Here is a 40,587-nt window from a genome sequence, read left to right as displayed (position 1 = left end):
GCGATACGCGACACCGAACGCCTGCGTGAAGCATTATATCCCCCCCGGTTTTTGAATCAAGGCAAAGCCAACACCCATTGCCCATTGCGCCAGATGTAATTATATCCCCCCCGGTTTTTGAATCAAGGCAAAGCCCTGGCGATTGTTTCGTATGACGACGAGGTATTATATCCCCCCCGGTTTTTGAATCAAGGCAAAGCATACGTACGATCGAATTCATAAGAGAGCTCATTATATCCCCCCCGGTTTTTGAATCAAGGCAAAGCGCACATTGCAACCGTGAGCGTCTCGAGCGATTATATCCCCCCCGGTTTTTGAATCAAGGCAAAGCCAGGAGTTTCAACGCCGCGTGCTGGGGCCTATTATATCCCCCCCGGTTTTTGAATCAAGGCAAAGCGGCGGTCAATGAGGCCAGCCGCGGTTATCTATTATATCCCCCCCGGTTTTTGAATCAAGGCAAAGCCGGCGTGGATGAGATTCACGTCAGCGATCGATTATATCCCCCCCGGTTTTTGAATCAAGGCAAAGCCAAGCACCCATTGCCCATCACGCCAGATGTATTATATCCCCCCCGGTTTTTGAATCAAGGCAAAGCTTCATCAGGTCGCCCATTGAGAACCAAGCATTATATCCCCCCCGGTTTTTGAATCAAGGCAAAGCTATGCTTCATAGCATTGACCATGCAGGCGAATTATATCCCCCCCGGTTTTTGAATCAAGGCAAAGCGCCCGGCCCCAGGCACGCGCCCAGTATCAAATTATATCCCCCCCGGTTTTTGAATCAAGGCAAGGTATAGAATAAACTCTTCCCGCTTTCTCTTAGATCTACCAACTCATTTCCTTATTTACCCTCGCTTTTACCGCGAGTTGCCTCAGGGGCCTCCTCTGTTGGCATACGAGCCGCCCATGGTTTGCCGCCCTCTCCTTGCGGGAAAGGCTGTTGTTGGAGGAAATATTGTCTGTTTGAACATTTTGGTTTTTGGGCTAATCAAAGAGGAGTGCGGGCGGGTGCCCCCGGGCGCCGGGCCGGCGCAGACACATGACATGAAACGTTTATTTTTTATCACCGGCTGGCTTTGGCTGGTGCTGGCAGGCATGGCCGTGGCGGCGGGCAATCCCGCCCCCAGTCCCATGGATGTGGCCCGGGCACTAAATCAGGCCTTCACGGAGGTGGCGGACAAGGTCAGCGAATCGGTGGTGGTGATCAAGGTGGCCCAGCGCAACACCTTCCACGACTGGAGCGAGGGCAATCCCTTTCTGGACATGCTGCCGCGGGAGTGGCGGCGGCGCTGGGAGGAGCGGCGGGGCCAGCAAGCGCCGGCCGAGCCGCGTTTCAACGGGCAGGGCTCGGGTCTCATCATCCGTGAGGACGGGTATCTGCTGACCAATTTTCATGTGGTGGAAAATGCCGAGAAAATCCGCGCCCGGCTGCATGACGGGCGGGAGTTCGACGCCACGTTGCGGGGTGCCGATGCGCAATCGGATCTGGCGGTGTTGAAAATCGAGGCCACCGGCCTCAAGGCGGCGCGGTGGGGCGATTCCTCGGCCACCAAGGTGGGGGAATTTGCCATCGCGGTCGGCGCGCCGTTCGACCTGGAATACACCGTGACCGTGGGACACATCAGCGCCAAGGGACGCTCGCGCATCCTGCCGGATCCCTCCATGGATCAGGACTTCTTGCAGACCGATGCCAACATCAATCCCGGCAACAGCGGCGGGCCGCTGGTGAATCTGGAGGGTGAGGTCATCGGCATCAACACCATGATTGCCGGTCTGAACACCGGCATCGGCTTTGCCATTCCCTCCAACCTGGCACGCGAGGTGGCGGCGCAGCTTATTGCCCACGGCAAATACACGCGCAGTTGGCTGGGGGTGGCCATCACCTCGCTGCGGGAAGATCCCGAATACCGCAACCTGGTGAAAGGGGTCAAGGAGGGCGTGATCGTGCGGGAAATCGTGCCCGGCGGGCCGGCCGCCAAAGCCGAGCTCAGGCCGGCGGACATCATCACGGCGGTGGACGGGCGGCCGGTGACCACCTCCCAACAGTTGCGCAACGAAATTCGCGCCAAACCGGTGGGCAGAGAGGTGACCCTCGACGTGTACCGCAAAGATCGTTTCCTCAAAATCAAGGTGCGCCCGGAGGCCTGGCCGGAAGCCAACGAAGTGGCGGCGGCGCCGGGCCGGCGGCCGGCCGCCACACCGCGCGAAGCGGAAAAAGTGCTGGGGCTGACCGTGGAACCCCTCACCCCGGAGCTGGCCAGAAAATTTGCCGTGCAGGCCAAAGCGGGCGTGGTGGTAACCGCCGTGGCCGCGGACAGCCCGGCCGCAGAAAAGGAGATCAAACCAGGGGATGTCATCACCGAGGTGGATCACCAGCCGGTGCGGAGTTTGCAAGATTTCCGGGAGGCCCTGAAAAGCGCCGATTCCAGAAAAGGGGTGGTGGTGAACTTCTTGCGCGGCGGCTCCGGGCGGTTTGTGATTCTCAAAAACCGGGGTGATTAGCCTCCTTCCGCCCGGCTCAGCACGGGTGCCAGCTCTTGCGGGGGCGGGCGATGCTTATTAGGGCGCCACAATGCGATAGAAGCGCTGCGCGCCGGCGGCGTTCGTGTGGACCCACTCCTGCCAGGGGGAGGGGGCAATCAGGTCACCGGTCAGATCCGTCCAATGGCTTCCGTTCAAAGCCGTGCTGGCCTGGATGCGGTAGGCGATGCCGGCCTGTCCGCGCCAGCGCAGGCGCACGTGCTCGCCCTCCACGGCGATGAAGCGCAGGAGCGGGGCCGGACGGGTGATTTGGCCAAGCGCCACCCAGTCGCTGCGGAATTTGCGGAAATCACGTATGGGCAGAAACTTGGCCTGCTGGCCGTCGCCGTACCAGTCCATCACGCCGTTATCGCTGACCAGTTGCACCTGCGTTTCCGGCGTCCACGGGCGGGGCGGCAATTGCACAATGCCCTCGGGATTCATGCCGGCCAGGTTGGCGGTCAACTCCTGCGGCGGGTCCTGCGGCTGGCCGCTCCACAGGTAGAGTTTGAAATCGTCCGGGTACGGGCCGCGGAAATTCAAGGGTGTGCCGGCAATGATCAAATACCCCTGCTCATCCCCCTCCAGGCTGCGGATGCCGCGGCCAAACAAATCCATCTCAATCGGCGGGCCAAAGCGGGCGCTGCCGGGCGGCACATTGCTGCCGATCAACTCGGGGAAATTCAGCACCGGCACCACCAGCGCATAACAGCGGTTGGTGGGCGGCACAAGGGGCGCGCGAAAGCCCACATACACCACATTGGTGCTGCCCGGCGCCCACGCCAGCCCCTCCAGATTGAATCCTCCGGGAGATTTGGGCTCCACGCCTTCCTCCGTGCTGGCGGCCAGACCGTAATAATGCGGGCCTTTGCCGTGGCCGTTGCTGGCGTCCCACTGCACCAAGTCCAGTTTCAGGTAGTCGTACCGCCCCACATACACCAGCGAGATGTTGGTGCCGCTGCCCACCAGATCGGTGGCAAAAAGGCGCGAGCGATTGGTGCGCCCCTCGGCGATGTTGGCGTGGGAATGTGCCCCCAGCCAATAAATCCGGTTGCCCGCGCGCACCGAGGCCTCAATGTCCACCTCCCGCGGCTGGCCGCCCTCGAAATCTGTAAGCCCCAAGAAGGGCGTCATGTTGGTTTGCCAGACGGGCGGCCCGGAAAAACGCCGGGAGTAAAGCCGCAACACCTGGTTTTCATCGTCCCCCACCAGCATCCAATCCTCATCCAGGGCCAGGGCGGTCGAGGCGTCTGCCGCGCCGGAATGATAACGCGTGCCCTCCCGCTCAAAGGCTGACGCGGCATAAGGCACGGTGAGCCGCGCCCGTTGCTGGCCATCCCACACCTCAAGGGTCAAGTTGGCGTAACCCACGCCATGCGGCTCGATGCGCAACGAATAACTCCCGGGGGCTTTGAGCTGCAAACTCAGGGCGGCATTGGAAACCACCAGCGGGTTGTCACTGACGGCCGTGGCGATCAGAAGCGGGCTGTTGGTGGGGAGGACGGCAAAATCCAGCGTGGGATTGGTGGGATCACCGATGGTGCCGCACACCGGCCGGACGGGCCGGAATTGCAACGCGCCAGCATTGGCGGCCCCCGGCGTCAGCAGAGCGCCATAAGGGAAGTTGGGGCTGACGCGCGAGACATCGTACTGCAAAGACTCGGGAACCGCGCCATAAAGCTGCCCGTAAAACCAGGCCGATGCCGACGAGGGGGCGGAGTTGCCCGGCCAGCGCGTGGCCGCATCCGGGGTGCCGGCGGGCAGTTGAAGGACGGCAGGCGAATACACCACCGCGTTGGTGTTGCCGCTGAGGACGGCAACCGAGTCTAAAACCTGCGCTCCGGCAGGCTGGCCCTCGAGCAGGCCGTTGTCCCCCCGATCCCAGTCCTCCCCCGCAATGATCGGGGTTGAAGTGGACAGGAGCAGAAAAGTGGCCGTGGTGTTGGGCAACAGGCCGCCGTTGGTGGAAAAGGCCGGCAGTAATAGCTGGGCGGTTTGTGGAGGCAAGGTGTAAGGATGATTCGTAGCCCCCAAAAACAGAAAACCGTTGGCCCCCAAGCGTTGCCCGCTTAAATTGACCGCCCACACGACCCGCCCGGGGTTGTCATTGACCTGTCCCGCGAGGATGACCAACCAGACATTGCTCAGCGCGAGCGCCGGCGCCCCGGCAATTTCCACGTACTCCGCCCCGGCATCCGCGCCGGGGGGATTGATTTTCAATTCGTTCAACCAGACTCGATCATTGTCGCTGACCCGAATGAACGGCGCAGGCAGAAGCTTGTTGGTGGGGTAGGACTGCGTGTCGCCCGTCTGGATGATGGAGAGCTGAAGGTTGCCGGTATGAGCCGCGCCGCTGACCCACTCATTGTCCGGCGCGCGCGCCAGCAATGAGGCCGGCACCGTGTTGGTCATGGTTAGGGTCACCGCCGGCTGAAAAGACTGCCCTCCGTTCGCGCTCAACTCCACCCACGGAGCCGCCGAGAGCCGGAGCACCACCGGGCCGGCCGGCGTGGTGGCCAGCCCCACGGTAAAATTAAACGGCGTGGCATTGCCCTCCTCCAACTCCCATGGTCCCTCCGGTTGCACGAGCACGGCGGGCAGCGGTGCAGCGCCAAAGTTGGGGCCGCCAAGATGATTCAGGGGACGGCCAGCCATGGAAGGAGAGGTCACCTGGCTGGTATCCCCCAACACCAGCGAGAGGGGAGTGCCTTGCAGGTTGTTGGCCGCCATCCAATCCAAGGCACTTGAGCCGGTGTTGTTGCCTGTGCGAGCCACGTAGTCCGGCGTAAAAGGAACTTGCACCACCAGCCCCATCACGGCCATGGCCGCAGGGTTGCGCCGGAAATTGATGGCCCCATAGGCAATGTCGCCACTCCCGGTGTTGTCGAGGATGCCCACGGAATCCCAAATCTGCCAGCCATTGAACCACCCCGCATCCACCAGTCCATCGTTGTTGGCATCCAAATCATCGCCCAAGGCGGGGGCGCGATTGGGGGCGGTAATCAGAAAAAAAGTAACCGAGGGCAGCTCCAAATCCGTGCGGCCGTCCTCGCCCCGATGTCCCACCGTGCTGCTGCTGCCGTGCCCGAAGCCGTCGGCCGGCCCGCTCTGTTGCAACACCGTGGCGCCCGTGACCACCTGAAACTGGTTGGACTGTTGCAAAAGTACCAGGAAACCGTTCTGGCCAAAGGCACGCCCGGACAAATTAAAGAGGTTTTGAATGACGCCCGGATTGCCATTGGCATCCCCTTCCACCGCCAGCAAAAAAGTCCCCGGCGGCATGACTTCATTGGGGTTGCCGCGTAGCTCGATGTACTGGTGGACGCGCGTGTCGCCACCCGGGGGACGCAGCAGAATCTCGCTTATATAGGGAGCGGCCCCGGCCGGGAGGACCATCCACCCTCCAGCCCATAGCGCGAGCCACAACCAAGCCCTGCTCCAACATTTTGTGAGCATCCCTCTTTAATTTCGCTGATTTTGGCGGAAATGTCCACTGCGGGCCGCTTGCCGGGCTGCAGGACCGGGTAAGCCGCAAAGCGCCTGGCCGTGTCGGGTGCCTTCCACGGCCCTCACCCTGCCCCTTGGGGCGTCACACGCGTCAGCCTTTGCTTTGTCCATTGCCAGCAGGCCACGGCCTCTTTAACATGCGCCCATGCAATCCGTGGCCTTGATCACCGGCGCCTCCCGCGGCATCGGGCGAGGCATTGCGCTGGAACTGGCAAAGTTGGGGTGGAGCTTGGTCATCAACTACGCCGGGAATCGTGCCGCAGCAGAAGCCACGGCGGCCGATTGCCTCGCCGCCGCCCGCGATGCCGGGAAGGCCATTCGCGCTGAACCATGCCAGGCCGACATTGCCGAAACCTCCGATCGCACCCGGCTGCTGGATTTCACCCGCCAGGTCTTTGGCCGGCTGGATTTGCTGGTGAACAATGCCGGCGTGGCTCCCCAGGTGCGGGCGGACCTGTTGGAGGCTACCGAGGAAAGTTTTGACCGGCTCATGCGCATCAATCTTAAGGGCCCCTATTTTCTCACGCAACAGGCCGCGCGCTGGATGATTGAGCAGGCCGCCCAAACGCCGCCCGGTCAGCCGCGGCCCAAGATTGTCACCATCACTTCCATCAGCGCCTACACGGCCAGCGTGAACCGCGGAGATTATTGTCTGGCCAAAGCGGCGCTGGCCATGCTCACGCCCCTCTTCGCCGCCCGCCTGGCCGGGCACGGCATCCAGGTGTTTGAAATCCGGCCCGGCATCATCGCCACGGACATGACCGGCCCGGTCAAAGAGAAGTATGACCGACTGATCGCCGAAGGCCTGACCCCCATCGCCCGGTGGGGAACTCCCGAGGATGTGGGCAAGGCGGTGGCCGCCATCGCCCAGGGGCTGTTTCCCTTCAGCACCGGCGAGGTCCTCAATGTGGATGGCGGTTTTCACTTGCGGCGGCTTTAAGTTGGGCCACACTCGGGGCGCCTTATGGCTCTGCGCATCCAAACCCAACTCACCGCCCAACAATTGATGGGACCCGTGCGGCGGTTGTTTGAGCTGTCCGCGCCCAAAATCCTGGGCCTGGAAAAAGAGTGGAATCCCGCCCGGGGCGCGCCCGTGTTCACTGTGCAGGGACGCTATACCACGCGCGGCTGGACGGAGTGGACGCAGGGATTTCAATACGGCTCAGCCCTGTTGCAGTTTGACGCCACGGGGGAGGAGGAATTCCTGCGCCTGGCCCAGAAACAAATTGTGGAGGTGATGGCGCCGCACCTCTCGCATGTCGGCGTGCACGACCACGGCTTCAACAACCTCTCCACTTACGGCAACCTGCGCCGCCTGATGGCCGAGGGACGCATCCCGCACAATGCCTGGCAGGCGGACTTTGCCGAGCTGGCCCTCAAGGTGTCCGGCGCCGTGCAGGCGGCGCGCTGGACGAGCACTGCGGATGGCGGCGGCTTCATCCATTCCTTCAACGGCCCGCACTCGCTCTTCGTGGACACCATCCGCTCGCTGCGCTCGCTGGCCGTGGCGCATCAATTGGGTCACCTGCTCATGGGCGAACAAGAGGCGCGGATCTCCTTGTTGGAGCGGCTCGTACGCCACGCCGAAGCCACGGCCCGCTATTCCGTCTATCATGGCCGCGGCCGCGATGCCTACGATGTGCGCGGGCGCGTGGCGCATGAGTGCATTTTCAATCCGCGCAACGGCGTCTTCCGCTGCCCCAACTCCCAGCAAGGGTATTCGCCCTTCAGCACCTGGACGCGGGGCCTCGCGTGGGCGCTGCTGGGTTTTGCAGAGGAACTGGAATTCCTGGACACCGTGGAGGACCTGCCGTTGAAGCCTCTCGGCGGCCGGGAGAAAATCGTCTCCCTGTGGCTGGAATCGGCGGTGGACACCGCAGATTTCTACCTTGAGAACTCCTGCACGGATGGCATTCCCTTGTGGGACACCGGCGCCCCCCATGCCCACCGGCTCGGCGATTACCTGAACCGTGCCGCCGATCCTTATAATCCGTGGGAGCCGGTGGACAGCAGCGCCGCCGCCATTGCCGCCCAGGGATTGATTCGGTTGGGAAATTACTTGTGCCATCATGGCCAACCCAAAAATGGCGATCGCTACCGGCAGGCGGGTCTGACAGTGGCGCAAACGTTGTTCCAGGAGCCTTATCTGTCCACCCAGCCCAATCATCAAGGCCTGCTTTTGCATTCCGTGTACCATCGGCCCAACGGCTGGGATTACATCGCCCCCGGCCAGAAAGTGCCCAACGGCGAAAGCTCGATGTGGGGGGATTATCACGCCCGCGAACTGGCCCTGCTCATCTGGCGCGAGGCTCGCGGCGGACCCTACCTCACCTTTTTTGCCGGCCTGGGGACTCCCTTGTCGCTCAAACCCAAGAAAACCCGCAAATCATGAAGCCATCTGGCACCCGCTACCTTCTTCTGCAACTGGCCGCCAGCCTGTGCTTGGTGGCCGGTAGTATTTCCGCCGGGACAGCCGAGGCGCCTCCCGGCCGGCCGGCCCCCAGCAATGTGCCCGGCCGGGATTATCCGCGCATCTTGCCGGATTTGCGCATCGTTTTTCGCCTCAAGGCACCGCAGGCCAGGGAAGTCCAGGTCGCCCCCAAAGGCAAAGACAATGGCCTGGGGCCGGAACCGTACACCATGAAAAAGGACTCCAACGGCGTTTGGGAGGTCACCACCCCACCGGTGCGCCCCGGTTTTCATTATTATGAGCTGGTGGTGGACGGCTTGCGCATCAACGATCCCAACAGCGAGACGTACTTTGGCTGGGGCCAGCCCACCAGCGGGTTGGAGGTGCCGGATCCGCAACTGGATTTCTACCAGGCGAGGGACGTGCCCCACGGCGAGGTGCGGGCGTTCTTTTATCACAGCAAAATTACCGGCCTCCTGCGCCGCGCCTTTGTCTATACCCCGCCGGCCTATGAGCGCATGACCAGCCGCCGCTTCCCCGTGCTTTACCTGCAACATGGCGCCGGCGAAAGCGAGCGCGCCTGGAGTGTCCAGGGCCGCGTCAATTTCATCCTGGACAACCTCATTGCCGCCCAAAAGGCCAAACCCATGATCGTGGTGATGGACAATGGTTACGCCCGTCCCGCCGGCGCCACCAATGCCCCCGGCAGCCGGGGCACCGAGGCCTTCGGGGCGGTGTTGCTGCGCGAGCTTATCCCGCTCATTGATGTCAATTACCGCACCCTCGCCGATCGGCGCCATCGGGCCATTGCCGGCTTGTCCATGGGCGCCGGCCAGGCCCTGCAGGTGGGGTTGTCCAATCTGGACACCTTTGCCTGGATTGGCGCCTTCAGCGGGGGCTTCCGCGACTTCAAACCGGCCGAATCCTACGGCGGCATCTTCACCGATGCGCCGCGCCTGAACAACCGCCTGCGGCTGCTCTGGCTGAGCATGGGTCAGGCGGACGCCGGCTATGAGGAAATGAAAACGGCGCATCTGGTCATCGAACGCGCCAACATCCGGCATGTCTGGTTTGAAACCAGCGATGCACACGAATGGCAGGCCTGGCGCAAACATTTTTATGAATTCGCCCAGCGCCTTTTCCAGTAAGGCGAATACCGCAGGGTGGGGGTTGGCCCTTTGGCTTGGCCTGGGGCTGAGTCTGTGGGGGGCAGGCGATTCGCCGGACCTCCCCCCACCCCTCAAGGCCGATGAAGTGGTGCGGCTGCAACCCACAGCCGCCCATTTGGCCACCAATGCCGAAGGCGCCATTTTCTGGGAGGCCCCCCTGACCGTCCACGTCTTTGAGCCGGAGCCGCGCGAATTGATGGTGGGACTGTTTCTGCGCACCCTGGGCATTACCGAGGAGGCCTATTCCCCTGAGCAGCGGCGGCTGGCGGCTGAACGCGCGCGCGGTTTCCTGGTGGATCACCAGCGCGGCAAAAAGGTGCGCCTTCTGCTCGCCGGCCAGAAAGCCGACCTCGGCCCCACCAGCAGCGAAGGACTGGCCACCGCCTGGATTCGATGGCCGGTGGGCAACCAGGAGACGGTGGTTCTGCCGGTCATGGTGGATACCAACTTCACCGCCGGCCGCAGTTTCACCGGTATGGTCCATCTGGTGAACGCCCGAGGGTGGACGGTCATCAGCGACATTGATGATACCATCCGGGACTCGCAGGTGCTGGACCGGCATGCCCTCATGCAAAACACCTTCTGCAAGCCGTTCGTGCCCGTGCCCGGCATGGCGGCGTTGTACCGGCAATGGCAGACTGATCTGGGTTGTGTCTTCTTTTACGTCAGCGGCAGCTCGTGGGCCCTGTATGATCCTCTGCGGGACTTCGTGCGCGCCAACCAATTCCCGGAGGGCGTGTTTGAGCTGCGCCGCGTCTATGGGGACACCTCGGCTTTGCAACTGCTTCGCACCCCGCAAAACTACAAACTCAACACCATCAGCACCATCCTCGAGCGCTGGCCGCACCGCCGGTACATCCTGGTGGGAGATACAGGTGAACGGGATCCGGAAGTCTATGGCCTTCTGGCCCGCCAATATCCGGCCCAGGTGCGCTATATCTTCCTGCGTGATGTCACCAACCAGCCACGCGAGCACGAGCGCTACCGTAAAGCCCTCGAGGGAGTGCCCCCCCAGCGCTGGTTCCTGTTCAAAGACCCGGCTGCCCTCCCGCACCCGAAAACGCTGGCGGAGACAGACCCCTGATCTTTCCTGCCGTCTCAGCACGTTCGCTTATCTGCTCGCCTCCTTTAAGCCGGGCTTTTATAACGGCGCCCGTGCTGAAAGCGTTCCTCTTATTTACCGTGACGGCGGCAGCGGAAATCTTCGGCTGCTATGCCGTGTATCTCTGGCTGCGCCTGCAGCGGCCGGCGTGGTGGCTGGTGCCGGGCGCTTTGTCCCTGGCCTTGTTTGCATGGCTGCTCACCCTGCACCCGCAAACCGGTGCCGGCAGGGTGTATGCCGCCTATGGGGGCGTCTATATTGCGGCTTCCCTGGCGTGGCTGTGGGCGGTGGAAGGCCTTAAACCCGATCAATGGGACGTGCTGGGGGCCGTGATTTGCCTGGTCGGCACCGCCGTAATTCTGTTTGGCCCCCGGGGATGATGTGCTTCAGACCGGCCTGCCACCTTCCAGGCGCTTCATCTGCTCGCGCAAACGGGGCACGGCGGAAGCCGTTTGTGCGGCCATTTGCGACAACGCCAGCAACTCATTCCACGCGGCCGCCTCCGCCTCCCGGCAACTGACTTCAATAGCCGCGCCCACCCGTTCACTCCAATCGGCCGCCAGCCGGGACAGGTTTTTTTCCACCTCGTAACGCGCCTTGCGCAACAGCACGCGCTCCAATGGCCGACGGCAGAGAAAACCGGGCAGGAGATAGATCACGGCGCTGAAGGCAGGATCAAAGGGATAACTCACATCCAGCGGGGGAGCGTCAGGTTCTTTGAGTATAGGTTGATATTCCCAGGGCGGCAGGCTTAATCCCAGGGCGCTTTGCACATGGCCGGCCAGCCGGTCATGAAATGCCCGCACAGTGCGCGTCAGATGCTCCTGGACTCGATGCAGGGGCTGGCAAAACAACGGCCGTTGCGTTTGCGAAATTTGGGCCAGCTCCCGGGCCAGATACTCCTGCACTTTTTCGCGCCACAAGTCCAGAAGCACCGGCAACCGGCAGCGCCTGCGCCCAAACTGCTCCTCCAGCTCACCCGCCAGCCGCTCCTGCAAATCCCGCTGCACCGCCTGCAACTGACCCAGGGACTGCTCCAGCGCCTGAGCCTTCCATTGGCGCGCCAGCACAAACAACTCATCGCGCAACAGCCCGAACCGCTGGCGCTCCTCCAGCAGCCGGGCCGCCAAACACTCGCGCGCCGTCTCGGCCTGCGTGGCTGCCGCCAGTGCCACCCGCAAGTAACCCAGCATCTGCTGGCGCAACGAGGCTAATTTATGCCGGGCTATCTGGCCCCGCGCCCCTTCCGCATCCTGCGCCAGCGGCAGGAGAAATTCACGCAGCAGCGGCTCACGCCACTCTGCGCCGCCCGATTTCACCGAATACATAAACACCGGCAGCCCGGCCCATTCCTGCTGGTGAAGCTGTGTGTGAACGTACCGCAAGACCTGCGCCTGCTGGGGTGCATTGAGCAAATCCGCTTTGGTGATCAAAAGCGCCATGCGGGGCGTATGCTGCCGCAATTCCCGCAACAGGGCCATGTCGCGTTCGGAGAGCGGCGCATCGGCGCTGATGGCCACCAGGCTGGCCCCCACGCGCGGCAGCCAATCCAGCGTGACCGTGGTGTTGTGCTGCAAGGCACTGTCCAAACCGGGGGTGTCCACAAAACTCAAAGGCGCAAAGGGCCGCATTTCCGGCAACACCACCTCAACCGCGGCAACCCGCTTCTGATTGCGCGGATTCTCCTGCTCGTCCACAAAGTGGCGAATTTCCGCCACGGCAATCTCCAGCACCCGGCCATCCTGGAAACGCACCCGGGCCAGCTCGCGCTCTCCATAAACGAGCCGCGTGATGACCGCCGTCAGCGGCACCGCGCTGATGGGCAGCACCGCCCGCCCCAGAAGATGATTCAAAAAGGAGCTTTTGCCCGCCTTGAAGCGCCCCAGTACCGCCACCTCCACCCCCGCCGGGGCGGAGAGCAAATCCTCGCAAGCCGCCAGTGCCGGGTGCAGCGCCTCAAGCTGCCACTCCCGCGCCAGTTGCGCCAGGGCGGCCAGCAGCTCACTGTCCGCCGTGCCCCGCGAAGGAGGCAACGTGGGCACGGCCTCGGCCAATGCCGGCATCGTCCTCATGACTTCACGATCAGCACACTGCAATGAGCGTGGTCACTGATGCGGTCGGCCGTGTCCCCCAACAACCGCCCCCACAGCTCGGAATGGTCGCTGTGCCCCACCACGATCAGGTCATACTGGCCCTCGGCGGCGTATTTGACGATCGTCTTGGCCGGATGCCCCCGGCGCGTGACACATTCAATGTGGATGCCATGCTCCGTCGCCACGGCGGCCACTTCTTTTTGCAGGCTCGCGAAGTAGTCATCCGCAGCTTCGGCTTCGCTCTCCGGTTCCCCGGGCAGGTCGGTGTAGCGGGGCAGCGGTTCCTGCACCCACAACACCGTCAGGTGGGCATTGTATTCCCTGGCCATCACTGCCGCGCGCCGCAAGGCCAACTGGCCGCCCTTTGAGCCATCGTAACCCACGAGTATTTTCTTGAACATAGGCCCTCACTTTCCGCCGTCGGCTGGCGTGGTGCGCTCGTGTGCACCCATGCGCCGCTGATAGAGCCGGCCCCAGGCCGTCATGGTCCTCACCGAAGGTTGAAACCACTTTTGCGCCATCAGCGTGGGCACAAAGGCGCTCAGAATCACCACCGTCACCAGCACGGAATACTGTTCTTGATTGATGATCTTGTTTTGCAGTCCGAAAAGCGCCGAGATGGTGCCGAACGTCAGGCCGGTGGACATCAACAGTGCGGTGTAACTGGCCTCCCGCGGGCGCATGAAGAAATACCGGGAAAGCGGCCAGACCCCCACGATTTTAGTCGCCATTTTCATCAGCAGCAGCACCACGATCAACCCCGCTGCCGCCTTCAAAGCGGGCAGGGACACAAACAAACCGGCCTTGATGAAGTAAAACGGCGTGAAAATGGCAAACGCAATGCTGCGCATGCGATGCACCAGCGTTTTGTCCCGCAAAAACACCCCCGCCACCACCAGCCCCAGCAGGTAGGCCGGCAATACCGCCTCGCTTTTGGCCGAGGACGCCAGCCCGCCCAGAAAAAACAAAACCAGAAAGATGAACTTGACCTCCGGCTCGCTCACCCGGGTGGCCCCCAACCGGCTGATGAGATATTGCGTCCACTTCGGCATGAGCCACAGCATGACGGACGTCACCCCGACAAAAACCACCAGCCAGAGGTTGAAATCAGCAAAGAGAATGCCCAGCGCCAGCACCGTGCCGAAGTCGGTGATAAAACACGCCGCCAGCAGCATTTTGCCCATCGCCGTGCCGCTCAACCCGCCTTCAATCATCACGGCATAAACCACCGCCACCGAAGTGGTGGAGAGAGCAATGCCGGCAATCTGGGCCTGCTGCGTTGGCCAGTGCATGACATACTGGCAGAAAAACCACACCCCCAGAAACGGCAGCAGAAATGACAGCACCCCAATGCTCAGGCTGGCCCGCAGGTTGGCCCGCAGAGAACTGGGATCAATCTCGGCGCCCGCCAGAAAAGTCAGCACGCCGCTGCCCAGCATGGCCAGGAAGTTGGTCCATTCTGTGGTATGCAAAAATGGGGCCTCCCCCGCCGGATGCAGGTTGCCCACCAATACACCCATGAGAATCTCAATCAAGGCCACAGAAATGCCCAGCCGGATGGAAATGAGGCTGGCCAGCAGGGCAAGGCCCATCCAAAAAGCCGCGGTGAACCAGATGTTATCCATGGCGATCTAATGAAGTTTGGGCGCAAAACACATCGCAACAAAAGGCCCGCGGCCCGGCCAAAACAGCCGACTTTTCCGGAAATACCGTGAAGTCAAGAGAAGAGAGGAACCGCCTTGCCGGCGATCGCGCTGAGCCTGGACTGCCCCTGCTTTTCATAAACTGCCTACCGATATCACAGCTTTAACCGGTAGGAGTTATCAGCGCTGAAAACCCGTCAGCACAGTTCTCTGGGCGGCCCAGATGGCAAACCCCATTGCCAAGGCTACAATACCCCAATTCTCCCCAACTGCAATAGTGTAATAGGTTGCCCCGCCAACGGCCTTCCCTGCTTCCTGGAAGGCTCTCGCACCATATCCACGCAAAATCCTGCCCCCATCATTGCAGCCAGTTGGCTTGTTCTGCAGACGTTTTTTCCTCTGCATGATTGTATTGCCCGCCCTGCCCGGCCTGAATTACACTGCCGCCCGGTTACCCGTGTACCCAAGCCGACATGGCAAAGTCCTCCTGGACCCTGACCATACCATGGTTATGAACAACACCTTGTCCCTCAGTCGCCGCCGCTTCCTGCGCAATGCCAGCCTGGCGGCCGCCACCCTGACTTGTCCCGGCATGCTGGCAGCCCCCGGCCGCAGCCAGGCCGTCCGGGTGGGCTGCATTGGCATCGGCACCCGGGGCGGTGATTTGTTGAATGTGCTTGCCGGGATGAACGATGTCCAGGTCACAGCCGTATGCGATGTTTATGGCCCGCACCGGCAAAAGGGCTTGGAACGCTGCAACAACCCCAAGGCCAGGGCCTACGTGGATTATCGCGAGTTGCTGGCCGACAAGGAGGTGGATGCAGTGGTCATTGCCACGCCCGATCACTGGCATTGCCAGATGGTGTTGGACGCCGTAAAAGCCGGCAAAGATATTTACTGCGAAAAAGGTTTCTCGCGCACGCTGGCCGAAGCCAAGCTGATGCGTGCCGCCTTGCAAAAGAGCGGGGTGGTTTTTCAACTTGGCCATCAGGCCCGGCAGGCCACCTGCGCGCTTCAGGCCAAAGAATGGATTGCCCAAGGCCTCCTTGGTCCGGTGTCCCTGGTGCGGACGGGACGCTTCAAGGCCTCCGATCCGGCCCATCCCAACTGGCGATGGTACGGCTATTACGAAAAGTGGGATCGTCCCGATCCCGCCATGGTCCAAAAAGAAGTCCACTGGGATTTATGGCTCGGCCCGGCGCCCAAAATCCCCTGGAATGAGCGTCACTTCTGGCATTGGCGCTGTTACTACGCTTACGGCACCGGTTACGCCGGCGATTTGTTGTCTCATGAACTGGACTTTGTGCAATACCTCCTGGGCCACGGCATCCCGGACACCTGCGCCTGCGCGGGGCTTAACGCCATGTTGCATGATGACCGTGAAGTGCCCGACACCTGGGTGGCCACTTATCAATTCGAGAAACTGCGGCGCACCGTCACCTTTACCGGCAGCATGGTGGCCACCGCCAGCCAGCCGGTGGAAATCTGTGGGCGCGATGCCACCCTGCGCTTTGACGGCATTGCACATGACGTGACCACCTTTGAAATTCAACGGGCGCGCCACAATAAACGCACTGATTTGCCGGCCGGTTATGAGCGGGGCAAAACCCCCGCCCAGCCCCATCATCTGCTGGATTGGATTCAGTGCATTCGTACCCGCGGCACGCCGAAGTGCTCCACCGACGAGGCCTTCATCGAGGCCGCCACCAGTCTTATGTCCCTGGTATCCGCCCAGGAGCGGCGTATGGTGCGCTGGGACCCGGTGAAAGAAGAAATCATTTAACCCATTCTCCCATCAAACCATGTTTCGCAGCACGCTTCCCATTCTGATGCTGGCGGCAGCCGGCCTGGCCGGAGCGGCCCCCGCCCCGGTGCCCACCAATGCCCCCGGCCAAATCAAGGTCCTCTCTGAAGGATTGCACGGGTACATTGGCTTTCATCATGACCCGCCGCCAGCCGAAGGCCGCTACACCGCCGGCATGGGGTTTTATGTGGCCGTGTGGCCGTTGATTGACCAGCCGCTGGCCAATTTCCAGATTGGCCTGCCCAGCTCGTGGGTCATGCCGGACAACTCCGACAACAAGGATCGTCCCCTCGCCCCGGAAGGCACCCTTGCGCGCCAGTGGAAGGCCCGCGGCCCCACATGGAGCAGTGTGTTTCAGACGCTTGAGGGCGGCGTGGGCTACTGGGCACGCAATCATTTTCGCTATGGCCCGCCCAAATTCAGCCTTAATGCCACTCCACAATGTTATGATTACGAAATCGGCTCGCCCGGCTGGTCCTTTTTCTACAGCAATGAGGCCCTGCCCGATGACCGGCTGGGCGTTGCCCAGCTCAGCAACCGCCTGCTGATTCCGCCCGACGGCCTGACTTTTGCCGACAACCCCAACGGCGATTTTTTGGGTTATACCTGGATGGCCCTGCCCTTTACGGACCCCACCGAGGGCGACCCCCCCACCGGGGACCAAAGTTGGACCTGTTTCCTCAGCGCGGCCAATTTCAAAGGCCCCCTGGCTTATTATATCCCCGAAACTTGGAGCAAGATTGGCAAGCTCTTCAACTACCCCTTCCTCTATGGGCGCGGGCTGGACGCCCGCCCCGGCATCATGGGCGGCGGCGCGATGGAAATCAACACCGTCCCCCGCCTGGAAAGCTCGGATGCCCAGGGCCAGCGCTACGTCAAAATCCCCAAGCTCCAATTTCCCGTGGATCAGGAAGGCCGCGCCTGGCTGGTGCAGGAGGTCACTTACTACTCCAAAGGGGCCTTGTACGAGGCCTTCAAACGCTGGCGGGACGGCGGGCCGGTGTGTCCGGGACGTTTTGACCCCGCCCACGCCTGGAAACCCAAATTGAACACCCGCACCACCCGCTTCTCCCAGGCCGGCAAACCCCTCAAAGGGGTGGAAACCGTTTTCGATACCCGCATCTTCGAGGGTAACATTTGGGGCCTGCAGTGGTTTACCAATGCCCCCTATCCGGCCGGTCTTTTTCCCCAATACTCCAAATCGGTGGGCAACGAGCAGGTCGTGATTGCGCCCGCAGAGGTGCCGCCGGAAACCCGCCTGGCGGCCGCCAGTTTCCCGCTCGCCCGGCCCGGCGCGCCTTACACCTCACCCGGCAAGGGGGCATGGGCCAAACCCGGCCCCACCCGTGGCCCCTTCACCACCCAACTGCTGGATGGCTCGGTCGTCACCTACTATTGGTATCGTTTTGTGGATCAGCCCTCGTTCCAGCAATATTCCTGGAGCGAGGAGAAAAAGGCCAAACTCCAGGCTTTTGTGGAAAAAATCCATCAGCACTGGACCCCCGACCGCGATTACATGGCCCCGCCTGCCCGCGGCAAACTGGTCAAACTGGACCCCGGCCTGTGGGTGACCCCGCCGCCAGGTCTTGAGCGCGGTTACGTGCCGATTGTCACCCACCAGGCCGCCCGCAAAGGCTCTTAGTTGCTCTCCAGTTTTTCAATCATGCGCCGGAGTTTGCGCAGGGCAATGTTCTGAATCTGGCGGATGCGCTCGCGGGTCACGTGGAATTTCTCCCCCACCTCCTCCAGGGTGCGCTCCGGGCCGCCATCCAAACCAAAGCGATAGCTCAAGATCTCCGCTTCGCGGGGTTCCAAGCTTTTCATCAATTCCCGCAGCATGTCGCGCACCGTTTCGTCCTCCAGACGGTCATAAGGCGTGCTGGCCTGCTCATCGGCGATCAACTCCGAATACGAGTTGTTGTCGTCGTCCCCAATCGGCGCATCCAGCGAGGCCGGGCGAATGCCGGCCGTGCGCATCAAGGCCACGCGCGAGGGGGAAAGTCCCATCTCCTCGGCCAGCTCCTCATCCGTCGGCTCCCTGCCCAGCTCCTCCTGCAGTTGCATGGCCACGCGGCGCATGCGGGCGATTTTGTCCACCAGATGCACCGGCAGACGAATGGTTTTGGCCTGGTTGGCCAGGGCGCGTTTGATTGCCTGCTTGATCCACCAGGCCGCATAGGTGGAGAGCTTGCCCCCTTTGGCCGGGTCAAACCGCTCCACCGCCTTCATCAGGCCAATGTTGCCCTCACTGATCAAATCCAGCAGGGGCAGGCCGTAATTCTCATAATCATGGGCGATCTTCACCACCAGCCGCAGGTTGGCCTTGATCATTTGTTCCCGCGCTTTCTTGTCGCCTTTCTTGATGCGGGCGGCCAGTTCAATTTCCTGCTCGGGAGTCAACAACGGCACCTCGCCAATCTCTTTGAGATATAGCTTGATGGCACTCTCCCCATCCCACGCCTCATTTTCCCTTTCCTCCCAACTCACCTCGGGTTCCCGTGCCACCTGCGGCGGGGGCGGCGGTGGAGTGGCCGGCGGCGCACTCGAAGGCGCTGGCTCCCCCACGGGCTTCTGTTTTTCCTTGGGTTCACCTTTGGCAGTTTTCATGGGTGCCGGCTTTTTCGCCGCCGACTTATTCCGGCGGACAACTTTTTTCTGGGATATTTTTTGCTTAAGCATATGGCGTATTGTCCTTCCTAGCATTTTTCATGCCTGAAAGCCTGGGCAGACCCACAAGCGACGCAGCCCGGACTGCCCCCGCACCCCAAGCTGGCTTGGTTTACGGCCCACCCATGACCTGTTTGTTTCACATTACTCATTATAGGGGTTTAAGATTTTTTTTATCAAAAAAAGTTGTGCAGTGAAAATTTTCTTACCGAAAATGTTTTGGGAGGTATTAGAACAACCTAGGCCACGCCTGCTTGTGTGTCATCTTGGCGCAGGTTAAGCGAATCATGGCACCCAGCTTCCCGTCTCCCCTTCAGCATGGCCCGCTATGGGCGCCCTGAAGAAATCCTGCCGGCGCCGTTGAAGCGGGCCAGCAATTCTCGGGCTTGTTTTTGGCACCGCGGGTGACTGCCCTGCCGGGCCATATCCTCCAGCGCTTGCAGGGCTTTGGCATCTTTGCCCTGCTCCAAGGCGTATCTGGCCCACATGAGAATGAAGCCGCAATTGTCCGGCTCTAGTTGGGCGGCGGTCTGAAGATGCCGAATGGCGGCCGCCGGGTTCTCCCCTTGGACTGACTCCAAAAAGCCCAGGCGATTGTGGGCGACGGCGCAGTTGGGTTGCAGGGTAATGGCTTGGCGCAAGGGGGTGCGGATCAGGCGGGCCTGCTCCTCTGGCATGCGCAACAGAACGCCATTAGGTTGCAGGGCCTGCTCCAGGCGGAGGCGGCCCAAATGGTAATGGACACTGTAGTTGCGGGAGCCGGCCCGCACCGCGCGCTCCAGGTGAGCCAGGGCTTCCTTGGGTTGGTTACGCTCGGCGGCCAGCAACCCCAAGCCCTCGGCCCCATAGGGGCCCGCAGGTTGCAAACGTCCGGCCAGCTCAAACCAGGCTTGGGCATCCTCGGAGCGGCGCACATGAATCAACAGCCAACCCAACTGAAAGGCCATTTCCGCAGGAGGCACCGGGCGGGTCCACACCGAGGTCATGGCATTGGTCCGGCCGCGAATGGGCAGTCTCATGGGTTCAAACTGGCCGCGCTCATAGTACTGCCTCAATTGCGCCTCCAACTGGGCCAAGGTGACCTTGAAGACGTTGGTCACCGCCGATACTGCCGGCTCGCCGGCACGCAGGGCCTCGGTAAATTGCCGGAAGCGAGCCCGGTGCGCCGGATTATCTCCCAAGGCAAGGTAATGAGCCAGGAGCCAGGATTGTGCGTAAAAGATGCCCTGATGCTCCTGCTCGTTATATTGGGGCGACTCGTGATTCACCTCCAGCAGCTCCCGCAACGGCATGAACGACTGCCGGGCTAGGATGCGCAGCCGACGCGCCGAAGGTTTGCCAATGAGCACTTCTTTATCTGTCACCTCAAATGTGGAATAGACATCGGCCATGCCCTCCTCCAGCCATAGTGGCCAGAACAGCGAATTGCGCCGCAGCAGCAGATGGGTGTACTCGTGAAATATGGTCTGCAGGCTTTCGCCCTGCAAATGGGCGGCATCCAAAGCCATCCAGTTGGCTTCCATGGCCCGGGTAAAGTAGCCACTGACCGCCTTGGGCCTGCCCTCGTAGAGCGGTTTGAAAGGCGTGAATTCGCGATCATTGCGAAAAACGTACAAAAAGATGGGCGAAGCCGCCGTGGCCTCGGCCCCGGCCAAGGCCCCATAATGATGACGAAACAGCTCGATGCGACCCACGACGGCCATCAGCTCCTGCGTGGATAGATTGGAAAAAGCGCGGAGGAAGGGCGTCCGCATTTCAATCCAACCCTGCGGCGGGGCGGGTGCCGCCATCAACCCAGTCGAAAAACAGCCCCACAACATCAGGGCCAACAGCCACTCTGGCCAGCTAGGGCCTGCGGCAACGTTAATGCCCCCCCGGCGGCGGGAGAGGGCTTGCGGCCTGAGATGTGGCTGCGCCAGCATCATGGATTAGCGTATCATTGGTCATGGGCCGGAGCAAGATGAGGAGGGCGCCCTCCCCCGCAATGGCCACCCCCCCTGAGTCGAGCCGACTTGGGGGAGCAGGCAGAACAAAATACAACCAAGTTTTGACAAATCACGTTTAGCCGAAGCGCCCCCGATGAATTAGTTTTTTACGCGACGACACGACTCTTGTTTTAGATTTGCTTATCGTTAAAATGACGCATAAGCAAGTTGGGGTGGGGTGTGCCCTGATGGGTAAGGGTCGGCGAGGTGGTGCCATGGCGCATACGTTGACAACGTGCACGTTCTGCGGGGTGGGCTGCGGGATTTACCTGGAGTCCCAGGGCAACCGCATCACCGGCGTGTATCCCAGCATGTCGCATCCGTCGAACCAGGGGCGCATTTGTGTGCGGGGTTGGAATGTGCATGAAGTGGCCAGCTCACCCGATCGCCTGATGCATCCCCTGCTGCGGAAAAACGGTAAGTTTGAGCCGGTTTCGTGGGAGGAGGCCTATGCCTTCATTGCCCGGCGGTTGCAGGAAATCAAAGCACGCCATGGGCCGGACGCGGTGGGCTTTTACAACAGCCCGCGCTGCTCGAATGAGGAGAGCTACCTGCTGCAAAAACTGGCCCGGGCTGTGATGGGCACCAACAACTTGGAGCATGGCACCGGGGTTTATTGCAACAACAGCGTGGACACGCTGTGTGAAATGTTGGGAGTGCCGGCGAGCACCAATCCCATCAGCGATCTCCTGGAAAGCGGGGTGATCGTGGTGGACGGCGTGGATTTGGGCATGCAACTGCCCACCATCGGAGGCTGGGTGATGCGGGCGAAGCTGCGCGGCGCCACGGTCATCGTCATTGATGCCCGCCGGCAGCGGGTGGCAGAAACGGCGGATCTCCATTTGCAGTTGCGCCCGGGTTACCGCGTGGCTCTCTATGGGGCCATGGCCAAGGTCATCGTGGATCGCGGCCTCATGAATCTGCCGTTCATCAAGGCCCACTGCGCCGATTACGAAAAATTCCTCCAGGAAATCCAGGCCTACGATTTGGTCTCCATCGCCGAAAGCTGCGGTGTGCCGGCGGCCGACATTGAACAGGCGGCCATAGCGTACGCCACGGCCCCCTCCGCCGCCATTCTCTATTCCACGGGGGTGGCCGCACGGGGCAAAGGCAGCATTCGCGCCCTGGTCAATCTGGCGTTGCTCACGGGCAACCTGGGCAGGCCGGGCGGCGGTTTATATCCCCTCAATGAACACAACAACCTGCAGGGGGTGTGTGATCTGGGCATGCTGCCGGACCGCCTGCCGGGCTATGGGCGCGTGGAGGATCCGCAAGCGCGGGAGCCGCTGGAAAAACTTTGGGGCGTACGGCTGCCCGCCCGCCCCGGCGTGGGGGCGCAGGAGGCTTTGGAAAACCACACGCAAGGATTGAAAGGCATCTGGCTGCTGCGTTATGACCCGGTGAACACGGCGGTTTTTTGTGAGGCAGGGCAGGCCCTGCGGCAAATGGAGCTGGTGGTGGTGCAACACCTGTTCATGACCTCCACCGCCGAGTATGCCCACGTGGTACTCCCCACCGTGGCGTTTGGCGAGGAGCAAGTCACCTTTACCAGCACGGACCGGCGCATTCAACTGGCGCGCCAGGTCATTCAACCTCCGGCCGGGCCGCGGCCGGCATGGCTGCAACTGACGCAGATGGCCAACGCCCTGGGCGCCGGCTGGCATTACGCCGATAGTGCGGCGGTCATGGAGGAGATTGCGCAGGCCGTGCCGTTCTACAGCGGCGCCACCCATGAAAACCTGGGGCGCGAATACGGCCGGGCCTGGCCCTGCACCAAGGACCGCCCCCTCGGCACGCCCCGACTGTTTGAAAAATTATCGCCCGAACCGCAATTCCGGTTTGCGCCCGTGCCCCGCCCGGCGGGCACCTTCGGGCCGACGGCGGAGTTTCCCATGGCGGTGATTTTTGGGAGCAGCCTCTACTACTGGCATCAAAACGTGCTGGTCAAGCACAGTGAAACGCTGAAACGGGAGCTGCGCGTGCTGCTGCTGGATTACCCAGAAGGTTTTGTCGAGGTGAACGATGAAGACGCGCGCACCCTGGGCATCCGGGATGGAGCGCCCATCCGGCTGGTGGCGGCCCACGGCACCTCCACCACCACCGCGCGCGTGACCCCCGAAGTCCGCAGCGGCACCATTTACGTGCCCTTTTTCGTGAAGGAAGTCATGCGCCAAATCACCGGGGAAGGCGCGTTTGAGGCGGTCAGCCGCACCAAGCCCCTGTTTGTGCGTTTGGAGAAAGTGTAAGTATGCGCGCCCGACTGGTTGCCCGCGAGGATGTGCTGAAAATCGTGGACGTGCTGCGGCGCGATCACGAGGTGCTGGCCCCGTTCAACGGGCGGGGCCGCGACACCTATTTTGATGTGGTCACCGAGGCCAACCGCAGTCTGATTCAACTGCACGTCCCCAATCCTTATTATCCGCCCAAACGCTACGTGCTGCCGCATATCGAGCAGTTGTTTCGCATCCGCAAGGCCGACGGGAGTTATGAGATCCAATCCACCTACGACGAAAAGAAGCGGGCCATCTTCGGCATCCGCTCGTGTGATGTGGCGGGCATCTATCATCTCGACCGTTTTTACCTGGGGCGCGAATTTCGGGACCCCTATTACGCGCGGCGGCGGGCCCATTTGTTCCTGGTGAACATGGTCTGCACGGATCCGCAGGTGGACATCAATGACGAATGTTATTGCCTGTGCACCGACACCGGGCCGGCGGCCAAAGCGCACTTCGATTTGCAGCTCATGGATTTGGGCGCGGAGGGCTTTCTGGTGGTGGCGGGCAGTCCCGCCGGCGAGGCCCTCTTTGCCGAGCCGTTTTTCCAGAAGGCCACCCCCGGGCACGTGGCGCGGCGCCGCCAGATTCTGAGCGAGGTGCGGCAGCGTTTCAAAACCACCACCGGCTGGTTCAGCGCCACCGTGCGGTATATCAGCCAGGAAAAGGTGCTCGAAAAAACGTGGGCGGAAATCGGCAGCCGCTGCCTGGAATGTGGCGGCTGCACCTACGTCTGCCCCGCCTGCACCTGCTTTACCGTGACCGACCGCCCCACCGGCCCGGATGAATTTGAGCGGGTGCGGCTCTGGGATGCCTGCGCCTTGTACGGTTTCACCCGCATGGCCGGCGGACACAACCCCCGCAAGGCCGTGCATGACCGGCGCAACCGGCGATTCTTCCGCAAACTGGCCCATTATTTCATCCAGCGCGAGCTGTCCATGGCCTGCGTAGGCTGTGGCCGCTGCGCGGCGGTGTGTCACGGCGATGTGGGAATGCCCAGCACCATCGAAATGATCCGGCGCGCCACCACGGAGTATCTGGCCCATGAATCTGCCGCCGCCCACTGATAACATTTACCTGCCCAAACTCGCCCGCCTCGAGCGCGTCGTGGACGAGATTGACGAGGTGCGCACATTCTTCTGGCGGTTTCTGGATGCGGCCGATCAGGAGGCGTTTCGCGGATTCAAGCCGGGACAGTTCGCCCAGGTTTCCGTCTTCGGCGCCGGCGAGTTTCCCGCCTCCCTCCCCCCCAGCCCCACGGAGAAGGAGGTTTTTTTCACGGTGCGCCGGGTGGGGCGCGCCACGGAGGCGCTGCACAAATTGCAACCGGGCGCCATTTTCGGCGTGCGCGGCCCGTACGGCAACGGCTTTCCGATGGAGCAGTATGCCGGGCGTAATCTGGTGTTTGTGGCGGGGGGCATTGGCCTGATTCCGCTGCGGTCATGCATTGTTTATGCGCTGGCCCATCGGGAAAAGTTCGGGCGGATTCAGATCTTCTACGGCGCCAAAACTCCCAAAGAATTGATGTACCGCCCCCTCCTGCACGAATGGGAAAAAGCAGGGGGATTTGAGTGCCATTTGACGGTGGATCGCGCGGACAATGGATGGCAGGGCCATACCGGCGTGGTGGGCAGCTTGTTTCGCAAGCCGGGGGTCAAGGTGCCCACCGAAAACACCACCGCTTTCGTCTGCGGACCGCCGGTGATGTTTCGCTTCGTGATCAAGGATTTGCTGGACATGGGCTTCAAGGATACCGACATCGTCTCCACCCTGGAGCGGTACATGAAATGCGGCGTGGGCAAGTGCGGCCATTGTTGCATCGGGGTGGCCTATGTGTGCATGGATGGGCCGGTGTTCACCTACCAGCAAATTAAGAAGCTCGGAGAAGATATTTGATGCAACCGTTGCGTTCAGCCCTGGAAGCCGTGCTCCGTGGCCACACCGCCGTGGTAGGGGTGGGCAACCCTGACCACGGCGATGACGGCGCGGGGGTGCGGCTGGCCGAGAAGCTGCTGGCGGCCGGGTGCGCCAACGTGTTTGTGGCGGGCACGACGCCGGAGCAGACGGCCCCTTCGCTGGCGCGCCTGGGGTTTGAACGGATGTTGTTTCTGGACGCCGTCGAGTTTGGCGGGGCGCCGGGCGATGTGGTGCTGCTGGGAGCGCGGGAAATCCAAAGCCGTTTCCCGCAGGTGTCCACCCACAAGCTTTCGCTGGGCATGCTGGCCCGGATGCTGGAAGTGGACCGCGGCACCCAGATCTGGCTTTTGGGCATGCAACCGGGCAGCCTCAGGGGGAATACGCTTTCGGAAGTGATGGAGGCCACCGTGGCCGCGCTGACCATCCTCCTGCAGGAAATCATGCAACCCACCCCGCGGGGGTGGGAAAAAAGATGACGGCATGGCAACCCCTGAACATGCGGTTTTGGCGGCGCTGATGGCCTGCGCCATCGGGGCGGCCCTGGCTTTGTTCACCGGCAGGCGGCCGCGCCTGGCCGGAGGCCTGGCCTTGGCCGCGGTGCTGCTGGCCGCCGCCGCCATTTTCTGGGGCGCCGTGCGGGTGCTCGATGAAGGTCCCTACCGCGTGCTCACGCTGCCGTTGTGGAAATACTTTGCGCTCCGGGTTTACGTGGATGGATTGAGCGCCGTTTTCCTGCTGCTCATCGCGGTCATCGCCGTCCCGGCGGCGCTGTTTTCGCTGCCGTACCTGAAGCACTACGCCGAGTACAGCGCCGGCCATTACTACGCCAATTTGCTCATGTTTCTGGCGGGAATGATCGGCCTGGTGACCACCACCGATGCCATGTTCTTCTTTTTCATCTTCTGGCAGGTCATGACGCTGACCAGCTACGCCCTCGTGCGTTTCGAGCATAAAAAGCCGGAGAACCGCCATGCCGCCCGGCGGTATTTGTGGATGATGCAAATCGCCTGTGGGCTGACCATGATCGGGGCCGAGCTGCTGGCCGGAGGCGCCGTGATCACCGGGGCGCATCCGCTGGACCGGTATGATTTCGAAGCGCTGCATGCGCAGTTGCCGCAATTGCTGGCCGAAAAACCGTGGATGGTCTCCACCGCGCTGGCCTTGTTTCTGGTGGGCTTCGGCATCAAGGCGGGCATGTGGCCTTTCGGGCAATTCTGGCTGCCGGACGCCCATCCGGCCGCCCCCTCCCCGGTCAGTGCCCTGCTGTCCGGCGTAATGATTAAAACCGGGGTTTATGGCCTGATGCGATATTTCTTGTGGCTATCGCCGCTGGAGGCGCGCCAACTGTTTCCCCTTGCCGGCTGGGGTCTGGCGCTGGCCTGGCTGGGCGCCATCACGCTCTTCACCGGCACGTTCCAGGCGCTCAAACAAGAGCACACCAAGCGCCTGCTGGCCTTCCACAGCATCGGCCAGGTGGGCTACATCCTGCTGGCGCTGGGAGCCTCTATGGCCTTTTTGAGCGCCAATGAGCCGGCGGCGGATGCGCTGGCGGCGGTGGCCTTTCTGGGCGCTCTCTTTCACACCATCAACCATGGTCTGTTCAAAAGTTTGCTCTTCCTCAATGCCGGTTCCCTGCTGGCCGCCACCGGCACCCAGGACCTCAACCGCCTGGGCGGGTTGATGCGCCTTATGCCGGTCACCGCGGTCACCGCTCTGGTGGCCTCGCTGAGCATCTCGGGGGTGCCGTTGTTCAACGGCTTTGCCAGCAAATGGTGCATTTACACCGCCACCCTCGAAGGCGGCGCCTACCTCAATTATCTGCCCCTGCTGGGCTTGGTGGCCCTCCTGACCAGCGCGCTGACCCTGGCCTCCTTCATCAAATTTTTCGGCAGCGCCTTTCTGGGACGGCGCAGCCAGTGGATACATGAACTGGCCGGGGATCCGGCCCAATTCCGCCATCATCCCCTGATGCGCGGGCCCATGGTGTTCCTCGCCGTCCTTTGTCTGATGGTGGGCCTGTTGCCCGCGCTGGCGGTGCAACTCTTGCAGGCCGCCCTGCTCGCCAGCGCCCAGGGCTTGGGCGACATTTTTGCGCAGGTGGTGCCGCTGCAAGCCCACACCTGGAGCGGGGTGGACATCCTGATGGGCGAGGCCCGCTTCGCTCCGCTGGCACTGTTGGTGGTGCTGGTGTTGATGGCCGGCCTCGCGTGGGGGTTGTCCCGCATGGGCCAGGCCGTCCGCCGTGCAGATGCGCCGTGGCTGTGCGGCTATGTGCGGGAGACGGAAGATGCCCGCTTTGGCGCGCACCATTATTACACGGAAGTGAAGAAACATTTGCACTGGCTGGGAGGCCATCTCCCGGCCGGACCGGATAAACCTGGAAAGAGTCATTAATGCCTACTGCTCCTCATGCGGTAATTTATGCGTTGCTGATCCTGGGCCTATGCGCCGGGGTGTGTTGGGGCCTGCGCCGCCGGCGGATGGCGGCGGGCTGGACGGCCTTTGGCGGCACAGCCGCGGCTGCGCTGCTCATGGTTTATGCGGCTCTGAAGACGCTGTGGGCGGCGGGCCCGCCCGATCATGCCGTGACCTACCTGGCCTTTCACCAGTACGGTTTTGCCCTGCGCCTCTATGTGGACGGCCTGAGCGCCATCTTCGTGCTGCTGATCGCCGTGATCGCGCCGGCCTCGGCTTTCTATTCCATTGCCTACCTGCGACACTATCCCCACCACGACGTGGGACGGTATTATCCCAACTTCCTGCTCTTTTTGGCGGGCATGACAGGGCTGGTCACCACCACCGATGCCATGTTCTTCTTCTTCATCTTCTGGCAGTTGATGACATTGACCTCCTGGGCGTTGATTCGTTTTGAGCGCGAGAACGAGGCCTGCCGGCGCGCCGCGCGCAAATATATGTGGCTGATGCAGTCCGCCTGTTTCATCACCATGCTCGGGGCGGGCTTGGTGGCGTCGGGAGGCGCCCACGTCCACGGTGAAGCCCTGGCCCGCTATGATTTCGATGCGATCAGTCATCGGCTGGAGGAAATCTTGGCGCTGCACCCGGGGCGCGTGGGCTTGGGCCTGGCTCTGTTCCTGATCGGCTTCGGCATCAAAGCCGGCATGTGGCCCTTCGGCAAGATCTGGCTGCCGGACGCCCATGCTTCGGCGCCTTCGCCGGTAAGCGCCATGTTGTCCGGCGTGATGATCAAAACCGGCGTGTACGGCCTCCTGCGGTACTTTCTCTGGCTGCTGCCGCCCGGGGTGTTGAAGGGAGCCAAGCCGTTCCCGCTGACGTCCTGGGGAGGTTTGTTGACGGTCCTGGGCACGGCCACGCTGGCCATCGGCACCGCGCAAGCCCTGCGTCAGACCCAGACCAAACGCCTGCTGGCCTACAGCAGCATTGGCCAGGTGGGATACATGTTGCTGGGACTGGGCGTGTGCCTGATGTTGCTGCCCACCCCGCTGGCCGGCGTGGCGGCGCTGGCGTTGTACGGTTGCCTGTTTCATCTCCTGAATCATGGGGTGTTCAAGAGCCTGCTGTTTCTGAACGCGGGAACTTTGTTGACGGCCACGGGCACCCAGGACTTGAACCGCCTGGGCGGTCTCTGGCGGCCCATGCCCTGGACGGCGCTCTGCGCCCTGGTGGGCGTGGTTTCGATTGTGGGCGCGCCGTTGACCAACGGCTTTGCCAGCAAGTGGGGCCTCTACAGCGCGGCCATTCAAGGAGGGGTTCAGTCGTGGTTGCTTCCGGTTTGCGCGTTGCTGGCGATTCTGACCAGCGGCCTCACCCTGGCCGTGTTTGTGCGTTTCTACGGCGCGGCCTTCCTCTCGCGGACCAGCGCTCTGGTCCGGGAAAAGCTTGCCCAGGCCACTCCCCTGGAGGGCAGCCCGCTGCAACTGGCCCCCAAGATCTGGCTGGCGGCCTGGTGTGTGGTGCTGGGTTTGATGCCTTTCCTGGGAGTGCGCGCCATTGAACTGGGGTTGCAGCAAAGCCGCCAGGGACTGGGCATTATTCTGGCCGAGGCCACCCCCCTGGGCGGCCATCTGGCGGGCGGATTGATGGCAGGCGAGGCGCAGGCGGTGTGGACTCCGCTGGCCCTGGCCGGCACGTTGGCGTTGATGCTCATGCTAGCGCGCGCCATCTCCACCCTCGGCGGCGCCGCCCGCCGCCAGGCCGCACCGTGGCTGTGTGGGTATGCCACCCAGCAGGAAGCCCACCGTTACCGGGCAGAACATTTCTTCAAACCCCTCGTGCGCTGGCTGCGCAGCCCCGCTTCCGCCCATCATCCCGACAAACCCGCAGCGCCCCAAACCGACTGACCGGCATGGCATCACGCGACATCCTCCACCAGTTGAAACAGCGCTTCGGCGCGGCCATCCCGCGGGCCAGCGTGGCGGCCGCGGATCGCTTATATGTCTTTGTCACCCCCGAGGCCCTCAAGGAGGTCTGCCACTTTGTCTTTCGCGACCTCGACGCCCGCTACATCATCAGCATCGGCGCGGATGACCGGCCCTATTCCGGCAAGTTCCTGGTGGCGCACAATTTCGCCTTCGATCAACGGCACCTGCTCTGCAGCATCATGACGGAAGTCGAGCCCAATGGCGGCCGCCCGCAGGTGCCGAGCATCAGCGACGTGGTGCCGCCGGCCAACTGGGCGGAGCGCGAATTTCGTGATTTGGTGGGGATCGAGCCGGTGGGCCATCGTTACCCCAAACGCCTGGTGCTGCCCGATGGCTGGCCGGAGGGGGTGCATCCCCTGCGCAAGGATGTGCCCCATGACTATTGCCCGCCCGATTATGACGAGGAACGGGATTTCCAGTTTGACGCGCCGCCGGAAGGCTGTGTGGTGGTGCCCTTCGGGCCGTTTCATCCCACCCTGGATGAACCCACGCACTTCCGTCTGTACGTCGAGGGGGAGACGGTGCGGGGCTGCGAATATCGCGGATTCATGGCTCACCGGGGCATTGAAAAACTGGCGGAAACCGTGCTCGGCTACAATGACATCCCCATGATGGCCGAGCGCATTTGCGGGATTTGCGGCTGCGTGCACAACGTGGCCTATGCGCAGGCCGTGGAGAATGCGGCGGCGATTGTGGTGCCGCCGCGCGCGGAGTACATCCGCACCATCATGCTGGAGCTGGAGCGCCTGCACAGCCATCTGCTCTGGGTGGGGCTGGCCTGCCACATCGTCGGTTTTGACACCTTGTTCATGCAGGCTTTTCGCATCCGCGAGCCGGTCATGTGGATGGCGGAGCAGATCAGCGGCAACCGCAAGACCTACTCCCTCTGCCTCATTGGCGGGGTGCGTTGGGAAATTACGCCCGAGCTCAAGGCGGGGCTGCGGCAGGTGCTCGACAAGCTGGAAACGGAGTGGCAGGCGGTGGTGGCGGCCGTCAGCCGCGATCGCAACCTGCAGCGGCGGACCCGCGGCGTGGGCATCACCACGCCGGCGCTGGTGAAAGATGCGGCCCTTATCGGGCCGGTGGCCCGCGCCGCAGGCGTGGCCGTGGACTGCCGCCGTGATCATCCCTACGCCGCGTATGACAAGGTGGAATTCGACGTAATCGTGGAGCAGGGCGGCGACGTCTGGGCCCGCGTGGTGGTGCGCATGAAGGAGGTCTTTGAATCCATCAAGATCATCCGCCAGTGCCTGGACAAAATGGAGCCAGGCCCGATTCAGGCGCCCATCAAGGACGAGCTGCCGGCGGGGCGCTTCGGCATGTCCTCGGTGGAGGCACCACGGGGCGAATCGCATCACTTTGTCATCACCGGCGAGCAGAACCGGCCGCGCCGGTGGCGGGTGCGGGCGCCCACGTATCAAAACCTGCAGGGCATCCCGGCCATGATCAAGGACCAACAACTGGCCGACATGACCATTTCCTTGGGCAGCATTGATCCCTGTTTCTCCTGCACCGACCGGCTGGAAATCGTGGACATTCGCAGCCACCACACACGCCTGTGGACGCAGGAGGAACTGATCCGGATGGTGCGGCAGAAAAAGTATGAATAAGACCTCCCAGGTAAACCTGATGGCGGCGGAGATTGCATGAGCACGCTGGCTTTTTTCAAAATCCTGGCGGGCGGCCTGGCCAACGTGCTGGCGGTGCTGCTGCTGGCGCCCTTGTTTGAGGGCATCCTGCGCAAGGTGACCGCCCTCATTCAATCCCGGCGCGGGCCGCCGGTGTGGCAGCCGTACTTCGATTTGCTCAAGCTCCTGGGCAAGGAAGATATCGAGTCGGGCGAATCGCCGCTGATGCAGCGGCTGGCGGCCTATTTGTCGCTGGGCGCCGTTTTGACGGTGGCCTGGCTGGTGCCGATGGGGTTTGCGCCGCCGTTGAGTCCGGCGGGAGACGCCATCCTGCTGATTTATCTGCTGGGCCTGTGCGCCATTTCGACCCTGCTGGCGGGGCTGGCGGCCGGCAGCACGTATTCCATGCTGGGCATCAGCCGGGAAATGATGACGGTGATCACCTTGGAGCCGTTGTTTGCGGTGGCGCTGGTGATTGGGGCGGTGCACACCAATAGCTTGCGCCTCGAAGCCGTGCTGTCAGGCTCGGTCTATGCGGCGGCGGGCTTCCCCTGGAGCGGCCTGATCATGCTGGTTTTGATGTTGCTGTCCTTCCAGGCATTTGTGCAACGGGTGCCTTTCGACATTTCCGAGGCCGAAACCGAGATCATGGAGGGGCCGCTGATGGAGTATTCCGGCCCCAAACTGGCGCTGTTCAAATATGCGCAGATGGCCAAAGTGGTCTTATACAGCGCCCTCTTTGTGGCGCTGTTTGTCCCGTGGGGCGCAGGCCTGCCCTGGTATTTGAGCGTGCCGGTGTTTTGGTTGAAAGTGCTGGGCATGGTGTTGCTGGTCACGCTGGTGGCTGCCACCCATGCCCGCTACCGCATTGACCAGGCTTTGCGGTATTACGTGATCCTGTTGGGGGTGGCCCTGGTGGCCCTCGTGTTGGCAGCCAATGGTTACTAAATCGCCCATGCCATGAGTGCCTTGAGCAAACTCAAAGAAGCCTATCTCTGCCTGAAGGCCGGGCGGGTCACGCTCCCCTACCCCGCCCGCCCGCAGCCGGCGCCGCCGCGCTTCCGCGGACGGCCGATCTTCGATGCCCATCGCTGCATTGGGTGCGCGGGCTGCGCCAACAACTGCCCCGCGCGCGAAATCCTGGTGTTGGATGTCTGCCAGGAAATCCGCATCTTGAAATACCTGGGACGCCGCTGCACGTACTGCGGTCGTTGCGCGGACCTCTGCCCCGAAAAGGCCATTACCATGAGCAAGGATTACGAGACCGCCACCAACCACATCGGGGATCTTCAGCAAACCCTGGAGTTGTTCATGAGCACCTGCCAGCGATGCGGCCGCTGTTTCAAGGAGCCGACGCCCTTGGAACAGCTCAAACTCAAAGGCTACCGGTTTGATGATCTGGCCCATGATCGGTGGATTTTCCGCTCCCAGGCCTACCTGGAAAAAGACCAGGTCGTAGGCGATATCGATATTGAAGTGGACTGAAGCCTGCCCCGCGGGAGTCTAAAAGCGATGCTCAAAGAATTGTGCCAGAAAATGTTCGGGCGGTCCCTGTGGGTGTACCACGCCAACAGCGGCGGCTGCAACGGCTGCGACATTGAGGTGCTCAACGCGCTGACGCCTTACTACGACGCCGAACGGTTTGGCATCAAGCTCGTCGGCTCGCCCCGCCACGCCGATGTGATGTTGTGCCAGGGGCCGGCCATGCGCAGCACCGCCCGCGCCCTCAAGCGCGCCTACGACGCCATGCCTGCTCCCAAGCTCGTCTTTGCCATCGGCTCCTGCGCCTGCGGCGGCGGCATCTGGCACGATACCTACAATGTGCTTGGCCCGGTGGAAGTCATTGTGCCGGTGAAATACTACATTCCCGGCTGCCCGCCCCGGCCGGAGGCGATTATTTTTGGCGTGGCCGTGGCTCTGGGTTTGGTGGACAAAAAGACGGCCCCGGTGAGGTTCAAGCAGGCCGAGTTTCCCATTCCCCGCTACCATCCTGAAGATTTGCGCCGCGATGGCGACATGGTGGTGTACGAAAAACTGGAGAAAGTGTGATCCATCACCGCCCGGCACTCAGGGCATGCTGATGGCAAGCCGGTAGAAACGAGTGCCGGCGGACGGAGGGGCGGGATCCGTCAGAATCAGCTCGCTGCCGTTGATTTGCACCTGCGGGTTGGCCACCGGCGTGTAGGGCCCCAACAAGCTGCTGCTGACCAGCAGGGTGTAAGTGCGGCCCTCCGCCCGCGGTGAAATGCGCAACCGCACCGTCCCGGCAGCGCGTTCCACATTGAACACCAGCCGCGAGGCCGCGTTGGTGGGCACCGTGCCCGCCACGTACTCCTGCAAGTTGCTGCGCCCGTCGCCGTCCGGATCAGCCTGGTCACCCCACACCGTGGCTTCCTTGACCGGATTGGCCAAATCGGCGGCGGAGAAGTACTGCTGCCGCCAGGTGGTGAGGCCCGCCGGCGGAGAGAGAAATACCTGCACCTGATAAAAGCGCGGGCCGGTGCCGGGTGCAGTATCCGTAATGATCAGCTCGTTGCCGCTGATTTGCGTGAGTGGGTTGGCCAGCGGCGTAAATGGCCCCAGCGGACTGCTGCTGACCAGCGCCACGTAAGTGCGGCCCTCCGCCCGCGGCGTAATGCGCAGCCGCACCACGCCCGCCCCGCGCTCAATGCTGAATTGCAGCCGGGAGGCGGCGTTGGTGGGTACCGTGCCCGCCACGTATTCCTGCAGGTTATTACGACCATCGCCATCCGGATCGGCCTGATCACCCCATACGGTGGCCTCTTTGGCGGGATTGCCCAAATCGGCAGCGGAGAAGTACTGCTGCCGCCACGCCAGCATTTCGGGCGACGGCCAGAGCATGAGCTGCAGGCGGTAAAACCGCGGGCCGGCGCCGCCGGCGCGGTCAGTGATAAGGAGTTGATTACCGTTGATTTGCACCAGGGGATTGACCAGCGGCGTATAAGGCCCCTGCGGACGGCTGCTGGCCAGCACAGTGTACATGCGCCCGTCAGCGCGGGGCGTGACCCGCAACCGCGTTCCGCCGGCCTGGCGCTCTATGATAAACTCCAGCTTTGAAGCGCCATTGGTAGGCACTGTCCCCGCCACGTATTCCTGCAAATTATTACGGCCATCGCCATCCGGATCGGCCTGGTCGCCCCACACCGTGGCCTCCTTCGCGGGATTCGCCAGGTCCGCAGGAGCGAAAAATTGTCGGCGCCATGCATCCTTCGGATCCTGGGAGATCGGCGTAATGGTGAGGGTCACCAGCACAGGGTCGGAACGGTGTCCGGCTTCATCGGCAATGGTGTAGGTGAAGCTGTCACTACCTGCATAACCGGCGGCCGGCTGATAAAGGGCCGTGCCCGTTTGCGAATTGTACTGGACAGTGCCATTCCCGGGGGGTGTCTCCAGCCGCCACGAAGCAGGCACCAGCGGCCGGCCGGTGCGGGAAATATCGTTGGTCAGCAACAGCAGCGTGGCCGCGGAATCCTGCTCCAGGGTGGCCGTGTCCGGCCCGCCCAGCGGCTCCCAGCCGATGACCCTGACCTGCCGCAATACCACCCGGCTGGCGGGGCGATCGAAGCCCACCAAATCCAGCACCAACAGGGAGGGGATGGCGGAGGTAATATTGGTCAGATTGACACTAATAGTTAGGGGGAATTGCGGCATCCACACCACCCCGCTGGTGGACGCTCCCGGCACAGTCACCCCCGGCCCAAAGAAGACCTGCCCGTTTTGCTGGTAACTGAAGAACGCCGCGGATTCCGGCTGGCCCGTCGGAGCGGCCAATGGCGTCAGGTTGGTGCGCAACAAAGATATCTGGAAAGTATCCGGGGGCTGCCCCACGGCATTGGTGGCCAGCACCCAGTTTTCAAAGGTCAGGCGAAGCTGGGTGACATTGGGAGTCAGATCAAACTGCTGCTGCAGCCGCACCGGCAGATGCACTCCATCCTCCACCAGAATGGCCCGGCCATTGGTCACGGACACACTGAAGGGGGCGCTCCACCCATAAAGCGCGCTCTGCGCATTGGTCACCGAAAACTCCGCATTCAACAGCACTCCGCCCGCGGCAGGGCCGGCCAAAAGCACCCAGCACCATGCCCATAGCACAGCCCAAGGGGCTGCCGCCCCTCGGATACGGCCCCATTTGCAAACGTGGATTTGTGTTGTGCCCACCCTCATGGATTCCCTGTGGCCGACACGCGCTCCACCGCCACACGCCCGACGTTGTCCGCCCGGCTGGTCTCCGTCAGCACCCCCACCGGGTCCAGGATAATGCCGAGGTAATACTCGCCCGGCGGCAACGCGCTTAAATCCAGCTCGCGGGTGTCCGTCGCCGCGGCGCCCGCCGCGAGGCCATCCACCGAAATCAGGCCGGTCAACGGCGTGTCGGTATTGGGATCAATCGTCGCGTCGGTGGAGGCGAAATACCGAATCTTGAATGCCCCGGCAGCGGCATTGCCAAAGTTGGCAAAGCGCGCCGTCACCGAAAGGCTGCCGCTAACGTAATAGCGGTTGGCATCCAGACTCTCCACCGCCAGGTTGGCGCCGGAAGGATTAGGGGTCTGCCATTGCACTGTGTAGGGCAGCGGCGCCGCGGCGCCATTGACCAACAGGTAATAGGCCCCTGCCGCGCGGCCTTCGAGGCTGAGCCGCAGCGTGCCGGGCGTCACTTCACTGGCCAGCGCCACAAACTGCATATTGCCGTCAAGCAACACCGCCGTCATCCCGCTGGTGGCCGCATTAAACGTCAAAGTGATGGCGTCCGCCGCGCCTCCCGTGGCCAGGAGGCGGAAGCGCATCAGATCCACATCCTGCGGGCTGTGCAGGTTGCGCCCCGTGGTGGTCTGTGCGCCGCGCATCACCCCCAAATCCAGCCAGCCCTCCACGCCGGTCTCCTGGACCTCCTGCGCGTCCTGGTTGCGGGCAACGGTGATGCTCGTGGCGCGCCTGTTGTCGCCTTCATTCAATTCGGCGACCACCGCCGCATCGTCCACCACCACCCGCAGTTGCAGGTTGCTCCCCAGGTTCCATGTGCCGTTCACCTGCAGCGGCAGGTTCAGTTCTGCCGTCTGCCCCGCCGCCAGAATGTCCACCGTCGTGCGCGCCAGTTCATATTCAGTGCCACCGTCCACCAGGATGACCGCCACGCCGAACGAGCGGGCGGGCGCTGCGCCGTAGTTGGACACCACCACCGTGGCCCGGTCAAGGCCGTTACCCGCGCGCAATTCCGCCGGCAGGGCCAGGCCCTCGATTGCCAGGTTGGACAGCGCCCGTTCGGCGCTTTCCAGTTTCAGGGTGTACGTAATGCCCGCCTCACCGGGCAATACCCGCAGATAATAATCGCCCGCCGGCAGATTTTGCAGGGACAGCGTTACCGCGCCACCTGCGGCGGCACCGGACTGGCGCAGCAGCACGCCCGCGGCGTCATACAAGGCCACGTGCAGGCGTTGCAAAGTGTCCTGCGGGGTGACGCTGACACGATCAGACGCCGTGCCGGTCTGGGCAAGCTGGAAGCGGTACCAGTCCTGATCACCCAAGTGATGCAAGGTCAACCCGCTCCATTCGCGCGAGGCCACCAACCCGCCCAGGTGTGCCGCCTGCGATGGAGACTCGTTCGCCTCGAAACGGTCTGGCGCCAGCGTGGCCTCGAAGCGGAGCACCGCCAGGTTGTCCTCGCGCACCAGTTCCGGCACCACCCCGCGCCGATCGGCGCTCAAGCCCAGGTACACCGGCCCCACCAACCGCTCTGGCAGCGTGACGGACAGCGTTTGTTCCCACGTCTGGCCGGCCGCCAGAGCGGGCACACTCCACGGTCCGGCCAGGAGGGCGTTGGCGGCATTGAACTGGGCATCGGCGCTCCATTGCAGCGCGGCCTGGCTGGCCGGGGCGGCAGATTGTCCGTAGTTGGTGATGCGCAGGGTCAGCGGGATCGCCTGGCCCGGCAAAACCAAGCCATTGTTGCTGGTGGTCAATTCCGCCACGAGAGCCGGGCCGGCAACCACCGGGGCCTGCACCCGCAGACCATAGTTCAAGCCCAGGCTCTCACCACTTTGCACGTACAACACATACAAGCCCGCCGGCAGCCCCCGCAGCGAGAGGCGGCCGGTGGTGGCATTGGTCATGGTCATCAAGGCCACCGGCGTGCCCGCGCCATCCAGCAACATGGCCCGCACATTCGGATTGCTCATCGCAAAGTTGAGGGTCACCGCGTCATCCTCGCCGCCCGCCGCCAAAGTACGGAAGCTGAAGTAGTCCGCATCCGCGGGATTGGCCAGCCGCAGAGCGCTGAGGAGCGCGTGCAGTTCGGGCCGCGATTGGGTGTCACCGTTAAGCACCCCCAGCGGGGCGGCGCGGCCAAAGGTGTCATTGCGCGCCAGGTCTTCCGCCACCAGCCCATCGGCGGGCATCCATTGGAAGCCATAGGGGAATTGCAGCAAGTCCTCCGTTTTGAGCAGGGTGCCGCTGAGCCTCTTGATGTCACCCGAAGTAATCAACACGTCATACGAGGTCGTGTACTTCAGCTCGAAGGGGAAGGTGATCTTGAACCTCGGCGTGTTGAACGGCGCATACTCCAACGACGCCTTCAGCTCCGCACTCAGGACCAGCTTGGCGCCGACGCCCAGCACCTCAGCCTTAACCCCGGCCGACACGGTGCCGGTGACCTCGGCGGTGAACTTCACCGGCGTCACGCTCAAATCGCCATTGGCCACCTTGATTTCGCCGCCCAGGCTGAAGCCCAGTTGGCCCTCGATCTCCATGACGGCGTTGATGGCCCCCACCTTGGGCAGGCCATAGAGCGGCCAGCTCATTTCCACTGACAACAACTTGAGACTCCAACTGAAGCTCACGCTCAACTCGCCCTCGGTCAGCTCCAGCCGCTCGTTGAGCTTGAACGGCTTGTGCTTGATCGTCAGCGATTTCTCCCATTGAGCCTCATCGTCCACCGGCTCCTGCCACTGGCCGAGACGCTGGCGCGCTTCCTCGGTGGAGCTGTAATCGCTGGCGCCCCGGCGGAACAAATCCCATACCCCCGTGCTCTCCGTCACACCTTCCGTTTTGGCCCCGCGCTCCAACAGGCCCGCCAGCCCGCTCAAATCGCCAAACTTCGTCTCGCTGACCTTCATCGCTGGAATCAAAGTCATGAGCCACGAAGCTATCGGGTGATTTTCCAGAGACCGGCCGGTGAAGGTGATTTCCTCAAGCCCCTCCGGCAGGAGGCTGAAGAACATGCTGCCGGGCAGGTTGGCGTCCATCACCTGGAAGTCCAAAATCGTCACATAAAGGCTCGGACCGGCGTCCTGCCATATAACTTTGCCGTCCAGGCCGATGGCCATCCACAGATGCGCCCCCAGGCCGAAGGCCATGGTGCGGTTGGCCAGGAAACTTGGCGCGTTGGGCGAAATGGTGGTGGTGTAGGAGAGCGGATAATCCGCCGCAAAGAACCAGTAGCCACCCAGGCCGCCATTGAGGGTCGCGTCCCAGGCGATGCTCCGCTGCCGCGCCGGTGTCTGCACCGGCGCCATCCATTGTGGCACGGGCAGCACCTCGATGAAGGTGGTTTCATCCACCAGCGTGCGGGCCTGGCGATCCAGCACGGTGTAGCGCAGCGGGGTCCGGCCGGCCACCAGGGTTTCCATGGCCAGCGTGAACTCATAAACGCCGTTGCCCTGCGAGACCAGCGGCACCGCCTTGCCGCCAAGGAATATGCTCACCGTACCGGCGTTGCGCGCCACCTCGGCATGCAGACTCAGGGTGAACTTGTTGTTGAAGGCCTCGCCCTGGATGTACGTGCCGAACACAGCGAGATCCGGATTGCCGTCATACGCCGCCACCAAGGCGCCGCTGCGCACCTGCACCGCCACATCGTTGTTGTTCTCGTCCAGCTCGGCCACCACGTTGCCGGAGTCCAGCCGGGCGACATACCAGACGTTGTTGGCAACCGGCAGCTCGGCCGGCAGTTGCAGCACATAGCTATGGCGGCCCGGTTGATAATACACGTCATTGGTCAGCAGCGCGCTATAGGTGGAGCTGTCCGGGATGAACGTGCCATCCTCGTACTGGGCGGTGCGCATGGAGTACACCGTGAGGCGCAACGGTGTCTGGCGCGGATCGAGCGGTTTGCCGTACAACAGATATTCGATCACCAACGCCGGCCGGCCGCCGCTCGCCTCGTACCGGGGATAATAAGCCATGTTCAGCGCCAGCAGCTCCGTGGCCGTGGCGGGACTGGAGGCGATGCCCGTGGGCTTGCCCAGCCAGGCATTGCGGACGACGCCCCGGGTCAGGCGCAAGCCCTTCTGGTCCGCATAAACGTCCACCGACGTGCGGATGTTGTCCCCCACGTCGGCTGCCATGGCCTCCGCCGCCGCAATCAGCTCGTTCACCGCGTAATAGTGCACCTCGTTGACACCTTTGAAGGTGGCCATGACATACAACCCGTACGGATCAAGGGTCAGTTGATCCGCCCAGGCCCGCGGCACCTCGCGCGTGGCGGCAATCAGCTTCGCCTGCGCGGTGAACGGATCGCGCACAATGCCGATGTTGGAGCCGTGGCCCAGGAATGGATCCCGCGTGAAATCATCCGTTCCGTTGAAAGTGCAGTTGCCCAGCACCAGCGCATAATCGCGGCCACCCACGCGGACGAAGATCACGTCCTCGATATTGTTGATGTCAAAGTATTTGCTCGCATCCCACTGCCGGCCGAGCGCCAGCACCAATTGATTTTGGAACCCGGGATCCAGGAACGCCGAATACACGCCCAGATAAACGTTGTTCACCGTGGCGTCCACACTGCGGTCATACTGCCGCCGGATTTGCCACGCCGGGGAAAAGTCCATGCCCACGGTGCGGGTGATGCTCATGGTCTCCAAGTTCACCATCGTCAGCCCCACCGGATCGCGGGCGCGAATCGCCACGCCCACCTCGGTGGGCGTGCGGCCCGGTTCCACGCCAAACGGTTTGGCGCCCAGCATCAAGGATTGGAATTTCAGCGCCTGTTGCGAATACAACGGCAGCCGCGCGGCAAAAAGGTAACCCGGCTCCACAACAAGGTCTCCGCCATAATACGGCGCGCGGCCCGGTGAGGTGACGACGAGGTAATGCGTCGCACTCTGGGCCGTGCCGGTCACCGTGATGCCCGTCAGGCCGCTGAGAGGCACCGGCGCCTCGATGCGATGGACGGTGTACGCATGGTACAGACCGCTGCTGCCCGGCAGCCGTGTCGAGATTTCATAGACATACGGCCCCGCCCGGTCCGCTATGAAAGCCCGCTGCTCCGTCTGCCCCGGATGGATCGCAATGTCCCACGGCAGGCCGCCCCGCGGCAGCTTCAGGCGGGTCAACGGCTCCGAGTCATTGGGATCGAGGTCAATCTCGCGCAGCGTGATGGTGTCAATGAAGGAGACCGTGGCGTCCGTGGTGTTCACCACCAGTGCCAGCAGGCCGTCATTTGTCACCGCCACGCC

26 protein-coding genes and 1 CRISPR repeat array (1 of these 27 cut by a window edge) are annotated in these 40,587 nt (G+C 62.6%); of the genes, 18 read left to right on the top strand and 8 right to left on the bottom strand.

Annotation, left to right across the window (positions count from 1 at the left end; genetic code table 11):
- Window positions 1-32 precede the first annotated feature (32 nt).
- Window positions 33-792: direct repeats of the CRISPR family, unit length 36 nt; unit sequence ATTATATCCCCCCCGGTTTTTGAATCAAGGCAAAGC.
- 251 nt (window positions 793-1,043) lie between these two features.
- Window positions 1,044-2,501, top strand: coding sequence for a PDZ domain-containing protein (locus N3J91_10365; GenBank protein MCX8156832.1), 1,458 nt, complete (start codon window positions 1,044-1,046; stop codon window positions 2,499-2,501).
- Between the two features lie 57 nt (window positions 2,502-2,558).
- Here N3J91_10365 and N3J91_10360 read toward each other — a convergent pair whose 3' ends face one another.
- Window positions 2,559-5,915 carry a hypothetical protein gene (locus N3J91_10360; GenBank protein MCX8156831.1) on the bottom strand — a complete coding sequence of 1,119 codons (3,357 nt, stop codon included), beginning with the start codon at window positions 5,913-5,915 and terminating at the stop codon, window positions 2,559-2,561.
- A 256-nt stretch (window positions 5,916-6,171) separates the two neighbouring features.
- Here N3J91_10360 and N3J91_10355 point away from each other — a divergent pair, with 256 nt between their 5' ends.
- The 5 genes from N3J91_10355 to N3J91_10335 all read left to right on the top strand — a co-directional run bounded on the left by N3J91_10355 (window position 6,172) and on the right by N3J91_10335 (window position 11,087).
- The gene (locus tag N3J91_10355) at window positions 6,172-6,966 is read left to right on the top strand and encodes a 3-ketoacyl-ACP reductase (protein ID MCX8156830.1); all 795 of its coding nucleotides are present in this window, start codon (window positions 6,172-6,174) and stop codon (window positions 6,964-6,966) included.
- A 24-nt stretch (window positions 6,967-6,990) separates the two neighbouring features.
- Entirely contained in the window at window positions 6,991-8,418 is a 1,428-nt protein-coding gene (locus N3J91_10350) for a glycoside hydrolase family 88 protein (GenBank protein MCX8156829.1), read from the top strand.
- A complete protein-coding gene (locus N3J91_10345; GenBank protein MCX8156828.1) occupies window positions 8,415-9,584 on the top strand; it encodes an alpha/beta hydrolase-fold protein in 1,170 nt (389 codons plus the stop codon). Before N3J91_10350 ends, N3J91_10345 begins: the two co-directional genes overlap by 4 nt.
- The gene (locus N3J91_10340; protein MCX8156827.1) at window positions 9,556-10,689 is read left to right on the top strand and encodes a DUF2183 domain-containing protein; all 1,134 of its coding nucleotides are present in this window, start codon (window positions 9,556-9,558) and stop codon (window positions 10,687-10,689) included. The genes N3J91_10345 and N3J91_10340 overlap by 29 nt, the downstream gene beginning before the upstream one ends.
- Before the next feature lie 74 nt (window positions 10,690-10,763).
- Window positions 10,764-11,087, top strand: coding sequence for a YnfA family protein (locus N3J91_10335; GenBank protein ID MCX8156826.1), 324 nt, complete (start codon window positions 10,764-10,766; stop codon window positions 11,085-11,087).
- Between the two features lie 6 nt (window positions 11,088-11,093).
- On the opposite strand, the gene N3J91_10330 is transcribed toward N3J91_10335, so the two are convergent.
- The 3 genes from N3J91_10330 to N3J91_10320 are packed head-to-tail and all read right to left on the bottom strand — an operon-like array spanning window position 11,094 to window position 14,425.
- The gene (locus N3J91_10330) at window positions 11,094-12,779 is read right to left on the bottom strand and encodes a dynamin family protein (GenBank protein ID MCX8156825.1); all 1,686 of its coding nucleotides are present in this window, start codon (window positions 12,777-12,779) and stop codon (window positions 11,094-11,096) included.
- A complete protein-coding gene (locus tag N3J91_10325; protein MCX8156824.1) occupies window positions 12,776-13,201 on the bottom strand; it encodes a universal stress protein in 426 nt (141 codons plus the stop codon). Before N3J91_10325 ends, N3J91_10330 begins: the two co-directional genes overlap by 4 nt.
- A 6-nt stretch (window positions 13,202-13,207) precedes the next feature.
- Window positions 13,208-14,425 (bottom strand): cation:proton antiporter, encoded by a 1,218-nt coding sequence (locus N3J91_10320; protein ID MCX8156823.1) that lies wholly within the window; start codon window positions 14,423-14,425, stop codon window positions 13,208-13,210.
- A 529-nt stretch (window positions 14,426-14,954) separates the two neighbouring features.
- Between N3J91_10320 and N3J91_10315 the strand changes: the two genes are divergently transcribed.
- Together N3J91_10315 and N3J91_10310 are read left to right on the top strand one after the other, a co-directional pair.
- A complete protein-coding gene (locus N3J91_10315) occupies window positions 14,955-16,226 on the top strand; it encodes a Gfo/Idh/MocA family oxidoreductase (protein ID MCX8156822.1) in 1,272 nt (423 codons plus the stop codon).
- 19 nt (window positions 16,227-16,245) lie between these two features.
- Window positions 16,246-17,889: a hypothetical protein gene (locus tag N3J91_10310; GenBank protein MCX8156821.1), complete on the top strand. Its 1,644-nt coding sequence runs from the start codon at window positions 16,246-16,248 to the stop codon at window positions 17,887-17,889.
- Here N3J91_10310 and N3J91_10305 read toward each other — a convergent pair.
- Together N3J91_10305 and N3J91_10300 are read right to left on the bottom strand one after the other, a co-directional pair.
- On the bottom strand, window positions 17,886-18,854 hold the full coding sequence (locus N3J91_10305) for a sigma-70 family RNA polymerase sigma factor (protein ID MCX8156820.1): 969 nt from the start codon (window positions 18,852-18,854) through the stop codon (window positions 17,886-17,888). The genes N3J91_10310 and N3J91_10305 overlap by 4 nt on opposite strands.
- A gap of 386 nt (window positions 18,855-19,240) precedes the next feature.
- The gene (locus N3J91_10300; protein MCX8156819.1) at window positions 19,241-20,704 is read right to left on the bottom strand and encodes a hypothetical protein; all 1,464 of its coding nucleotides are present in this window, start codon (window positions 20,702-20,704) and stop codon (window positions 19,241-19,243) included.
- A 410-nt stretch (window positions 20,705-21,114) separates the two neighbouring features.
- Between N3J91_10300 and N3J91_10295 the strand changes: the two genes are divergently transcribed.
- The 10 genes from N3J91_10295 to N3J91_10250 are packed head-to-tail and all read left to right on the top strand — an operon-like array spanning window position 21,115 to window position 33,166.
- Complete coding sequence (locus N3J91_10295; GenBank protein ID MCX8156818.1) at window positions 21,115-23,145, top strand: molybdopterin-dependent oxidoreductase; 2,031 nt, start codon at window positions 21,115-21,117, stop codon at window positions 23,143-23,145.
- 2 nt (window positions 23,146-23,147) lie between these two features.
- A complete protein-coding gene (locus N3J91_10290) occupies window positions 23,148-24,239 on the top strand; it encodes a 4Fe-4S dicluster domain-containing protein (GenBank protein MCX8156817.1) in 1,092 nt (363 codons plus the stop codon).
- Window positions 24,217-25,068, top strand: coding sequence for an FAD/NAD(P)-binding protein (locus N3J91_10285; GenBank protein ID MCX8156816.1), 852 nt, complete (start codon window positions 24,217-24,219; stop codon window positions 25,066-25,068). Before N3J91_10290 ends, N3J91_10285 begins: the two co-directional genes overlap by 23 nt.
- Window positions 25,068-25,565, top strand: a complete 498-nt coding sequence (locus N3J91_10280) for a hydrogenase maturation protease (protein ID MCX8156815.1) — start codon at window positions 25,068-25,070, stop codon at window positions 25,563-25,565. Before N3J91_10285 ends, N3J91_10280 begins: the two co-directional genes overlap by 1 nt.
- Before the next feature lie 4 nt (window positions 25,566-25,569).
- Window positions 25,570-27,483: a proton-conducting transporter membrane subunit gene (locus N3J91_10275; GenBank protein ID MCX8156814.1), complete on the top strand. Its 1,914-nt coding sequence runs from the start codon at window positions 25,570-25,572 to the stop codon at window positions 27,481-27,483.
- Window positions 27,483-29,408, top strand: coding sequence for a proton-conducting transporter membrane subunit (locus N3J91_10270; GenBank protein MCX8156813.1), 1,926 nt, complete (start codon window positions 27,483-27,485; stop codon window positions 29,406-29,408). Before N3J91_10275 ends, N3J91_10270 begins: the two co-directional genes overlap by 1 nt.
- A 5-nt stretch (window positions 29,409-29,413) precedes the next feature.
- The gene (locus N3J91_10265) at window positions 29,414-31,099 is read left to right on the top strand and encodes an NADH-quinone oxidoreductase subunit C (GenBank protein ID MCX8156812.1); all 1,686 of its coding nucleotides are present in this window, start codon (window positions 29,414-29,416) and stop codon (window positions 31,097-31,099) included.
- A 36-nt stretch (window positions 31,100-31,135) separates the two neighbouring features.
- Window positions 31,136-32,065, top strand: coding sequence for an NADH-quinone oxidoreductase subunit H (locus N3J91_10260; GenBank protein MCX8156811.1), 930 nt, complete (start codon window positions 31,136-31,138; stop codon window positions 32,063-32,065).
- Window positions 32,066-32,077: 12 nt separating this feature from the next.
- Window positions 32,078-32,602 carry a 4Fe-4S dicluster domain-containing protein gene (locus tag N3J91_10255; GenBank protein MCX8156810.1) on the top strand — a complete coding sequence of 175 codons (525 nt, stop codon included), beginning with the start codon at window positions 32,078-32,080 and terminating at the stop codon, window positions 32,600-32,602.
- A 27-nt stretch (window positions 32,603-32,629) separates the two neighbouring features.
- The gene (locus N3J91_10250; GenBank protein MCX8156809.1) at window positions 32,630-33,166 is read left to right on the top strand and encodes an NADH-quinone oxidoreductase subunit B family protein; all 537 of its coding nucleotides are present in this window, start codon (window positions 32,630-32,632) and stop codon (window positions 33,164-33,166) included.
- An 18-nt stretch (window positions 33,167-33,184) separates the two neighbouring features.
- On the opposite strand, the gene N3J91_10245 is transcribed toward N3J91_10250, so the two are convergent.
- Both N3J91_10245 and N3J91_10240 read right to left on the bottom strand, forming a co-directional pair.
- Entirely contained in the window at window positions 33,185-35,203 is a 2,019-nt protein-coding gene (locus tag N3J91_10245; protein MCX8156808.1) for an Ig-like domain-containing protein, read from the bottom strand.
- A gap of 95 nt (window positions 35,204-35,298) precedes the next feature.
- On the bottom strand, window positions 35,299-40,587 hold the end of the coding sequence (locus N3J91_10240; GenBank protein MCX8156807.1) for a putative Ig domain-containing protein. The gene runs 24,738 nt beyond the window's last position; only the last 5,289 of its 30,027 coding nucleotides appear in the window; its start codon lies beyond the right edge, outside the window; it ends in the stop codon at window positions 35,299-35,301.

It is taken from the genome of Verrucomicrobiia bacterium (assembly GCA_026414565.1).
Taxonomy (GTDB): domain Bacteria; phylum Verrucomicrobiota; class Verrucomicrobiia; order Limisphaerales; family Fontisphaeraceae; genus Fontisphaera.
This window is presented reverse-complemented; position numbering and strand designations above follow the sequence as displayed.

Excerpts from the sequence above, each read along its gene's own strand:
- N3J91_10365 (MCX8156832.1), top strand. The coding sequence starts at position 1,044 with ATGAAACGTTTATTTTTTATCACCGGCTGGCTTTGGCTGGTGCTGGCA.
- N3J91_10360 (MCX8156831.1), bottom strand. The coding sequence starts at position 5,915 with ATGGTCCTCCCGGCCGGGGCCGCTCCCTATATAAGCGAGATTCTGCTG.
- N3J91_10355 (MCX8156830.1), top strand. The coding sequence starts at position 6,172 with ATGCAATCCGTGGCCTTGATCACCGGCGCCTCCCGCGGCATCGGGCGA.
- N3J91_10350 (MCX8156829.1), top strand. The coding sequence starts at position 6,991 with ATGGCTCTGCGCATCCAAACCCAACTCACCGCCCAACAATTGATGGGA.
- N3J91_10345 (MCX8156828.1), top strand. The coding sequence starts at position 8,415 with ATGAAGCCATCTGGCACCCGCTACCTTCTTCTGCAACTGGCCGCCAGC.
- N3J91_10340 (MCX8156827.1), top strand. The coding sequence starts at position 9,556 with ATGAATTCGCCCAGCGCCTTTTCCAGTAAGGCGAATACCGCAGGGTGG.
- N3J91_10330 (MCX8156825.1), bottom strand. The coding sequence starts at position 12,779 with ATGAGGACGATGCCGGCATTGGCCGAGGCCGTGCCCACGTTGCCTCCT.
- N3J91_10325 (MCX8156824.1), bottom strand. The coding sequence starts at position 13,201 with ATGTTCAAGAAAATACTCGTGGGTTACGATGGCTCAAAGGGCGGCCAG.
- N3J91_10320 (MCX8156823.1), bottom strand. The coding sequence starts at position 14,425 with ATGGATAACATCTGGTTCACCGCGGCTTTTTGGATGGGCCTTGCCCTG.
- N3J91_10315 (MCX8156822.1), top strand. The coding sequence starts at position 14,955 with ATGAACAACACCTTGTCCCTCAGTCGCCGCCGCTTCCTGCGCAATGCC.
- N3J91_10310 (MCX8156821.1), top strand. The coding sequence starts at position 16,246 with ATGTTTCGCAGCACGCTTCCCATTCTGATGCTGGCGGCAGCCGGCCTG.
- N3J91_10305 (MCX8156820.1), bottom strand. The coding sequence starts at position 18,854 with ATGAAAACTGCCAAAGGTGAACCCAAGGAAAAACAGAAGCCCGTGGGG.
- N3J91_10300 (MCX8156819.1), bottom strand. The coding sequence starts at position 20,704 with ATGGCGGCACCCGCCCCGCCGCAGGGTTGGATTGAAATGCGGACGCCC.
- N3J91_10295 (MCX8156818.1), top strand. The coding sequence starts at position 21,115 with ATGGCGCATACGTTGACAACGTGCACGTTCTGCGGGGTGGGCTGCGGG.
- N3J91_10290 (MCX8156817.1), top strand. The coding sequence starts at position 23,148 with ATGCGCGCCCGACTGGTTGCCCGCGAGGATGTGCTGAAAATCGTGGAC.
- N3J91_10285 (MCX8156816.1), top strand. The coding sequence starts at position 24,217 with ATGAATCTGCCGCCGCCCACTGATAACATTTACCTGCCCAAACTCGCC.
- N3J91_10280 (MCX8156815.1), top strand. The coding sequence starts at position 25,068 with ATGCAACCGTTGCGTTCAGCCCTGGAAGCCGTGCTCCGTGGCCACACC.
- N3J91_10275 (MCX8156814.1), top strand. The coding sequence starts at position 25,570 with ATGGCAACCCCTGAACATGCGGTTTTGGCGGCGCTGATGGCCTGCGCC.
- N3J91_10270 (MCX8156813.1), top strand. The coding sequence starts at position 27,483 with ATGCCTACTGCTCCTCATGCGGTAATTTATGCGTTGCTGATCCTGGGC.
- N3J91_10265 (MCX8156812.1), top strand. The coding sequence starts at position 29,414 with ATGGCATCACGCGACATCCTCCACCAGTTGAAACAGCGCTTCGGCGCG.
- N3J91_10260 (MCX8156811.1), top strand. The coding sequence starts at position 31,136 with ATGAGCACGCTGGCTTTTTTCAAAATCCTGGCGGGCGGCCTGGCCAAC.
- N3J91_10255 (MCX8156810.1), top strand. The coding sequence starts at position 32,078 with ATGAGTGCCTTGAGCAAACTCAAAGAAGCCTATCTCTGCCTGAAGGCC.
- N3J91_10250 (MCX8156809.1), top strand. The coding sequence starts at position 32,630 with ATGCTCAAAGAATTGTGCCAGAAAATGTTCGGGCGGTCCCTGTGGGTG.